The following is a 57,671-nucleotide window of genomic DNA, read 5'->3' as shown; positions in this document are numbered from 1 at the left end:
ACCCTCATCGGAAGGGGTCGCACTGACCTCCCAGCCTAGCTGGATGCGCCGGACGTTCGGATCTTGTAGCCCCACCTGACCACGAGACTTGTTGATCTCTTGATAGACATCCCAAGGCCGCCGCCCGCCCATGCCGACGCCATAATGGCGCTCAAACGGATACTCATCGACTAGATAGCGGGTCAGCATCGCGTAGAGTGTTTCGACGTCGACTACACCATTCAGGATCGCGTCGTAGCCGGGGAGTTCCCCTGGGCGACGCCCGGTGTATCCGGGCATCAGCTTGAAGAAGCGGGATTCAAGCGTCCCAAAAATGCGCTCATCAGACGCACGATCTTCGGGGTGAAATGTTCGTGTGATGCCGTTGATCGTGCCCATTCCCGTCAATGCTTCGATCACCTTGGCATTCCGGAGGCCGGTCCCGTTGTCGTTGCGCAGATAAAGAATACCACAGCCTCGTGCCGGCTCTTTTTGGCAGCCGTAGCGACGCTGCTCCCGGGTCTTGTCGCGGGTAGCCATGCGCAGCAGCGCAAGGGTTGCATCAGAATTGGGGTTTTCGGTGATGATCCAAGCAAGTGGCATCCTGCTCGCGACATCGTACAAAATGAGAATATGTAGCCTTTTGCGGATGTATTCATCCACCTTCTGGACGATCGCCTTTTCATCCTCAGACAGTTTACTCCAGAGACCTGCCTTTTTCATGGAGACCACCATGGAGAACTTATTCTCATCCATGCCACACCACTCGCCGATCGCGAGGGCCCTGACATCTTTGCTCCCCCGTCCTCTGTTCCGCCGGGTTTCCCGTTGCCCATTGGTTGCAATCAAAAACTCCGTCTCTGTGACGAGGGTATCGCGATGTTGCTGGAGGGTCTTTTCTGCAGGGGTGACAAAGTCTGGCAGATCATTGAGCCGCCTAAATAAGTTTTCCTTATGGATCAGGGTTTTCAGATATGCATGAACATTCGCAACGCTAGTTTTCTTTTTGTCCAGCCCGATTTTTTCCCACGCCTCGGTCATGAGCTCGCGGATCCGCGGACATAGACGCGGCTTGCGGTTCCCCCGCATGTGAATAAGAGGAACGAGAGCCTCCTCAGCACCTTCGCTATGATCTAGAGCCTTGTAGCGCTGGTAGTACTCATTGATCGTCCGTCCCCGGTACAAGATGCGATCTTTGGATTTTTCTCCGCCACGCTGAGGCTTAACCCGAACCCGTTCACCCAGAAGCAATGAGGTTTGTTTCGCAATAAATTCACGCGCCTTCTCGGGATTAAGGGACCTGCCCGATGGCTTAAATTTGGGATCATCCTCGCGCCGCATCGCGACATAGATATCCACGGCCTTGCACATTGCGAGATGGTACCGTGCTAGTGCCCTCTGTTCGGGGTTTTTCAGGGCCTTGACGGACGCATACCCCCTGAGTCGATACCGCAGGCGATCGCCTGTTGTCGCCAGAGCCGAATTGATTTTCGCCCCTGGAAGCTTGAGGCATTCAATCAATCGAGAAAAGGTGACAACCATTGTGGTGCCATCCTCAACGCTGACCATCGAATAGCCGTTTTCCGTAACATTGGCCACGGACATAGTCCTGTCCAGGAGAGTAATCTCGGTCCCGATGTTGTAATTATAACGAGGATCGGTGGTCATGCTGCGACCCCAATCTGCGAATGCTCCCAAAGGACATGGTCCAGGTTTGCGTGGATGTGCCCACGGGCGACGAGCCGGTAGCAGGCCTGAAACGCCCGCGCCTGCGAGATCGGCACATGAGGAAACAGGTCCTTCATGAAATAAAGCGTCCGCAGGTTTCGGGCAGTTTCCCAGACGATGGTGTCCGCCTCATCATCTTTGACAGACATCCAGTGGTACATGCGAAAAAGGTTCTCCCGCCGCTGACGGGTGTAATCGTTCGCATTGACAACAATCATGTCATCGGCGGCGTCCTTAGGGGTTGCCGCAACGATCGCCTGGATGTCCCGGACGGTCCGAGGCTTCATCAGGCTGGCCTCATTGCGCACGAACACAAGGCGACGGTGCCCTGACCGGAAGGTCAGGAGCAAGTCGTGTGTATACCGCCGCTCGGCTCCAGCCTCATTGATGAACATCACCTCAAAGGGTTGGAAATGAAGATCATAGAGATCCGGGCACATAAGAGCCTGCACAGCGGTCGCCGCTTCGCCAGTGCTTTCCGCGATGCCCACCTTGGGCACCCAGTCATTAGCTGCCGTCCGGTAGGGGATGAAAATCTTATGGCTGGTATTGCTGCGGCCACTCGGATTTCGCACACCGTCGAACGGCAAAACCCCATAGATGTCGCCAAGTTGGATCGGATCCATCTTAGGAAGCTTGATAGGTGCCGGATACCAAGTGTCATTATCTTTGACCATTTCGAAATGGTCGACGTATTTCCGTTTCTTTACGGGCATGTCATTCACCTCAAAGAGAAGAACACCCCGACCGGGAATTCGGTCGCAGTCATCGCATGGCGCAGTGGGAGACGGGAGTGGATCACCACTCTCGTCCCTGATCTGCGCAAGCCTCTCCCGATCCCATTTTTACGATGGGCATGGCAGGCGAGGAGATGACGGGGAAAACCTTGAATGCTCAGGCATTACATGCTACCCAAGCAGGTGTACTAAGATGCGGTTTTCGTACCGTCCTGAGGAACGTCCGATCCGTTGGCGCGGACTGGACGTTTTCTTTTCTATAGGCCCATATTGTCCTTCCTATGGCTATCTGGTCTTGCCAGAGATTAGCGAAGACTAGCTCCCATTGAGAAAACTACCCTAGCAGATCTGCAGGAAGCGGTGAATATTATTGCTTGTTTTCAATGGCTTGCGAATTTTCTTTTATCTTATCTTTTTCGCACAACCCACCGACAATCGGTTGAGCACGGCGCGCGGCAGAATTCTAAATGTCGAGATATGAGCTCTCATTTCGCAGGACTTTGATCATGCGAAAAATATTTGCCCTAAATTATTTTTAGACCCATTTCACGCCGCGCACGCTAAGTTTCTCAATTATACCTCAACGTACCCACAGATTGTCGGTAGCGATTCTCTGCTTCATCCATCTTGCTCAAAGCTCTTTGCTCAAGACGCATAATAAAGTCGCATCGTCATGGTTCTGCACCTCAATATTCCTCTTGTTTTGCCCCGTTCTCCGCCGCGATCGTCGCGGTCTTTAGCGAGCACTTTCATCAAAAATATCAAAACGAATGCAAAACAACGAGCTTTGTTAAACCAACAGTTTTCGATCTATCAGGCCCTGATAGATATTTTTTCATCAACTTTACTCGCCAAAAGTTCTAGAGCCTGAGACTTCAGACATTGTTGACTTGATTAGTAGCTAAGGAGGAGCTGCGGATGGAGATGCCATTTGAAATCGATACGAGCACTATGGTTGGCCTAACGCGCCTACTTCGCTTTGCTATCAGGTTACGCGAAGATCCAGACGACGAAGCGGCGCTTAACCTGATTGAGAGCCGTTTACGCCTTGAGCCATACTGGCCTGAGTTTCGTGGAGCTCTCGAGGACTATTCCCGAAAACTCGATAGCCTCCACCCTGATCAGAAGTTTGAAGAAATTTGCAAATTGATTTATCAGGTGCTTCCACCCGAAGGACGGCTGCTTGATGATCTAACCGACGATATCTTGCACGAAGTCTATGAGCAAAGGGTGGTTCGGTTCTCGTTTCTCCCGAGCATGCTCCTTTGCTTACGATTTGCACGGTTTCAAACAATGCGCCGTAAGATATGGTACCACGGTTACACGATCCGATACGCAGGACGTAGTGAAGACAAGGCTCTTATGGCCTGCGCCTCTCTATTTCTAGATCTTCCGATCTATACAGAAACTGGGCTGCCTTGGCTGCCAGATGCGATACTAGATGATGGCGAGCCCAACTACGAAAAGCCCGATTATGAAATCTCTTTCCCACCTGCCTTGGCAAGACCGGAAGATGCGTGTGAGCTGGAAGAGAGCGTGCGCGCTGAGAAACTCCCGCGGTCCATTGATCGAGGGAAATATGATCTCGAAAGCGTTACATTAAATTACCTATCAATGGCTGATTGGCCCGCAACTGTCTTTGTTACATATGACTTTCTATCATCAACAAAGCAATCACGGCTCATAGCGAGACAGCGGCTCATACAATTTGACAGAGTTACTCAAGTTTCGCAACTTCGCGATTCCAAACCGAAAATTTTTTTCATCCGACTGGAAAAATCAAGTTATTTAAATGACAGTGTCTACTTCAACAGTTCGAGCAATTTAAATTCGCGACGTCGTGAAATATTTCGCTTTTCGAAAGAACGCGTTGTTTCTTATGAAGAAATCGAAGAAGCAGGATATTCTCTGAACCCATCTCGATACATGATTAAGGGACCTGCAGGGCGGAGGGATATAGATGAAATCACTCGCAATGGTTTCGAAGCAAAAAAGTTCAAATTATCAGACCTCTTTGAAGTAATCCGACCAAAAGAAACAAAGAATGCTGAGGAGGGAACACTTGAAATCCGAGAACTTCGCGCTGGAAATATTACTCCAAATGGTGAAATTGAAGGCGATTTCAGAAGAATTAATATTCGCGCCAGCAGGCAGCTAAGCCTTGAAGAACAAGAGATCAAGGCTGGTGATATCTTATTCGCCCATCGCGGCTCGATCGGGCGCGTTGCGTATATCTCAGAGGCCGATAAGGACAATATTGGACTTTGGGCGGGGCAAACTCTTTTCATCCTACGTGAACGGAAACTCACCTCGAGCTCAAAGTCAAAAGCATACTGTGACCCTCGGGTCTTATTCATGTACCTGATGACACCAGAGGTACGTAGGCAATGGGGATATGCTTTAACCGGAGTTAAGAACCCCTGCATTCCGATTGGTGAAGTCGAAAGCCTCGGTTTGCCCGAAAACATTGTTCTTCCTAAAAGGCCACGAAGGCGAATCTCTTCGAGGAATACGAAAGTTGCCGGCAGCTATGTCGAGCAAATAGTTTTTGAGTTTGACAAATGGCAAGAAAACCTCTTGCAAGTTCGCGAAATTCAAAAAGGCATGGATAATAGACTGAAGCGGGTGTGGGATATGGCTTGGACAAAACAGATTCAAATGAGCGATGAGTAGGTCGCCCAGCCGAAAACCACGCCCTATGGTCGCTGTCCTAACTGAATTTCATACGCGGCCAGATGTACGCAGTAAAGCCTACCAGCTCCGTATCTTCACCAGAACGGATGAAGCGACCACCGTACAAGAATACCTAGCGCAGATATCAACGGATCGACCTCGGGTAAGGAGCCCGATTATCTACTTCAGCTATTAAGTCAAACAAGCAATTAGAAGAAATTACAGATCATCGACAACATGATCAACCTGCTGAGAATTGATCTGAAACACGAGCTACTTCGGGCGTCAAAATTTCTGGGAGCACCACGTTTTTCTCAACTTATGCAATTGATGCTCCAAAAAAATTGAGATCCCTGATTTAAAGAAGTTCAAATTCATTTTTTATGCCCCCCATTCAGATGGCCCACCCTTGCAATTAGGAAACGAGAATGACAGGTGACCAATAAACGGCTAAAGCCGCAAGAGATTGTCATGAAACTACGTGATGCTGAGTTGTCAGTGGGGCTAAGCATATCCCGCCCGGATGCCATCACGCATCTCTACTTCGTCGCACAGACCAAGTCTGTGCCTCCCCTCGATGAGATTGCACATACTGGAACAGATCAAGACTGAAAGTGCGCGAAATATTTCGATAAGAAATACAGACGGAGCGCTGATAACAACATATAATACGTTGTGTTAACCAAATACTCTGAGCTGATGGCGATAGTTAATGCTGTCTAAACATGGCTTCGGTAGCTCACCCTGCAACAAATCTAGGCAATTATGGTGATAATCACCATCCACCGCCCAACTTGATTTTCCGATGACGTTCCTTCCTGTTTCAAACCCTACCCCGATCCACAGAGAAACCCTGTATTCATACCTGAGCCGCCTTGCAGCAGTGTGGCAGACAAAAGCCCCCGATCTCGCAAAAGATATGGGCGCGTCTTTCAAACTACTTCTTGAGCAGGATGAGGCCGCCATTGAATCTTTCGCGGACTGGGCCGGCCTTCAACCTGAGGTCATGGCCGAGTTGCTATCGTGGACCGGCGTCCGAGCCGGGAACGTTCGGATGAAGTTCCGCGATGAGCTTTACACCTCCAGGGCGCTGCGTAATCCGATAATGCGCGGCTGTCCGATCTGTCTGCAAGAAGATGTAGCTCAGGCAGGTGAAGCCTCGTCAACTGCAATGGCGATGCGTGGACACTGGCAGATGCGGGAAGCTCACCTTTGCGTCCAGCACCATCATCCCCTGGTTCGATTTTGGGAGGCATCAAAGCCGAGGTCGCGCTTTGATATCGGCGCGCGGCTACAGGAGATCAAAGATGATATCTTGTCTGGGGCATTGGACTGCCCACGGCAGACGCCAACTGCCTACGACCTTTGGCTCGATCAGCGACTGGAGGATGGATCTGATGACACCTGGCTCAAGGACCATCCTGTTTTTGTGACAACAACCTTTTGTCGACTTCTGGGAGAAGTGCTGCTGAACGAACCAGATTCCGAGCAGGCCAGAGTTTTCGGAACCATCCATAGCGCCGCCTTCGATGTCGTAGTGCAGGGTGAGGAAGCCATTCGTGAGGCATTCCACCAGATTGCAAGTCGCGCGACCGGGGCACTTGATGAACCCTACAAAATCTTTGGAAAACTATTTTCTCGATTGCAGCATGAATACCGTGATGAGCAAGACTTTCATCCATTTCGCGACTTATTGAGAGATTGTATCTTCGCGAACTGGCCCATTGCAGCGGGCGAAGAAGTCCTCGGCAAAGCTATCGAAAGCCGAAAGCTGCACTCTCTCCGTACCGCAGAAAGAGAAACCGGCATCGGAGCCAAGGTGCTGGAGCAATTTCTGGTCGAAGCCGGGGCATTCAGCGCCGATGATAATCGCCCCCCAAACCGCAAGATTTTTGATGCGCAGGCCTATGCCGAACTATTGATCGAGATCCCCACCCTAGTCGGGCCAATCGCCATGCGCGAGGCTATGGGGGCAACTCGGCAGGAGCTAAGCGCTTTGACGGATGCCCGAGTGCTTGTTCCCCGAACTCAGGTCGAGAAGGTCAAGAACCCGTGGCGCATCTGTGATGGGCTTTCCCTAGTCCTTGAATTGTCGCGCGATGCCGTCCCCGTCGACGCGGAAGAGAACGACTGGGAAACCCTTCTTCTTGCGTGCGCGCGCAGAGACACCAATATCGCGCGCCTCGTGCAGGCCATCCGTGAGAAGCGCCTAAGCGTTGGTCATCGTATCGGAGTGAGTGGTTTTCACGGGATCGTTCTGCGAAAGTCCGAGGTGGACCGGATTACATCACCGCTTCGGCGCGCCAAAAAAGCAAGCTTATCAGATCTATCTGGCACGGTGCCCGCAGCTACAGTTGGACGGTCGGTCGGCTTGAGGAATGGTGGCACATTCCAACTATTGATCGAAGCTGGGTATGTGTCGGCACGGCAGATCACGAACCCCCACTCCGGGCGGTCGCAGTACCGGATGACACCAGAAGACATTGCGGCGTTTCACGAGCGGTTCGTGACATTAACGACGTTGTCGGATGAAACTTTGCTACATCGAAACACCTTGCGAGGCCTCATCACCGCACAGCGGATCAAACCGTTTTCCCCAGAAGGCCAGGATTTTGGAGCAATCTACCGGCGTGAAGATATTGCCCCAATCATGAAATCAGTTGTTCGGCTTGCGCATTGAGGAATTCTCTCATTGTGCATTGATTGTTCCCCAGATCCAAGGCAATCGCTCCATTGGATTAGCAGACAACAATGCACCAACGTTCAAAATGGACCAGTCGGATGAGGTTGCTCACCAAGTGCGCCGTCGCTCCCGGCCCATTGCGACCGGTCGGGATTGCGCCGATGCCGCAGTGCAGCTTCACCAGACCTGACTTTCGAGGCATCCCGCAGCATTTTCGACAAGCCAAGGTCAGCCATGCGCAGAAAGCGAACCTAGCTCCGCTGAGCTCATTTTCGGGAATGCTACCGTTCATTCTGAACGCCGTGATCGGCCCCTCCGAGCCCTCCTTAAACATCAGCTCAGGTTCGCGTGGCCAGCCTGTTTCGTGCCTCAAGCAGTTGGCTGCGAACACTCGAAGGAAGTGCGATGTTCTCGATGACCCAATCCGCAAGCTCGACAGTTTCGGCCGCTTGCTCACCTGTAGCCCCTTGCTCGTCAGGCAGAAGAATTCTCCGGCCAAGAACCGGGTTCAGCGCAGAGCTTCCACAGCGAAGTTCCCCATGATCGTAGTCTGCCGCGAAGATTAGATTGTGGTTCAGGGCAGCGTGTCGTAGCTCCTCGGACGCTTGGGGGTCTGTCAGCTTGGCGAAGCGCGAGCCAACCAAATGAGGCATGTAGTCGGCTTGTCGTTCCAACTGCTCACGGAATGTGACGGTCGGCTGACCATGGCGAATTTTACCGAACAGATAGCTGTCGAGTGGGCAGCACAGGCGGCGAATTGCATAGACGACGCGGTCGAATTTGTAGAGGTCTTCGCGATGTAAGGTGTACCCGTAAACTTGATAGCGATTGTGAGCATCGCCGTTGTCGGAAATCCGACCAACGAACTGCTCCACCGTTTCCACCCGCCAGTGCATGTCAATTTCGGTCGGCTTGATAAGCAAATCGGGCAAAAGGTCACCGGCCAGTGCAGAGACCTCGGGCAACAGCCGTTCGAGGTCATGACCGTAAGACTGTCGTTCACCCGGTGCCCTGATCCCAGAATGTCCGTTCAGAAGCAGCACTGCCTTCATCATCTTTTCAAGGCAATGGGTCGCGTTCCATAGGAAGTCCAGCGCAAGGTTCCGCTGGAAGCACCACCGGGCGACCACGTAGTTCTGGTCAGCCGTGTCGAGATACATGTCGTAGACGATGTTGTTCCTAAGTGCCTGTTGCTGGGTGATCTCCATGCTGCCTCTCTGTTTAAGCCTCGTTTGAACGGATTTCGCTGTATTTTGCGGAAGAAAAGAGGCCAGGGACTAGTCACCGGCGTCTGGTGCTCACCTCATACTGGTTCATCCGCGTTCCCGGATGCTGGGTGAAACTGTCCTTCTTTAGCGGGCATCTGTGACCGGACGGTGCAGACATTCATGACCTCACCGTATAGACAAATCCGTCTGGTGGCCCTCTATTGCAACGTTTGAATTTCAAAGCGATATTACCGTCAACAGAAGGGTTACCGCATGTCCGATAAAAACAAAAGTGATGCTGGCAATGTCGTCCAGCTTCGACCGCCAAAAGCAGGCCGTGCCTCCGAGAAGAAATGGGGCAAACAGGTCATGGACCTCGGGTTCTGTATCGTGCCGTCTCTGCTGCTCAGGGCACAACAGCGGCTCGGCCTGAACCCAACGCAGCTCGCTGTCCTGATGCAGCTATGCGATTTCTGGTGGGAGGATGCACGCAAGCCCCATCCAGGCAAGAAGCTTCTGGCCGAACGGCTTGGCCTCAGTGAGCGACAGGTGCAGCGATACATAGCCGAACTGGAGCAGGCGGGCCTTGTCGAACGCATCGAGCGACGTGCGTCTCACGGCGGCAAGATAACAAATACCTACGACTTGGGCGGTCTGGTGGCGCGGCTGAAAACGCTCGAACCGGAATTCCGTAAGGTCGAGGAAGACGTGAAGACCGAACGCAAGGCCGTGGCGAAGCGCGGCTACAAGCCAAAACGCAAACCACCTGCTACCGCGAACTGACGAATTCAATGTCCTGAAATGCTGAGCCCCGGGCGCATACCTAGGGCAGAGGCGGGTCCGGGGCTAACGAGGCACATATGACCAGTCCCACCCCAAATGTCAAGAATTTTGACCTGAACGACGACATTCTCGATGAGCTGGAAGCAACGTTGTCGGCGGATCGGCTCGGGACATATCTGACCGCCACTGGTGGTGAGCGGGCCGAAGCAGTCAGACTTTACACGTGGAATACGGCGGTCAGCGCGGCTTTCTATGGGCCACTTCAGGCCCTTGAGATCGCACTTCGAAACGCGATGAACCGTGAGCTGGCCAGCGTATATGGACAGACATGGTACGACAGCGGCAAGGCCGGTCTCGACAGTGGTTGCCTTGCACGGGTTGAGCAAACCAAGCAAGGGCTACGCAAGGACAAGTATCCAGACAATGCGCCTCATGTCATCGCCTCGCTATCGTTCGGTTTTTGGGTGTCCCTTCTGGGTCCGGGCGGCTACATCGACTGGAAAACGAAGACGAAAGCCAACTACGAGATGACGCTCTGGCGTCCTGCTCTGAGACGCGCGTTCCCGCATGCTGCCAGCATCTCCCGCAAGAACGTTCATACGCCGCTGAACTTCCTGCGCACTTTCAGAAACCGGATCGCTCATCATGAACCGATCTTCACCCGGCACCTTGAGAAAGACTACCAGAACATCCTTGAGATTGCTGCGTGGATCGCACCGCATAAGCGGGCATGGATCGAGGCGCATAGCAGGGTACCAGAGATCCTGGCAACGCCCCGCGACGCTGACAACCTGAAGTTTTAATATCCAACCTTCCTGGCGTATAGACTAGAAACTGCAGCTTAGTTCTCGCAAAGCGAAGGCCTGGAACGTCCGCGCCTCACTCGCCCAATGGTCTTGGGATGAAGGTCCGGTTCACCGTGCGGGCAACCTGAGAGAAATGTCGAGTTTGGGCTGAGAGCGGACTTGCGGCGGTGCAGCGCCAGAAGCGGCTGCTCACTTTCGGCAATTGACGGCAATGCGCAGGAAGCGTACCTGGCTCGGCAGAGATCATTTCTCGAAACCGGCCTCTCAGGCAAAGCACAGCGATCGGCTACAACGAGCCCAACTTGACGGATGCTGCAACTTGCACGAATGGCCACCTAAAGAATCTCTGGGAGTTCTGGCTCGGCTTGTTGCTCGTATGTTTGGAAGACGATTGGTGTTTTGGCACGCGTGTCCCGTAGTTCTGGTGCTTGGCCAGCTTCAACGAACCTGCCGATGTAGAACAACCCAACATAGTATCTCGACGCTGGATATCCGTTCAGTTCGGGACTGTCTTCCGAAAGCCGAATAGCCGTATGGGCCATCTTGGCGCACGATATCGAGGTGCGAGCGTCAAACGAAACAGGATCGAGCGTAAAGCCAAAACACCCATTTTGCCCTTCGTGGACAACATAAGTGCCTGAAGAATGGAGATATAGGTGGGAGCCTTGCCACCATCCTGTGTCTTCAAAAAGGTCAACGGAAGCCGCCCTATCACCGTCAGTGATGGTGAATTCTCTGTTCCAGTCGCTGTGAAACCCGAACATGGGCGTCACTGACATACTTACAGTCGCGCTGCCATGAAGTTTGGCAATAGCTACATACTCTGAAGGGCAAGCCGATAGCGCTAAGAGCATACCTACGGCGCCTGTGAAAATACCGAATCTGCTGAAAATCATTACCCGGCATCAGACACGCAAAACAGACATCGGTGCAAGTGCGGCGAAATGGTGCTTTGTCCGCTCCTTGGTCGTCCAATGGCCTCGGGATGAAGGTCCGCTTCCCGGGTCGGGTTCCTAGAAGTGAAGGTCGCGAAGGGCTGAGAGCGGACTTGCGGCGGCGCAGCGCCAGAAGCGTTTGCGCACGGTTGGCAGACGTCGTTCCCGGCCCAGAGCCGCCATTCATGCCTTGCGTAGCATCAAATGGAGAGGGAAGGTCAGGTGTGCGAACATAGCTGAGGAAACTTAGTCGAAAAGCGGCCATGATTCTTCGGAAATGAAATTTAAATTAGGATTTTGAACCCATGAAGAGCAACTCAACTGATGAGTTTCAAAGGCGTCTCAACCTGGCCCGCAACGGCGGCGGAATCCTCTTCTGCGGCGCAGGGTTTTCTGCAGATTGTCTGAATTTCAAACCAGATGAAACTATTGGAACAGGCGCACAACTGCTCAATCTCTTTAATGTCGAACTCCGTCAAGATCCGCCATACAAGGATTTGCGAAACGCTGCCGACGTCCTGTGGGACAAGATTGCCGATCACGGCATGGAGATGCTCCTGAAAGAACGGTTCATAGTTTCTGACGTCACTTCCGACATGGCCGATCTGTTGCGTTACCCATGGCAAGGGGTCTACACGACAAATTATGACAATGCGCTCGAGATTTCGGCGCAGGCCGCGCACTTACAAGTCGATGACCTCAACAACACCGATGATCCCAGCATCGCCACGCAAAATCTCCCAATCGTCCATCTACATGGCTATGTCAAAAAATGGGACATACACAACATCCGTGAAAGCTGCGTGCTCGGCGCAGAAAGCTACTCGAAGCTTACCCATGTAAAAAAGTGGCTAGGCCGCTTTCGACGCGACATAGATCAGGCTCAGGTCGTGGTCTTCGTCGGTTTCAATGCCGGTGATTTCCACCTTAACCAAGCCATCAACGACCTGACAGGCTTGCGTGAAAAGGCGTTTTTCATCAATCGCCCGACCGCCCAAGTCGACCCGGACGTCACGGCGGCTCAAAAGCGGCTCGGCACTCCGTTCTTTATCGGCCGTTCCGGGCTTGCCACTATCATCCGAGACCTTCTGGCTACGGATGCACCGGAAGAACCACACCTTGCCAGCTTCACGAAATTCACGCCTCCGGCGCCCTCAGCTTCGGTTCCCACGCGAGACCAGATCGAAGACCTATTTCTCTACGGCAAGGTCGAGCCCTCGCAACTCTCAAGGGATATTTCTAACGATGTATCCGAATACCACATACAACGCAGCACTATACAGGAAACTTTAGACGGCATTGCAGATGGCGCCCGGATCGTACTTCTCGAGGGATATCCCTGCGATGGCAAAACCATGCTTGTAACAGATCTTGCCTACCGCCTGTCGGGTTCAAGACCAGTCTACCAGATGCGTCAAGCTTATGAGAGCTTGCTGGATGAGGTGGCAAATATTCTTCACTATGATCCGAGCGCGGCACTGATCATCGAGAACTGCTTTGATCTGCCAGCAGAACGACTTGCCAGCATCGCGCGCCAGTTTGACGGGCACGAAGGCGTTTTGATCCTCACCAGCCGAGCCGTGGCGGTCGATGCCAGTCCGGTTGGCCTCGCATCTCTCGAAGGCTTCGGCAGTTTTCGGAAAAGGCCACTATCCCGTCTTGACGAGAACGAAGCGACCGCCCTGAGCGAACTCGCTGATCAGATCACCGGGTGGCGCGATTTTCGTGCGCTTGATCCCGCTGCGCGGCTGCGGTTTATCCAGAGCACCTGTGAGGCGAGCCTTCCGCATTTCATGATGCGATTGCTCAAATCGCAATACGTTACTGATCGGTATCGTGAAGAATTCAACAAACTGTCACTTAGCCAGACCGAGCGCACTGCGATCATCATCGCGCTATATATTGCTCATCTCGGCGAGAATGCACCGGTTTCCTTCCTAAGTAATGCGATGGATATGGACTATGGCGCCATCATCGACCGGCTGAACGCCAGTGCCGGAAATGGCACCTTCCGTCTCGTTCGCCGGATCGGTGAGATCATCCAGACTGTCCCCTCAATCGGGGCACAGAACATACTGCAAAACTTGTTCAAAGATGCAGAAATCGTCGATGCCATCGTTCCTTTGCTAACGAACCTGGCGGCAATTTATCGCGACGCGTTCGAACAGCGCATGTTCAAGCAGATGATGCGGTTTTCAATCCTTTCCGATGTAGTTACCGACAAGAGCGAGATCGACCGGTTCTTCGAACATAATAAGCAGGAGCCGCAAATCAGGCGAATGCCGCTTTTTTGGCTGCAATGGCATATGGCCAAATGCGTGGCGGGCGAGCTGACTGTCGCCGAAAAGTTTCTCGAACAGGGATATTTTGAAGCCAATGAACTCGAGCGCCGTAAAGGCAAGGTTTTCGACAAGCGCCAACTCGACGACCGGCGCGCAAAATTTCTGATGTTGCGGGCGGAAAAAACCAATCGCGGCGGGGCCGACCTATTCAGGGATTTCAAAGAAGCAATCGAACTTACTGACAAGATCCTGCGCCAGAATGATCCGCAGCACTATCCGTTCGAGACTGTTGCCGAGATCGTGCGGACCCATGGCGTGGTTGGTCACCACTTGGGTGACGGGCATAAAGAACTCATATCAAAAGGGATGGACAACCTCGCAACCTATGCAGCGAAGCGACTTGGTGTAATTTCCCCCGGATATCAAAGAGACAGGGCTCAATCTGCGCTCGATAATGTTAGCTCATATTTATAAGAGAACGAATGTGAGTTGACTCAAAAGCATTTTCATCTGCGAGAGGAGACCGCGCCACATTGATCTGATCATCTGTTTCGCGTTGGCTTGCCTTGAATGTCGACCATCTCCGCCTCCTGTAAAGTCGGCTTTAGCGGTGCAGTGCAGACTTTCGCGTCAGATGCAGCGAAGGTCTGCAAACCGCCGATGCTGTTGAAAAAGTCTCTGTTGCGCTGCGGCAAGTCTTTCGATTCACTCAACTATGAGGTGATGGGAGGATTTCGGCATGATGGGCAGGCAAGAGGCACCGGCGCAGCTATTTTACGACTTTGATCTAGAACAGCACGTCCCAGCCAACCACATGCTGCGAGAGATCGACCTGTTCCTGAATGGTGACGCCCTGCGTGAGGCGCTGCGCCCCTTCTACAGCCACCTTGGGCGGCCCTCGATCGACCCCGAACTGATCATCCGGATGCTGGTAATCGGGTATGTCATGGGGATCCGTTCAGAGCGTCGGCTCTGTGACGAAGTTCATCTAAATTTAGCCTACCGCTGGTTCTGCCGGTTGGGTCTGGAAGGCAGCGTCCCAGATCACTCGACCTTCTCGCGCTATCGCCACGGCAAGTTCAGGGAAAGCGGTCTTCTGCGGCAGGTCTTCGAAGCCACGGTTGAGCGTTGCCTGAAAGAAGATCTTGTTTCGGGCGAAGGCTTCGCAGTCGATGCGAGCCTGATCTCGGCTGATGCCAACAAAGTCCGGTCCATCGCGGCGGAAGACTGGAGCCCTGAGGCCGCGCGACAAGCCGACAACAGGGCAGCGCGTGAATATCTGGAGACACTGGATGATGCCGCCTTCGGAGCCGCGTCACCGAGCCAGCCGAAGTTCGTGGCCAAGTCCGATCCGGCAGCGCAATGGACGCGCGCTGAGGAAAGCCGCCCTTATTTTGCCTATGCCACCAACTACCTGATCGACACCAAAAGCTCTGTAATCATGGATGTTGAGGCGACAAGAGCGATCCGCCAGGCCGAGGTCGGGGCATCGCGTACCATGCTGGACAGAACGGAAAAGCGCTTTGGCATCAAGCCGGACTGGCTGGCCGCCGATACGGCCTACGGCAATGCCGAGAACCTGGGATGGCTGGTCGAGAAGCGCAGCATCATTCCGTTCATCCCGGTGATCGACAAGTCGGAGCGGACCGATGGTACATTTTCCCGCTCGGATTTCGAATGGGATGAGAAGAATGATCAGTACATCTGCCCCGAAGGCCATGGCCTCAAACAGTTCAGACGCAACTATTCCGATCCGACCCGCGGGCAGGATACTGGTGGGCGGAAGAAATACCGTGCTTTGAAGGCAACCTGCCAGGTCTGCCCCTCCAAGGAGATTTGCTGTCCGAGGGCCGATGCCCGATATGTCACGCGCGAGCCCCATGAAGAGGCACGTGAGTTCGCCCGGCAGTGCCGCAAGACCAAGGCCTACAAGGTGTCGCGCGACAAAAGGAAGAAGGTCGAGATGCTCTTCGCCCATCTCAAGCGCATTCTTGGTCTGACAAGGTTGCGGCTACGCGGACCAAACGGCGCGAAGGACGAATTCTTGCTCGCCGCCATCGCCCAAAACCTACGAAAACTTGCGAAGCTACGCCCGCGAAGCATCAAACAGGAGGCCGCAGCATGAGCTGAGCGGTCATCTTATCGCCTTGAGGCGGAGGAACGGGCCGCAGCCCGAACGCAAAGGTGTTGCTCGTCGAAACAGGGCTTCAAAATCGGCAATTTCGACAGACTTTTTCAACAACATCCGCCCACTTACCAAATCCAACTTGAAATGCAGCACTCAGCAAAGGCGATGTAAAAGAGGGACCGATACCCGGTTTCGTTGGAGATACACCCGTTCGCAAACAGTGTCGGCGCCATGAGACCCAGATGAGGGACCGGCGGTCACCGGGATCTTCCAGTTTCCTTTTAGGGTTGACCTCAAGAAGTAGGTGAAGGCGCTTATTGTAGGCGCATTTGCGTTGGATCGAAGGTCAACTCCATCTCCTTCCAGTCCTCGTACTTTCCTTCTGGAAGAGGGTACCCCGCACGCTGGCATCGCAAGATGGCGCGTCGAGCAGATAAAAAGGCTCTCTCAGCAATCTCCTCATCAGAAGCATCATGAGACATCAATTGAATGCTCTCCGCGTTCACCGTCCCATCAAGGTTCATTCTGAAAGAGACCGTGACAGTGGTTTCAGCCTCAGGAGAGCCGACATCCACCACCCAGCATTGCTGCACTGAGATGGCAAGACGGGCCCGTTCACCTTGCGAAAGAGGTGCCTCGTTCATGGCAGGTCGTGACGGGTTTAAACCTCCATCAATCGGTTCTCGTTGGCTTGATCTGAATATCCCAGAAAGAAGAGCTTTACTAAGAGGATTGGCGCTGCTGTATTCATACTTCGGGAGATCATCTGCTTCATCCCACCGCAATGTCACGTGGACCAATTCGCTTTCATCACATCGAAAAAGAACATGGTGCTTCTCACCATCGATGACGAGCTTGAGGCGGCTCATCAAGTCCCCCTCAATATCCCCTGCATAAACTGAGGAGAATGGGGATGTGCTTGCATATGAAGCTCCAATGACTGTGATCGCTTCGAGGCTTTTCACACAGCTTTCCGAGCTTCCGGTGGCCGTTCTACCGTCTTCCAGTATCGGCTTTATGCCTTCCAATGTCAGACCCTTCAAATCTTGTGCGTGCGCCGCGGTGGCAGTGAATAGGGCGATGAGAGGGAGAGCCAGGAGGCGCATCATAAGAACTCAGAATGTATCGATGGTGGCGACCATCTCTAGTTGAACAGGATTATTCCCTAGAGCGCCACTGACATTATGGCGCTTACTTTAACATTTAGTATTTCCGAAGAACGACATGGACCCAAACGCCCGCATTACATTCAGCTTCCAATTCGGCCTTGATCCCGGTCGCATCCATCAACAGATGGAGCGGCCCCGACACGCCACGATAAGGGATGGCAACGTTCAGCGTCTTCTGACTGCGGCACAAAGTGCTGAAGTCGGGAACCCTCCAGTCAAGCCGAGCCAAACGCAGCAGGCTTTCTACGAAGCCTGTTGTTTGCCTCAAGGGTATGCCGAACAGTACCTTCATCGTCACACAAATCTGGATCGCTGCGTCGCTAAACTCGCGTTGAAGCCCCCCCCCTTGTCTGTCGGCGGCGCATACCACGAGATCTCGGAACCAAACTAGATTGATTGCGAACCTCGCTGCTTCAGCGCCGTGTTCTACGAAGGCCAATTCCTGATCTTGTACTTTGTAGGGGACCAACTGCTCATGCACCGTTGCTACCCCACTGGATTCACGCAGTGAATCCTTAACACCATTTGCGCAACATGTATAACCGCCCCTTGCGCAAGAGGGTTTTCGAGATGTTTCGCGCGATGTCGGGTGCTGACATGTATCCGGCCTCATGAGGCGGCCTCACATATGCTGTCAATCGGCATCGAATTTTAACCCCCAATCGGCATTCAAAAGTGACCCCCTGATGCTCGACGGCAGCTGGCCCCTATGGTGTACGTAGATCGGATCCAGATCAAAGCCGCGTGCTCGAAGGCACTCTGTTGCGCACTGGTTCTCCCGATCCCGTCTCACGACGATTGCGCCAAACTGCTCCTTGCCCTCTTTTGCGCCGACGTCCTCGCGACCCTGACGGCTTACACCGCCACGGCCGGAGCCTTGTAAACGCCACCTCGGGCCATCAGGGCCCAGACGATGCGCGCCATTTTGTTGGCCAGCGCCACCCGCACCAGCATCGTCGGCTTGCGTGTCAGCATCCCACCCAGCCAAGTGCCGGGCTTGGCTGCCGCATGCACATGCCGCTTGATGATGACGCTGTTGGCCCCGATGATGAGCAATCACCTCAGGGATCGCTCGCCCATACTGGTCGTGGCCCCTAGCCGTTGCTTGCCACCGGTCAAATGCTGTCGTGGCACCAGACCAAGCAAGGCCGCAAAATCGCGGGCCTTGCGGAAGGTCTCGGGCGGCGGGGCCAGGACCGCGATTGCCGTGGCAATCAACGGACCAATGCCCGGCACCGTCATCAGTCGTCGGGCCACGTCGTTCTCTTTAGCCCGGCGGGCGATCTCAGTGTTCAGTTTCCCGATCTCCGCATCGAGGCTGGCAAGCGTCATGATCAGGACCTTCAAAGTGGCGATGGCATCGGCGGGTATGCCGCTGTCCGGGTCCTCCACGACGACGATCAGTTTCGATGTGTTGGCCGCCCCCTGTGGCACAACCTGGCCGAACTCGGTCAGATGACCACGCGGGGCGTCAATCGCCTGTGTGCGCTGTCGGATCAGTAACTCCCGGACACGAAAGACCATCGCCGCGCCTTGGGTCTCTTCACTCTTCACTGGCACAAGCGCATTGTCGGGCGCACCGCTGCTTCACAGATAGCCTCAGCATCTGCCGCGTCGTTTTTTTTGGCGCTTGACGAAGGGCTTGACGTAAGCAGGTGGGATCAGCCGAACGGCATGCCCCAATTTGCCTATCTCGCACCCCCAGTAGTGAGCGCCGCCGCATGCTTCCATGGCGATTACGCAAGACGGCAGCTGGCTGAAGAACTTCAACACCTCCGTCCGCCTAACCTTCTTGCGCAAAACTGCACGGCCCGCGCCGTCCGCTCCGTGGACCTGAAAAACATTCTTCGCCAGATCGACTCCGACCGTAATAATCTCCGACATGACCGCTCCCCTTTGTGGATCCTCGTAAACCCACCTTGGCACACAGATGCCGTCGGGGGGCGGTTACATCATCAAAGCCGCTTCCAAGTGCAAATTTCCATCGAGGGTTTCAATCGCAGTAGTGCGTTGTGATCGGAATTCTTCCTTCAGCTTCCTGCGCAATGCCGATCTAGGGCTGTCAAAGATGCTGCTGATTGCTTCGAAAGTCCGGTCTGGTGAAGCTGCAATGCAGCGCAACCAGACCGATGAATGACGGATCAGGGCCGGAATTAACAGACACGTTAGTGGTGGCGGTCACAGGCGGACCGGCAACTACCTGTACATTGCGTCACCGCGAACTGTTGGGATCCGCCTTTTTTACGGTTCCCACAATCGAAAAATCGGACGCAAAAAAGCACTACCTGAATCCGCGAACCAGATAAGCCCCTCTGAGATGAATTACTCCGTGAGTTTTTCGAACGCTCGGCCTTTTCTGTGCCGTCAGCAATGACCGCTTCTAAGCGCGCCAGGCAAGTGTTTATTATTAATCAAGCACTTGAAAAATTATCATGCAGAATTGAGAAAAATTCTTGACACGGCGCGCAACAAAAATGGCCGTTTCGCGCATTCATATGGCCCATCCACAACATGTGGGGAAATTGGCGCTCGCGGGAGGACTCGAACCCCCAACAGCCCGATTAGAAGTCGGATATTCTATCCAGTTGAATTACGCGAGCGCTGTTTAGTTGGACCATGTGCTGTCTGCATACAGTCCACATTTGAATTTGTGCAACCCAAAACCTGAGTCGCGGTAGGCGTTTGATTCGCAGCGGTAGGTCTACCGCGACGCATCTTCTTGATTCTTGGCCCCTTACACACACACGGTAGGTCGCAGGGGTATACTTCTGCTCTATCCAGTTGAGCTATGGAGCCGCAGGATTGACCGAATTTGGTCACATTCCCATCGTTACGCCCGACCTGTTAGGCGCAAAACCCCAGCAAATCAAGCGCTCATAAGTCCCTGAACCTATTGAAAACAAATTTTAACGATTGGCGCAGTTCGTCCCAAGTTACGCCAGATTCGTTACTATTATTTACATATAAGCGGGAAAAACCCGCAGACGATAAGTTCTGGAGTGCAATATGAGTTTCCATCCCCAAGCGCGGACGTTCCGCGCTGTGTCGGGACCCGTGGAAAACCCCTCGTCCCTGCGGGCGACGGGCAGCCGCAATGGGGTTAAAACCGGCTTCGCACCACGCCATGCAGGCGTTCATCGCCTGTATAACGCTGTGATCGCAGCAGCATTGATCTCGGTCTCGCTGCCGCTGTTTGTCACCATCTCGGTGGCTCTTCTGCTGACCCAGGGACCCGGGATTATCTATCGCGGCGAACGGATCGGGTTGAACGGCAAGTCCTTCAATATCCTCAAGTTCCGCACGCTTGATAACCACAAAGCGGCCGAGCTGACCTCGGACAAAGTTCTGCCTACGGACTCGAATATCGAGACACCTCTGGGCCGCTACCTGCGGGCCTCGCGTCTGGATGAGATGCCGCAACTGTTCAACGTGCTGATGGGGCACATGAACATGGTCGGCCCCCGTCCCGTGCGCAAAGCCATCGCGGATATCGAGCGTCTGCGCGTGCCGAACTATGACCACAAGTTCCGCGTAAAACCCGGTCTTGTAGGCCATTCGCAAGCCTACATGACACATGGCACATCAAAGCGTATCCGCGCCCGTTACAACAACATGTTGGTAACCGCGCCGGTGAACTACCGCTACGAAATGGCCCTGTTCGCCAAGGTTGGCCTGAACGTTCTGCTGCGTGCTGCCGAGGAAAGCTGCAAGCGTCTGACCCAGAAGGGCGCAGACCAGATTGCCAAGGATCGCGCCCGCCGGATGCAACTGGCGCTGGTTGATCAGGGCTCTGACAAGACCCAACTGGTGACTGCTCTCAGCGCGAACACGCTGGTCCTGCGCCGCCCGTTGTTTCTGGCCCGCAATGACCGCTACTGGGTCGAGATCACCCTCGCGGGTGGGCGGGTGCGCCGTGCGGCGGTGGCTCTGACCCCGCTGGATGGCACCGGAACGCGCTTTGCTTATAGCTGCCGCAGTGACGCGGCCCGCTACATGATCGAACGCTATGTGCTGGATCTGGCCGTTGTTGGCCCCAGCCGCCCCACAGGCCGCAAAAAGGCCAACACCAATCTGCAACCCGCTGCCGTTGTGCAGCCCGCCTAAGCCACAGAAGGGGGAGGTCTCGCCATGAAACGTGTCGCATTTTTCCTACCCCATTTTGAGGTTGGCGGGGCTGAGATGGTCATCTTGCGGCTGCTGCAAGGTCTGGACCGGACCGCATTCCAACCGGTTCTCATCTTGCAAGCCCGCCGCGGCGCTTTGCTGGACCGTCTGCCTGCTGATGTTGCGGTACTGGACCTTGGTGGCGCGCGGGCCAGTCGCGCGGTCCTGCCGCTAAGCCGCTTGCTGCGCCGCGAAGGGTTTGACCTGACCTATACGGCGACCAATGCCACCAATCTCTTGATGCTGGCCGCCCTGCGTCTGGCCCGCGTTCGGACCCGCGCGATTGTATCGGAACACACGCCCCTGACCGGATTTCTGGGCCACGCCAAGGCTCGCGCCCTGCGCACCCTCGCGATGAAGGCACTTTATCGCGACGCCGCGATGCTGGCCGCACCCCTGCCCCAGATCGGTGAAGAACACAGCACTCTGCTTGGCCGCATGGCTCCGTTCCATGTTCTGCCCAATCCGGTGATCGACAGCCTACCGTCACTGCCCCGCCCCGCCATCTGTGCAACCCGACTGGTCAGCGTGGGCCGTTTGGCCGAGGAAAAGCGCTTTGATCTGATGATCCGCGCCTTTGCCGCTGCGCACGCTGAGAACCCTGATCTGCGCCTGACCATTCATGGCGAAGGCCCTGCGCGCCCCGCGCTAGAACAGCTGATCCAGACCCTTGGGCTGACCGATATTGTCTCGCTTCCCGGTCGCACCGACGATGTGCCCGCCGCACTGGAAAAGGCCGACCTGTTTCTCTGCACCTCGCGCCTTGAGGGGCTTGGCAACGCCATCATCGAGGCGATGGGCGCAGGGGTCCCTGTCCTCAGCGTGGATTGCCCCTTTGGTCCCGCGCACCTGCTGGAACAAGGCAACAGCGGTGCGCTCTTGGCCTCGGACTGCCCCGAGGCGATCGCCCAAGAAATTCTGCGGCTGGTGCCTGATGCGCCCCGCCGCACCGCCTACCAAACCCGCGCCCGCAAAATGGCGCAACGCTACACCATCACCGCCGCCGTGGCTGCCTATGAAGGCTGCTTCACCCGAGCTCTGGCCTGATACATCGGAGGATCGCCATGTCACGCCCAATGCTTTTCGAATTCGACGCCTCTCAGAAACAGGACTTTGTGTCGATCATGGAAAAGGTCTTTTCCCGTGAAAGCGCAGAGCGCAAAGCGCAGGTCTGGGACTGGCTCTTCAAAAAGACCGACCTCAGCGGCGATTGCACCAAAGGGCGCGGCACGCGGCGCGGAGATCAGACCGTCGGCGCTTGCCTCGTACTGCCCTATAACCTGTGGATCAACGGGGAAACCCAGCCCTCGCGCTGGCCGGTGGCAGTGGGCGTGGACCCCAAGCATCGCGGCGCTGGCCTGCCCTTGGTGCGCAGTTTCTTTAACAACGGTACCTACTATGGCGGGATGCCCGCTAACGATGACATCGCCAGCCTTTACAGGCGTCTGGGGATGGCCGGTCAGGTCATGCTGCGCAACTACTTCGCCCCCCTGCGCCCCGGCACCATCCTGCATCGCCGCAAGGGCCTCCCGAAACTGGCGGGCAAGCTGATCGACGGTGCGTTCGGCCTCGTGCGTCGCGCCAACGCCCTGCACCTGCCGAAACTGCGCCCCTCAGAGCGCATTGGTGACGTGACCGAGGTCGGCTACGCCTTCGACAGCCTCTGGAGACGGGCACGGGTGGGCTATCGCCTGATCCTTGCGCGGGACGCGGAATATGTGCGCTGGCGGTTTCTGGAGTGCCCGCTGCACAAGTATGACCTGCAGGCTCTCTGGGTGGACAATGTGCTGGCTGGCTACGTGGTCACCCGTCTGGATCAGCAGCATGACCGGACCACGGGAATGATCGTGGATATCTTTGCCGCACAAGGCGACATCCGCCCGTGGCGCCTGCTGCTGGACGCTGCGATCAAGCGCCTGCACGATCAAGGGGCCGAGCAAGTGCAGCTACAACTGCCCGAAAGCGCATGGCCGGTAGCCAAGCTGAAACAACATGGCTTCTGGATGAACAAAGCTATGACCTTGCTCCAGCTTTATGCCCACGACGAAGATGAAAACAACCGGATGCCCTGCCTGCACCGCAGCTGGTACTTTACCCGAGCGGATAGCGATCAGGATTACTAGGCCGCAGCTGGCGGCTTCAGACGCACCTTATGGCGGGCCGGATGGTATCCGGTCCGCTTCCAGCACCAGTCGGGCCAGTCGATCCCCCGCCGCCCGTCGCGCCAACGCTGGACCAGCAACAACAGCCACAAGGGCATCAGGTATCCCGCCCCGATCGCGGCAAACATCACCACACGATCAACGGTGCCCAAGGGGCGCTTTGCCACTTTGGCAAAGCTGGTGTTGGCTTCATACCGGCTTTCCATTTGTTCGGGCGCACCACTGACCCCCAGAAAGCCGATCAGAGACCGGCGCAACGCGCCGTCGTCTGCATGCAGGTCTTCATAGGTCAGAAAGAAGCACTCAGACCGCCGCGCGATCCGTCGCAAGAACCGACCGTAGAGCGTATTGACCACCGCCCCTCGCGCAATATCTGCCCAACGGCGCAACCCCTTGGCAGGGGTGCGGTCAAAACCGTGCAGGCGCGACAGGATCATGCCCTCGGTCCGGCGGTGAACCAGCACAAAACGGGCATCGGGAAACGCTCGGGCGATCTGGGCAAACATCAACGTGTGGTGCGGGGATTTCTCGACCCACGCCGAGGCGCCTTTCACGCGGGCATGGGCGTCCATCACATGGCGAAACACATCCGCGTAACTGGATGCCTCATGCACGGCCAAGGCCAGCGTCTCTGGCGTCAGCCCCAAGAGCTGCCCGTAATCAGACAGCACAAAGGCCTGCGCAAAGCGCACCCGTGCCTCCAAATCCGACCAAGGCCCGAAGGCGCGGGCGAAATGCGAGAAAAAGATGCTTTCATGCACGCCGCGATGGTCCGCCGCCTCAACCCCCGCGACCGAAGGCAGCGCGGCCAGCTGGTTGGCCATCCATGTGGTACCGGACCGCTGCAAACCAAGGACAAAGATCGGCGTCATCTTAGCTCTCCCGTACCGGCGTCCAGACCGAGCTTTCCTGCCCGCGCCAATATTGCACCAGCCCCAGCAGCATGGCCAGATTTCCCATGACAAAGAACATCCCCTTGCCCACCAAAGGCAGCCTGCGCACCCAAGGGGTGAACCACGCCATAGCCGTCAACACGTAGCCCGCCACCTGCGCCGCGAAAAGACCCTGATAGAACAGGCCCGCATCCAGCAAAAAGGCGTTTGAGACGAACAGCGCGATCAAGGCAAAGGGTGCCATGCGCCGCAGGAACTTGTGGGAAAACAGCTGCCAGCCATAAAGCCCCGTCCGCAAGGGGTTCATCAGATGCCGATAGTGCATCAAGGCCCGCCAGCCCATCTCGGTCGAGCGGATGCGGCGGCCCATCTCTTTGCCCGCTTTTTCAGTGACAGCTTCGCGCGTGGTGGCTTGGGGCTCGAACGCCAGCAGAAAGCCCGCAGCGACCGCAGCGACCGAGATGAAAAAGTCATCTGCCGCGCCGGGCGGCACATCGGGCACCAGCTTGCGCCGCATGGCATAGATCGACCCCTGAGCCGAGACCACGCCGCCAAGTTGCCCCTCGGCCGCCTTCAAAGCCTGATCATAGCGCCAGAAGAACCCTTCGGCTTTGCCGATCTGACCGGTACCTTTGCCGCCAACACTGATCTGGCCGCAGACCCCGCCCACTTGGGCATCCCCGAAATGGCGCATCAGCGCCTTCAACGTTTTCGGGGCCAGCATCGCATTGGCATCGGAAAAGACCACAATGTCCCCGTCCAGTTGCGGCATGACCATGTTCATCGCTGCCAGTTTGCCCAAACGGCCCGGTGTCTCGATCACCCGCACCTGTGGATGTTTCGCGGCCAAGGCCTGCGCGAGAGCCACCGTCTTGTCACTGGACCCGTCCGAGACGACCCAGACCCGCACAGAATGCAGGTGGGGATTTTCAAGCGCCAATGTGTTCCGGATTTTGTCTGCGATACAGGCGGCTTCATTATGGGCGGGAATCAGGAAATCCACCGTCAGCCCCTTGACCGGCGCACACACAGATTTGCGCGGCATCACCATTGCCAACACCATCAGCAACAGACCGTAGCCGATGATCACATAGAACAGCAGGGCAACCGCGCCCCAGAACACAAAAGTCACTTACTTACTCTCCCTGATCAGCTCCAGCAGGGCGTTGGCATTCTTCCCGATGTTATAGTCTGCCAGCACACGGGCCTGTCCGGCCCGTGCCAGCCCTAGCGCGCTGGGGTATTCCTCCATCACGCGCCCGATCGCAGTGGACAGGGCCTGCACCTCGCCCGGGGCAACCAGATAGCCGGTCACACCAGCCTGCACCAACTCTGGGATTCCCGACAAACGCGAGGCGATCACCGGCCGCCCGTGGGCCATCGCCTCCATCAACACAACCGGTATCCCTTCCGAGCGCCCCTCTGCCCCTTCAATTGAGGGCACGATCACCAGATGGGCCTGCGCCATCGCCGCGTGAACCACATCCGAAGGCTGCGCACCATCAAAGGTGACACGCCCCTCGGGCAGGGTCTTCGCCAGATCGCGCAAGGCCGCTTCCTGCGAGCCGCCGCCAATGATCCGCAACCGCCAGTTCGTATCCTTGGGCAACCACGCCAGCGCCTTTAGCAGAACGTCCACGCCCTTGCGCGGCAGCAGCGCGCCCACGAACAGCAGTTGGAACGGCTGGCCATCTACGGGTGCTTCAGGCGCGGGCGCCTCGGCCAAACCAGGGGCCACACCGCAACGGATGACCGAGATCTTGTCCATCGGCACATGGGCCTTCTCCACCAGAAAGCGGCGGTTAAAATCCGAGATCGTCCGCACAAAGACCGCATCGCGGGCCTTCTGTGACAGCAGGCTTTGGGTGATAAAGATATCATGGGCATGGGCCGAAAAGCCGAATGGAATGCCCGTCATCCGAGACGCGATCCATGCCACGGTCGCGGGATAGCCCGCAAACTCGGCATAGAAGAAATCAACGCCGTCCTCTTTTGCCTTCTGGGCCAACGCCAGCGCCTGCGGCACCAGCATCATCGAGACAGCCAGATGCCGAGGCTGGGACCAGAACGCTTTGACGATATGCCGAACCACCCGCGCCACGCCCATAGGGCGACGCAAAGCACGGCGCACCGCCAGCCCGAACGTCTGCGGGGTGAAATAGCCGAAATGCATGGCATCCTCGACGACCTCACGGGCATCGGGATGCACGATCTCATGGCTGCGGAAGGGCTTGATGTGAAACACCCGCGCCGCGTGACCTGCGGCGCGGAACTGCTGGACATTGGCAAGGGCGAAGGTCTCGGTGACTTTTGGGAAATCACTGACAATACAGCAGATCTTCATGCCACGTCCTTCTTGTTAATCCGCGGCAGCGCGGCCCCGAGGCCAAGCATGATCCATGTATATTTATTGTACTCATTCGGCACGAAAACACTCACTAGCATATAGGCCAGAAGGGCGTAGAAATAAGCCGTCGCGAGCACGCCGATACGTGCATCGACAGGTGCCCGCATGGCACGAAAGGCCCCTCTGAAGGCGGAAAATACCATTCCATAAAAGAACGTTGCCCCGATCAGACCATATTCCACCATGATAGACAGGTGCATATTATGCAATTGCCTACCGTACATGGTTCTTCCGGGCAAATAGCGATATCCGCTGTCTACAAAATGCGCTTTGAAATTCCCAGGCCCCACGCCGAACAAGGGATGCTTGGTCAAAAGGTCTACGCCGATCACATTGTAGGTCATGCGCCGGCCAAGGGTCCAATCGCCCCCTCCACCGCCGAAAATCGACGCGATCCTGTCAAAATAACTGGCAGGCACGAATGGTAACATCACAACTCCGATCAGCGATCCGATCACCATGGCCGGAATAATCAAACGGTGGTGTCGGTACCTGTAGAACAGAAACAGAGCCGTAATCGAATAGACCAAAAAGGACGAGCGCGCGAAGCTAAACACCAGCGCCAGCGTTCCGATACCCGCCGCAGCAAGGTAAAAGCGTTTGTGGGTTTCTTGCTCGACCAGCATGACCAGCGCGATGATCACCCCCGTCAGCATCATGGTGGCCGCCGTTGTGGGGTTGTATTGAGACCCGCCCGAAGACCGCTCGAACCCTTCAGCGGTACGCGCCGTGGTCGCCGCATCCGAGGTCGAGACCAGCGTCAGTCCCAGTTTGACATCAAGGATCAGGATCACCCCCGAGATCAGCGAGGTCGCGGCAAGGATCATCAGTGCCTTTTCAAACCGCTCACGCGTCGTGACCAGAAAAATCAGCAAATACATAAAGATGATCATGCTGAAGAGGCGGCGCATACTGTTCATCGCCATATATTTGGCATCCGCCCCAAGGGCACTAACCCCCATCGATACGCCAAACAACAGCCCCATCACAGCAATGGGCTGGCTAAGGCCGTCTTTGACCATACCTCGGTTCTGGAACGCGGTGACGATCACGCCAAAGGTCGCCCCCGCCGCCATCAGCTTGAACCCGCCAACGGGGGACGGCGCAAATATCTTGTCCTGCACCCCGTCCAGCTGCGCAAAGAAAAGCAGGCAGCAGACTGCAAAAAACGGGTTCATGGCAAAGATCAAGCCGATCACCGCCACGATCGGCAGGGCAATGGCCAGTTCGGGATGGTTGAGGGTGGCAAAGGCCATGACCATCATCGCCCCATAAAGGCCCGCGCCTGCACCAAGGCCAACCTGCCACCAGGACGCCTTCACGCGCCCGGCCCCTTGGGCACCGGCAGGTGCCGCGCCCGTCGTCTGGTTGCCAGCAGCGCCACCGGCATCCACCAATAGTTTCCTGCGGCGACGCCTAGTCTGGCCCGAAAGACCAGCGCCTCGACCCAAATCGGTGCGGGACCGGCAGAGAAATCGTTGATGTGAACACGGGACTGGGTGGTCGGGTCTTCATCAACTCGGTTTTCGCCGCGCCCGCCCGTGAAGAGGGCAAACCCCGCCTCTTCGGCCAAGGAACGGGCCGCAGGCGTCACTCGGTCATAGGGCCAGCACAGGAAATCCACGGGCCGCTTCAGTACATGCTCCAGCCCATTGCGGGCGCGTTTCAAGTGGGCCAGCACGCGCGCGTGATATCGGGCAGCGGTCTCTTCCGATCCCTTAACCAAGGCCCGTCCCGTCAGGGCCGAGTCACTTGCCGGAATGTCCTGCCCCACCAGTGCGGGCGACAAGGTTTCGCGGAACCAATGGGATTTGTTGTGATAGGTTCCCGCCCAAAGCAGCGCCGCATGGGCCTGCCAGTCTTCGACCTGCCATTTGCCCACAGCGGGACCGTTGACGGGAACGCGGCCATGGTTGGCCCCGTGGCTGGCGATTTCAAACAGAGGGTTGGCATCGACGGCGCGCAGCTCGTCGCGGTTCATATAGCCCTCCCAAACCGCGCCGCTTTCCCACAGGTTGGGCCGCAAGCCACTGGATGGATCGATGAAATCGGTCGAGGCGAAAATGACCGCCGGAAACCCCGCCTTTTCCAACAGCGGCACCGCCGCAACCCAGTTATCCAGATAGCCATCATCGAATTGCAGCGCCACGGTGCGGGGCGGCAAAGGCACCCCCATACGGCGGGCGTGGGCAATCTCGCGGCTGTGCATCACATTCCAGCCGCCTTTTTCCAACACGCGCAGGTGACGGCGAAAGACCTCGATCCTTACGCTGGTGTTGCGCGACCAAGGCAGCCAGCCCGCATTGTCGGACACACTGTGATAGACCAGCACCGGCACCGCGCCGCGCTGACGCAAGAACCAGTCGGCCACCATCACGCCCCCGACCAAAGCCGAGATCGCGGCAGGCCACAACAGCCCGTCCAGCAGCAACAGCCCAAAGGCCACCAGCACCGAGGCCACAACCGCCATCAGCGCCCGGACCAAAGCCTGCTTACGTATGCGTTGCCGGTCTTGCACGGGTTACTGGTTCCAGATCAGCATATAAGGCTGGCGAGGATGATCGGTGCCCACGGTCTGCATTTCACGGATTTCCAGCGCATCGACCTGCGCCGGTGGCACGCCCAGAATGATCGGCCCGTCAGGCAACTCGTCCCAATCCTTGACCGAGGCAACCGGCGCGATTGCGGTGATCACATAGGGGTTTTCATCGCGACGGCGGGGGTTCGAGTGTTCGACAGCCATCGCGACCACATCCCGCAGACGCTTGATCTCTTCGTAAGGCAGAAAGCCGGTGACAAAGATATGCTCTTTGGTCCAGCCGTCATCGGCACTCATCCGGCGACCAAACTGTTCGGCAAAGGCGCGGAATTCGCGGCTAAGTCCTGACAGGCGCCCCTTGCGCCAACGGGCCAGACCGGGCTGTTCCATCCCGCGGCGGGCCGAGGGCAGCGCGTGCCCCCCAAGCACCGATTGCAGGTCGGAATAAGTCCGCATCCGCATACCCACGACGTCGATCAGGATGATCGGCATCAGCACCACAAGCGCCCCGACGATCACCGCAACCACAGTATTCACAAGCACCTTCGGGAAGGACGGATAGACCGGCGGCACGGCGGGGTTGATCACCTGAACCTGGCTCAGGATCGTGGCCTCGCTCATTTCCATGTTCACAAGACGATCACGCAATTCGTCCAGATCCATCTGAAGCGCCCCGTAACGGGTTTCCAGACGGGACAGTTCACGCTCTTTCTCTGCCTGATCCGCCAGTTGGTTGTCGATCCGGCGCAGGGTGTCACGTCGCAGTTGCAGCCGGTCCTTGCGGTTCTTGATTTCTTCTTCCAGACGCGCCACGGGGGTCGAGCCCTCGCCGCCGCCCAATTGCTCTTTCAGCTTGGCCAGCTCGCTTTCGCGCAGGGCCAGTTCCAGCATATCTTCATCGATCGCGTTCTGGGTTTCCTGACGCGACAGCAGCAGAACGTCGGCCTCTTGCCACAGATCGTTGATCTTCAGCGCCTCGCGGACCCGTTCGCGTTCGGCCAACAAGTCCTCAATCTCGCCCTCACGCTCGGTCTTGAGGCGGCGCACCACATCGGCCAGATCGGTCGCGCCGGACGAAAACTCGGCCCGCGTCAGATTGATGTAGGCATTGGCATAGGCGTTGGCCATGCGGGCGGCCAGACCCGGAAATTCGCTTTTGGCCGTAAGGGTCAGGATGTACGAGCCTTCAACGAATTCAACCTCGATGCTTTCACGGACAAGGTTGATCAGCTGGTCCCGCTCATCGACCTGCTTGAAGGCCCCGTAGTTCAGCGTGGCATAGCTGCGCCAGAGAAAGCCCTTGATCGCATCGAACAGACCCGGCTCGGGCAGATCGTTTTGCCCGTCCGCCTGCGACAGCAGAATATCCAGCGTGCGTTCCGCCACGGGGCGGCTTAGCAGCACCTCGATATGGGTCTGGGTGATGATGGTCGCCGGATTGAACTGGCTGACGCCCATGAAGGTCCGGTTGAACGCTAGCTCTTCTTCCGAAGGCTGCATGTTCAGCGTGACCGTCGATTTGTAGACAGGCGAGGTTTTCAGCAACAGCGTGCTGGCCGTCCACGCAAGCGCGGCGGCACAAATCATGCTAACGATTATGGTCCGCTGATAAAGGCGGATCAGATCCCGGTAATGGTCCAGCACGGCTGCTCTCCTAGCTGGGTGTTGGGCTTTGCCCGTTATTTTTGTGTGAACGCAGTCTTGCCGAGCGGACCTGCAAAAACAAGCATTTCGTTAACACAACTTACACCATTCGTTGCCTCAACGACACGACTCAGGTCGGTTTTTGCAACGCAATGGGTCGTGGTGCCCACTGGCGCTCTACCCTCGCGGTAGATTTGCAGGTCTTGGCCTTGGGCATCGGTGATCTGCCAGCCGCCTTCGATCCGCTCGATCCGCTGCGCAAGGGGCAGGATGCGGGCCAGAAGCCGGTAGGCAAAGACCGCCGGTTTGGGCTGTCGCTGCATGTCATAAAGCGGCACGCGGGCATTGCCGACCGTGGTCCGCATCTCCTCGCCCAGACCGAACCACATGCAAACAGCGGCCCCTTGGGACAGAAGGTCCAGATTGCGGGTGATCGCCTGCATAAAGTGCCCCTCGGGCGTGTAGGTGTCACCGTAGTCCAGATTTGGGCCACCGCATTCGCTGGACATGACAGGCCGCCCAGACCATTCGCGCAGCAGAGCAAGACGCAGGTCGTCCCGCTCTTGCGGGCCATAAAGGTGGATGTCGGCCATGTCATAGTCGGCGTTCTGCAGCAGATACCGCACGCGCCCTTCGACCAAAGCGGTGATCTTGGGGGTACGTAGCCGTTCGGGGGGCATGACCAGCTCGCGCCCGTCTTCCATCTGCTGGCGCAAAGTCCAATCGGCGTGGCCCTGATTGACCAGCACCGCATCAGCCACAAATGCCGCAAGGCCACCCAGCACAAAGACTGCCGCAGGGTCCGCATGACGCACCGCCGCGCGGGCAGTGTTCACATATTCCAAAAGCTCGGCGTTGGTTCCGGCCCAACCACCGCTGGCATTGGTGTCGCTGGTGAACTCATTGGCGGCCTGATAGTGGCGGATCGGCGCGGCAAGCCCCTGCATATCGTCGATGCCATCGCCGTCGTAGCGTTCAACCACAGCGCTGACGAACTGCGCCCATTCAGCCTTATTCTGAGGGACAGCATTCTTGACCTTCTGCGTCTCAGGACGCGTAGCCCAGTCTGCATCGCTTTCAAACGTCACAAAGGGCGCAATGCCCCGCGCTTGCAGCCCTTGGACACGGCGATCCAGATCGACAAAATCCCACTGCCCCGCCGTTGGCTGAATGCGCCGCCAACTGGCGCTAATCCGCGCCCGCCCGATCCCTGCATCCACCAGATAATCATAAAGATCAGGCGTATTTCCGGGGAACGAGATTCCCAGCAAGGGCGAGACCGAGGGCGCGGGCTGTCTTAGGTCCAGCGCATGCGCGGGCAGCGCCGCAACACATGCCACCACCACCGCCACACAAAATCGCCACATCACAGCACCTCTTTCAGCAGACCAAAGACCTTGAAGCGGAACAACAACGCCAGGAACACCGCCGCGGCGGCCAAACCGCTAAGCGTGATCAGCAGCAAGGCGCCTTCCATCGTGCCATCGGGCAACCAGCCCGCGTTCCCGATCACCACATAGACCAGTGCCGCGACACCGACGCCGACACTCGCGGCCAGCGGTACACCCAACACACGCGAAGGCATGGCGGCTTTGCATGGCATCCATAGCACACCTGCCGAAGCAAGAGGGCCAAGCACCATCCCCAGACCGATTGCCTCGATCCCCACCACAGGAACCAGAACCACGCCGCAAATGATACGGACCACCACGTCTGCAAGCATCGCCAGCACCACAGGCATCGGACTATGCGCCTGTTCGGGGCAGGTCAGGCGATAGACCAGAAACACACGGGACAGCAGCGTCGCAAAGGGCGCCAAGAGCATTACCCAGTAAAGCGGCGTCATCTCGGCCATCGCATCAAAAGCGCCTAGCCCGATCAGATCGTGAATGACCGAAGGGGCAACCACCGCCAGCACCCCTTGCGGCAGGATCAGAATGCCACCAGCGACAATGATCACCGCCCATGTGTTGTCACGGGAACGCCTGTCAGGATTGGCAGCCCAGCGGGCAAAAAGCGGCATAATCAGCGCCAGCGCCAGTGTGTTGCCCAATAGCGCCGCCATGCGCTGGGACAGCTCAAGGATCGTGACACCACCTAGGCCCGTTCGGGCGGCAAAGGCAGTCTCAAGCCATAGCGCGACCTGACCGCCAAGCACCAGCACCAGCGCCGCAACCACATTCGGACGGGGGCCGTTGGTGGTGCTGGCTTGTTTCGGCAGGGGCCTGAGCAAGACCAGACCCAGCAGGGCCAGTGCGCTGCCGCCCACATAGGCCCATGTGGCGGGCAGCACCGGAGCCACGGCCAGACCGGCGAAGGCCAGCATGACACCGATCCGCGGAAACAGCCGCAACAGCGCGGGCAGCGCGAATTTCTGTTGCAGGTTCAGGCCAGAAGACAGAACCACCGCCACTAGGGCAAAAGGCAAAGACAGGCCAAAGATGCGGATCACATCCCGCGCAAGCATCTTGCCCTGCGACATGTCCGGCGCGATCACTTCAACAATGCAGGCCGCACCGCCCCAGAACAGCGCCGCCCCCAGCATACCCAAGAGCGCCGCCTGCGAGGCCAGACGGACCATCGCCTCTTTCCCCGGACGCATCGCCAGCATCGGGATAAAGACCAGCACCAGCACTTGGGTCATCAATTCCTGCAGGCCAGTAACCAGCCGCCGTCCCAGCAAAAAGGCATCGGCCTGTGCGCCCGCTCCCAGTTGGTGGCTGATCAGGACCGAGATCACAACAGCCAGTCCAAGCCCCAAAAGCTGCACTACGAATTGCCGCAAACCCGCCATCAAGCCCCCCGTTCACAAAGGGCGCGCATCACAGATGCGGGAGAGAAAACCAAGAACCGGGTCACCGAAAACTGCTCTTATGAAAGTGTAGTTAACCTTTCATGCGGCGTCTCGGGGCCGTCCGTCAACCGTTTTGGCCGGATTTTAACCAGACAGGAAAGGTGTTATTCGGCCTCTTGGACCGCCGGCTTAATGGTGCGCAAACGCAAGGCGTTAGTCAGGACGAAGACCGACGACAGCGCCATTGCGCCAGCCGCCAGAATGGGGGACAGCAGCACCCCCGCCACCGGATACAGCGCCCCTGCGGCCACCGGCACCAGCGCCGCGTTATAGCCAAAAGCCCAGAACAGGTTCTGCCGGATGTTGCGCAAGGTACGACGCGAGACCTCTACCGCGTTGACCACGCCGCCCAGGTCGCCGGACATCAGCACCACATCAGCGGACTCAATCGCCACATCAGTGCCGGTGCCAATCGCGATCCCCACATCGGCGAAGGCCAGAACAGGGGCGTCGTTGATACCGTCCCCGACAAAAGCCACCTTGCCACCGTCACGACGCAAATCGCTAAGAGCGGCAACTTTGCCGTCGGGCAGAACCTCGGCGATCACATCGGTGATGCCAAGGCTTCCGGCAATGGCTTTGGCTGTCTCGGCCTTATCGCCGGTGATCATCGCCACTTTGATGCCGCGCGCTTTCAAAGCGGCTATCGCTGCATGACTGGTGGGTTTGATCGGATCGGAAACGCCAATCACCGCGGCAGGAACACCGTCCACAGCTGCAAACAACGCCGTGTGCCCCATACGGGCTAGATCGGTCTCGGCTTTCGCAAGGCTGCCAACCTCTATCCCCTGACGGGCCATCAAACGACCATTGCCGATGACGACCGAGCGCCCCGCCACGTTGCCAACAACCCCGTGACCGGTGACCGAGTCAAACGCCCACACTTCGGGCAGCGACGCGTCGCCGTGGGCCGCGACAATTGCGGCAGCGACAGGGTGTTCGGACTTGGCCTCAAGCGCGGCGATCAGGGGCAGCACATCGCTGCGGGCAAAACCCTTGGCCAGAACCAATTCGGTCAGCGCAGGCTTACCCATGGTGACGGTGCCGGTCTTGTCCAATGCGATCACATCCACATCTGCAAGCGTCTGCAAGGCATCGCCCTTACGGAACAGAACGCCCATCTCAGCTGCCCGTCCCGTCCCCACCATGATCGAGGTCGGCGTGGCCAAACCCATCGCACAAGGACAGGCAATGATCAGGACCGAGACCCCCGCCACCAGTGCCAGTGTTACACCCGACGCGCCAACAAAAGCCAACCAAACCAGAACGGTCAAAGCGGCAATCGCCATAATCACCGGCACAAACCACAGTGTAATCCGGTCCACCAATCCTTGGATCGGCAGCTTGGCAGCCTGCGCCTCTTCGACCATACGAATGATCTGCGCCAGCGTGGTATCATTGCCCACCCGCTCGGCACGGAAAACCAAAGCGCCCGTGCCGTTGATCGTTCCGCCAGTCACCGGACTGCCAGCGCCTTTCTCAACAGGGATCGGCTCGCCCGAGATCATGCTCTCGTCCACATGGCTGGCGCCTTCGACGACTTCGCCATCCACGGCAATCTTCTCGCCGGGGCGGACCTGCACCAGATCGCCAACAACCAAGGCGTCAATGGGAATGGTCTCTAGGGTATCATTGCGCAGGACGCGCGCCTCGCGCACTTGCAAGCCAACCAGACGGCGGATCGCAGCACCTGTGCGCCCCTTGGCACGGGCTTCCATATAACGACCCAGAAGGATCAGAACCACGATGGTAGCTGCGGCCTCGAAATACACGGCCCGCACCTGATCGGGCAGCAGATGGGGCAGGAACAGCGCCACGACGGAATACAGATAGGCAGCCCCCGTACCCACGGCGACAAGGCTGTTCATATCGGGCGCACCTTTGACCAGCGCACGCAGACCTTTGACGTAGAACCTACGCCCCGGCCCCACCAAGACAGCGGTGACCAACACGAACTGGATCATCCAGCTGGTATAGTGGCCAATAGTCTGACCGATCAGCATATGCAGAGCGGGGATCATGTGCCCGCCCATCTCCATCACAAAGACAGGCAAGGTCAGCGCTGCTGCAATCCACGCCTGACGGGCCAGTTCTTTCGCCTCTTCTTCCTTACGGTCGGTCGGATCAACAGTGCCTCCCGCGATCTGCGCCGGATAGCCGGCCTCGGTCGCGGCGCGCACCAGTTCTTCAGGGCGCACGGCCCCTTCCAGATAAACCACGCGGGCGGTCTCATTCGCCAGATTGACAGAGACCTCCAAAACGCCGGGCACAGCCGCCAACGCCCGATCCACCCGCCCCACACATGAGGCACAGGACATCGAGGCCACCTCAAGCACCACATCACGGCGGCGGGCGGGATAGCCCAAAACCTCTAGCCGTGCGGCCACGTCAGGCAACATGGCACCGTCATCCAGATGCAAACGGGCGGTCTCATTCGCCAGATTGACCGAGACATCAGAGACCCCCGCCAACCCGTTTAGCATACGATCCACGCGCCCGACGCAAGACGCGCAGGACATACCATCGACAGCAAAAGAAAGGGAAACAGGCTGGGTCATCTGTCGCTCCAAAGTATCAGTCATGCAGATGTAGGCGTTCCAGTGGATAGAAGGTCAAGGCCGCAGACCCCCTTTTTCACAAAATTCGCACGGGCCTATTGACCTTCCAGCGACTGGAACGCCCATTTAGGCCGAAATTCCCACATACGGAGCGTTTCCCATGAAGTATTCTGTCCCCGATATGAGCTGCGGCCACTGCACAGCCGCCATCGAGAAATCTGTCAAATCCGCCGATCCAGCAGCAACGGTTGCCTGCGATCTGCCCTCCCGCACGGTCGAGATCACCAGCTCTCTTTCCACTGATGATCTGAACCGCGCGTTCCAGTCCGCAGGCTATGAGGCAACCGCCCTCTAAGCCGTCTTTTGCCCATGCCCCGCGCATTGACCGCTGCGGGGCATTCTGGCCCATATTTCCGCTGATCCGAGCCAAACACACACCTTTGCGACCAGCAAACCTACCCCACCGACACAAAAAACCTTCCGAAGATCGCTAAACAATTTGAAAATTTGGTCCGTTGCGAAAAGGGACGAACTCCGTCCAGTTCTGGCTAGCAAGGTAGACCAATGATCAATTCAGGCTCTGCAAATTCTGTTCTCATCTCGCTGAACGCGATCTCGGCGACCGATGCTGAGAAACGCACGAACATTGAAAACCTTGCGACCGCCCAACGGATCAACAAAGCCGGAGATGACGCTGCCGGTCTGTCCAGCGCCGCCAAGTTGCGCGGCGAGATGACGGCAATCGCCCAAGGTATCCGCAACATTGGCGATTTCGGCGGCTTTCTGGGCACGGCAGACAAGCTGCACGCAGGCGCGGTGGACATCTTGCAGAATCTGCGCACCCTGACCGTACAAGCGGCCAGTGGCACCAACAGCACCACCGAACGCGCCAGCCTGAACGTCGCCGCTCAAAGCCTGCTGGGGGATTATCGCGACCTGACCGCAAACGGCAATCTGGCCGCCCAGTTCCTTCTGGACGGCTCGTTCCAGAACAAACAGCTACAGATCGGCGGCGGCGACAACAGTGCGCTGACGGTTAGCATTGACTCGATCAACATGGATGCAGTGGGGCGCTACCGGAACGCCACCGAAAGCACCCTAACCACCAGCGCGTCAACCGGGCCGGTTCAAGGCTCAATCACCGCGAACGAAGTTTTCACCGTCACCAGCCACGGCATCGCCGCACAGGTGGTGACACAGGCGGGCATGTCCGCCAAACAGATGCTCACCGCCATCAGATCAGCGTCAGGCGGTGCCCTCGCCGCCTCGGGCGTTCAAGCCCATGCGTCCACCAACGTGCAACTGTCTGCCCTCAATACAGGGTCATTCTCGCTCAGCATCAACGGCAAAAGCCTTGGTAGCGCCGCCATCGGGGACACCAGCAACCTCACGGGCATCGCGGAATGGATCAATAAGCACTCTGCCAGCACAGGCGTCATTGCCAAACTGGGCGAGGACAGAAGCACTGTGAACCTGCTGGACACAGACGGCGACAACATTCAGATCTCGAACTTCGCCTCTTCCAATGGGGCACGCATCGGCCTGCAAGCGATCGAGAACGGCTATGATGGCGCTGGCGGGATCAACGGTGTCCACTTCGCCGTCCTGCAAACCGCCAGTTCCAGCACCACATCCGATCAGGTGAACCTTTCTGGCTTCACCACAGGCACCAGCGTCGACATGCTGATCAACGGCGTCCAAGTGCGCAGCGCCATCGCTGACTCCAGTGATCTCACCCAATTGCGCGACAGCATCAATGCAGCCTCGGACACAACCGGCGTGCAGGCTGTCTTTGGCGGCTCGAACGCCACGCTCCAGCTCACCAACGCTTTTGCAGGCACAGTTAAAATCACCAACTCATCAGGCAATTTCAACGTCACAAACGCCAGCACCTCGATCGCCCTCGCCGAAACCCGCGCCGCCACAATCACCGGCCAGGTGGTGTTCGAAAGCCACCGCGATATCAATCTGCTGCAAACCGGCACCACCACCCCCGGAGCCGCATTCCTAGAAACCAACGCCCAGCGCGCCCGTTTCGAGAGCTTTTCCGAAATGGACCTCACCACCTACCGCGGCGCAGAAAAGGCGCTCTCCCTCATCGACCATAGCCTCAGCCGCGTGATCGAAGGTCAAGGGCGCCTCGGCGCAACGCAGAACACACTCGACAGCCTCTCGCGCGGGCTCGGGCGCCTTCATGGCAACCTGCAAAGCAGCCACTCCTACATTATGGATGCCGATATGGCGAAAGAAGTCGCCTCATTTGCTCAAAGCCGCATCCTCTCGGACGCCGCCCAAGCCATGCTCCAGCAGGGCATCAAGGCCCAATCCAGCTTCCTCAGCCTCCTGCGCTAAGCGCTTTCATCTTGGCGTAAATACCTCGGGGGAGGCCGCAGGCCGGGGGCAGAGCCCCCTATGCTCTCCAAAACTTGTATGATGGCTTCCAAATATTTGCCCGACAGGATAAATCTTCCAAGGACCTATACCGCCGCGGAGGACTTTATGCCCCTGACTCTCAGCCAAGCCCTTACGGGCATTTCCGGCATTCTTGTCACGCCTTTTGACCAGAACGATACAATTGCCCCGAGCCGCCTCGCGCCAATCGTTGACCGCGCATTGGGCGCAGGGCTGCACATGCCTGTCGTGAACGGCAACACGGGCGAGTTCTACGCACTCACCACCGATGAGGCCTGCACAATGGTCCGCGAAGTGACCGCGCTGGTGGATGGCCGTGCGCCGGTACTGGCAGGCGTGGGCCGTGGCATTCGCGATGCACAGCAACTGGCCAAAGCCTCGGCAGAGGCAGGGGCCAGCGCTCTAATGATCCACCAGCCGCCGGACCCCTTCGTCGCGCCGCGCGGGGTTGTCGACTACCTCAACGCGATCAACGATGCCTCCGGCGGTCTGCCGATGATGCTTTACCTGCGCAATGACACCATCGGAACCGCAGCAATCGCCGATCTCTGCGCCGTGCCGAATGTGCGCGGGGTCAAATGGGCCACCCCCAACCCCATGAAACTGGCCGCTGCAAAAGCTGCATGCGATCCGGACATTGTCTGGGTCGGTGGCCTTGCCGAAGTTTGGGCCCCTAGTTTCTACGCGGTCGGTGCACGGGGCTTTACCTCTGGCCTGATCAACGTCTGGCCCGAACACTCTGTCGCGATTCATAAAGCACTAGAGGCAGGGGACTTCACAGGCGCCAATCGCCTTATTGCGGACATGGCCCCGTTCGAGGCCATCCGCGCCGAAGAACACAACGGGACCAATGTGACAGGGGTGAAAGCCGCCCTTCAAGCAATCGGCGTAGACTGCGGGCCAACTCGCGCCCCGTCAGCATGGCCCCTGACCGCTCGGCAGTCAGGTGATATGCAGGAATTCCTGAAATCAAATGGCCTTATCTAAGGCCACCATCCGCACTTAATAGGCGCGCTGGTGCACGCGGGTTTTCGCAGGCGGCGTCCCATAGCCGGACGTTGTCTGCGAATTTGCGCCTCCTAGGCCAAAGCATGCGCGCTCTTCCGATGACAACTGGTTCAAGGCGAGAAGCAGGCGCAGTCTCTTTTCTTTGCCTCTTACGCCTCTCAGGCTACCGATCATGCGATCGCAGAAGAATTGCCATTCGTCATCAGAGTTAAGTAGTTTGTTAATCATCTGAAAACTCCCCTTCTTATCGCTTACGAACGACAGATGGACAAAGTTTTCAAACCCCCCTGAAGATATTAGATATTAACGCTCTTAAGATTTTAACCCGTCCGTTAGAAACAAGCCCCAGCCACAAGACAAACATCTACGAGGTATCTTTAAGCCGCTAAAAAGGCTTCAAAGCGCTTCGAAGGTCATTAACTGCCTATTGAGGCGACGTAGATGGCCCCTCAATTAAAGCAAAATCATAGACTTATTCAGCCCAAAACCTCCTACTCGAACGTATGTGTTCGGCCAGATACGGGTGAAAAGGCGGAACGATGACGGATTTTATCCTTTGCATAACGTCGCGTTGCCCGCCCCTCGTTGCACAAAAATCAGGCAAACGCGGCCCGCGCAGGCAGCAAGAAACCGAATCCCGCGCTGCCGTCTAAAAGCAAAGTGTCCGCCACAGATTTCCCATGCTGCATAGCGGCATTGCGAAACCGTCTGTGGTCGCCCCTGCCTTGGCGCAGTACCTCTGAGGGCAACAGATTAAGACTCACGTCAAAAGAGAAAGATCCGCCATGGCCACTGCAACCACCTTCGCCGCCCCCTACAGCATTCATGCTGGCGCAAAGCTGCGCAGCGTTCTGAAGTCCATCGGCACCTTTCTGATCGCCTACGGCGAGCTGCGCGCGGCCCGCGCCATGCAGAACGAAGGCATCCGCTTCTAAGCGCAAAAATACCCTGACTAACAGAAAACCACGCCTCGCGGCGTGGTTTTTGCATTTTTGCATCCGTGTTCCTGCGGGTGGATTTCCTGTTTCACAACAGAACTTACGCGCCTATGGCTTGCCTCAGCGGTCACAAGTGACCAACATCGCGTAACGGCGAACTTTCAAACCGCGTCCGCTTCGTCTAGATACGCCGAAAATAACACCTAAGGGGCCAATCCATGTCCGTCTCGATGCTTTCGACATTTGTCAAACCCATGCACCCGGAAGGGCGCAAGTTTGTCGCCATCGCAGCAGGCATTACCGTTGTGCTGTTTTTGATCTGTGAATATCTGGGCTGGATCGGCGTCGGTCTGACCATCTGGGTCTACTACTTTTTCCGCGACCCCGAACGTGTGACCCCCGATCAGGCCGATGTCATGATCTCGCCCGCCGATGGTCTGGTCTCGCTGCTGGAACCGGCTGTGCCCCCCGCAGAGCTGGGTCTTGGCCATCAGCCGATGACCCGCGTGTCGGTCTTCATGTCGGTCTTTAATTGCCACGTAAACCGCCTGCCCACCGCTGGTACGATCACCAAAGTGGCCTATCGCCCCGGCAAGTTCCTGAACGCCTCGCTGGACAAAGCGTCCGAGGATAACGAGCGCAACGGTCTGGCCGTGCAGCTGGAAGATGGCCGCCAGTATGGCGTTGTCCAGATCGCCGGTCTGGTCGCCCGCCGCATCCTGTGCTGGTCGAAAGAAGGCGAGCAACTGCAGCGCGGTGAACGCTTTGGCCTGATCCGCTTTGGCTCGCGTCTGGACATCTATCTGCCCGAAGGCGCAGAGCCGACCGTCAAGATCGGCCAGACCATGATCGCGGGCGAGACCGTGATTGCGGACCTCAACCCTTCGCGCAACGGCTAAGGACATCCGGTGATGCGGCGCTTCATCTCTCGCAACCCTGACAAGCTGGAACGGGTCCCGCTGGTGCAGTTGGTGCCGAACATGGTCACCCTGTCGGGGATGTGTTTCGGTTTGACCTCTATCCGCTTTGCGATGGAGGGGCGCTTTCAGACCGCTGTGTTCCTGATCCTGCTTTCAGCGGTGATGGACGGGCTGGACGGGCTTTTGGCCCGCCGCCTGCAAGCGATGTCCAAGATCGGCGCGCAACTGGACAGCCTGTCGGACTTTCTGTGCTTTGGTGTGGCGCCTGCCATTCTGGTCTACCAGATGCATCTGATGGGCGCGGGCAGCATCGGCTGGATTTTCGCCCTGATTTTTGCCGCCGCCTGCTGCCTGCGACTGGCCCGCTTTAACGTCACCTCCGAAATGGACGAAGAACAAAAGACCACGCCGCACTTCGTGGGCGTCCCTGCCCCTGCTGGCGCGATGCTGGGTCTCTTGCCGGTCTTCCTGACGCTCGCGGATATGGGGGACCTGACCAACTGGCCCATGCTGGTCGGACTGTGGATGGCCTTTGTTGCGCTGCTGATGATCTCAGAGTTGCGCACCCTGTCGCCCAAGGGCCTGAAGGTGCCGCGCAAGCTGGTGGTGGTGATGATGTTCGCCATTGTGATCTCGATCGGGATGACGTTCACCCGTCCGTGGCAACTGTTCGTCGCCATCGATCTGCTTTATCTAGCGATGGTGGCCTATAGCCTGATCAAAGCCCGCGGGCGGATGTTCGGCTAAGTCCTGAAGCCGAAAGCCCATATACGATAAAACCCCGTGCCTGGCATTGCAGACACGGGTTTTTTCTTTCGCGCCGTTAGGGGTCAGAGCAGGCCGTCCACCTCGGCAAAGATAAAGCTCTGGGCATCCAGTTCCTCAACCGCAACGCCGCGCAGGATGATTTCCAGCCCGTCGTATGAGACCAGCGTACCTTCCTCGATGGTCGTGAAGGTCAGCAAGGTAAAGCCTGCATCGGTTGCCGACAGATCCAGAACGTCTTCGCCGCGACCGAAATCCTGCACCGTATCGGTCGAGCCATCGGCCTGGAACACAAAGGTATCGGCACCAGCCCCGCCGAACAGCGTATCATTGCCGCCCGCGCCCATCACCGTGTCTCGGCCGACGTTGCCTGCCAGCACGTTATCGGCGTCATCCCCGATCAGGATGTCGTTTCCTTCCGATCCCAGCACCCGTTCGATATTGATCAACCGATCGCCTTCGGCCTGACCACCCTGACCTGTCCCGGCACCCAGATCGATGATCACCGCCTCGTCCGAGTTGTTGTAGAGGACAGTGTCACTGCCCTGTCCCCCATCAAGGATATCGGCACCTGCGCCACCGACCAGACGGTCATCATCCAGATTGGCCCGCAGCACATCATCGCCATTCCCCCCGCGCAACACGTCGCTGCCCGCGCCGCCGCGTACAGTGTCGTTGCCGTTTGCACCGCGCAGAACATCATCCGAGGCACTGCCGATCAGCAGATCGTCATAGCCCGACCCCAAAACGACCTCGATCGAGAACAGGCTGTCCCCTTCGGCGTCGCCGCCCGCACCGGTTCCTTCCTCGACATTGATGGTGACTGCTTCGGATGAGGTCCGGTAGTCGACCATGTCATCGCCATATCCACCTTGCAGAGTATCCGCGCCAGCGCCGCCGATCAGAACATCATCGCCGTCGTTGCCGTAAAGCTCGTCTTCACCTTCACCGCCCATCAGCGTGTCGGCACCCTCGCCGCCCTTCAGCGTGTCATCCAGCGTCAACAGAGCGACAGTTTCGAAGGTCAGATCACCGCTAACGTTTGCTACGTCTTTCGACACCGTGTCTTTCAGCACACCGCCTGCAGCATTCACCGCCAGCCTTGAAATCAGGCCTTCAGCGTTCGGTCCGATATCGGCAAAGGCATTCTCTTGAATTTCTTTTGCCGTCAGCACACGGTTGAAAAAACGCACATCGGCCAGCTGGCCCTGATGGTTAAAGCGGACCCCTTCGCGATCGGTAAATGCCGCCGGGATCACATCGCCTTCGAAGTTGGCGCAAAGGATGCCGTCGATATAGACCTGCACCGCGCTGGCGGCGCTATCCAGCGTCACCGACAGACGATGCAGATCACCGTCGGTCGCCTTGATCGACGAAGTGTTCTGGTAGAACCACGCCGAACCATTGCTGTACCAGATGCCATTGTCCGTCGCCGAGAACGACAACGACCAGCCCCCCGGGAGACCGGAAAGGCTTTGAGTGATCGAGACCTCATCGAAGGACACCAGCATCTCGACCGACAGATCCGTGGCCGAGCTTGCATCAATGTTGTAGCTGACCAGACTGCCGCGCGACATCGTCGCGATGCCGTGGGTGTAATCTGTAGCAGCGGCAGCTTCGGCAAAATCACCGATCAGCAGATCATCACCAGCACCGCCTTCAAGGAAGTCCGCACCGATACCACCGATCAAGACGTTGTTGGCATCATTGCCGGAAATCATGTCATCGCCGCTACCGCCGATGGCGTTCTCGATCACTGCACCAACTGCAATTCCAAGGTTCAGGTTATTGCCGCCCACACTGGACAGCTTGCCGTCTACCAGCGAGATCGCGGCGTCATCGGCAAAGCCCGACATATCCAGCGTATCAATGCCGCCTGCATCCCAGATGGTGACGGCGGCGATTGCCTTGCCCTCAGCACGCAACTGGTCGAAATCGAACACAGCGCGATCCGCATTCGCGTTAAAGCCGTAAACCGTGTCGCCCGTCCGCGTCTCCATATTCGCGCCGTAAAGCGACTGAAGCGCCAAAATATCCGCGACCATCGGCGTTGCGGGGTACTCGGTCGCCCAGACCAAACCCGCATCAGCGGCAGAGTTGCTGCTCATGATGGTGTAGGCTTGGTTGTCCTGAATATAACCCGCGATCTCTTCGTAGGTCAGACCGCCCGTGCCGGATGTCGTCTCGGTCAGACCAAAGACACGCCCCAGATCACGCAGCAGGGCCGCAAAATAATAGCCGCCGTAGCTCATGTCATAGGGGTCGGCCAGTTCGTTAAAGCCATAGACCCACAGATCACCGTTCAGGCCCGTGCCCGCGGGCAAGCTGCCCGTAGTTCCGTAAAGCGTCGAGTTATAAAGGCGGATATCCGCATCCACCGACTTGCCCGCATCCACGATGTCCAGATCAATCACATCCGCAATCAGCGCCATCGCTTCACGCGCCGCCGCAATCTGCGCTTCGGTAAAGGGCACCAGTGTCCCGCTGCGAACGGTATCCGCGTAATCGGCAGCTTCCGTCAGCGGAAAGGCAAAGCTGACCTCGCCGATGGTCCATGCGATCTGGGTGTTGATATCGGCCGCAACCTCGGCAAGCGAATAGTCCGGAAGGCTGTCATACTGCGATTCAAAGTCCGCTTGCGCCGCCGCCTCAGAGGCATCTGACCCCGACCCCGAAGTCGCTCCGAATACCAGTACTGTCTGGGTACCCTCAGCCATCAAAAGCCTCCTGAAATTCTTGAATTAGTATGGAGCACTGAAAACAACGCACTCGCATTCGTTGAAAAAATGAAAAAATCCTGTCTCTTGGAGATATTCTTCGGGGGCTTCGGACCCTAGTCCCATTTGGGGACAAAACCCAAAACAGACCCCATGTCGCACGACTAAAATGCAAAACGGGCTGCCTTTCTGACAGCCCGCCTCTTTTGGCCCCCCGGCCATATTTCGAACCGTGACAAACACGGAAACCTCAGAAGAACATAGGAAGCTTTCGCGCCTGTTTCACTAATAAATTAAGGCGAAATTGCTAATTTTTACTGACCAGCTACAGTATGCGACGATAAAGCCACACTCACCGAATTGCTGCACACCGCCGACAAATAAGGTCACCTAGTCTCAAGGATGACCCGCAAGGCCTTCGAACAAAAGAGAAGTCTGGCGCAGGAATGCCGCACCGCAGCAATCCCGCGCACAATCTCAGGCCCCGTCACTCACCGCACAATCATAAGCTGAAACAATCTGTTTCGCATCCTGTGCCACCCGCGCAGCGCTCGCCCCCGGTTTATAAAGGTTCGAGCCCATGCCAAATCCCGTCGCCCCGACCTTGAACCAACCTGCAAAATCGTCGGGACCAACACCGCCTACCGCAAAGGTCTCGGTGCCTGCTGGCAAAACTGCTTTCAGTGCAGACAACCCTTCCTGCCCCAGCTTGAAGGCCGGAAACAGCTTAAGCCCATCCGCGCCCGCACGCAGGGCGGCAAAGCACTCGGTCGCCGTAAAGACCCCCGGATAAGACAGCAAACCCGCCGCCTTCGCAGCACGGATCACAGCCTCATTGCAGTCGGGAGAGACCACCATGCCCGCGCCAATCTCGGCCAGTCGCGTAACCTCGCTGGGGTCCAAGACAGTGCCCGCCCCGATTACCGCGCGGTCTCCTGCGCAGGCCACCATGCGGGCGATGCTTTCAAAAGGGTCAGGTGAATTCAGGGGAATTTCGATGCGCGTGATCCCTGCATCGATCAATGCCTCAGTGATGGCCGGAACCTCGTCCGGCGTGATCCCCCGCAAAATCGCGATCAGTTTACGGCTCATGATGTCTGCTCCTCAAGCGCACGATAGGCTGCGCGCAAGCCGTTCAAGGTTGTGATTTCGCTATCAAGATTTTCAGCCGCGCCGCCTGCCTGCACCAAAGCTTTCTGGTAGAGGGCCGCCAGCTTATGTTCACCAACAAGCTTCACCGGACGCCCGCCCCACAAGGCCCGCGCCGCCGCCAACTCTGACCCGATCAACAAACCGGACAGCCGCGCGCGGCAAGTGCCTGCGCTGGCTTTGTTCAAAATCGCCTCGGCGCGCAACCCGAACAGGCCCGCCATCAAAGCATGTGGCACCGACAATGCTTGGGCCACCGCCTCCTCAAAAGCCGCTTCATCCCAATCCGCTCCGGCAGCGGAATGGCGCAGGATCGAATGCCGCGGCAGCAGGTCGAAAAGCTCGCCCGTCATAAAGGTCTTGAACCCCGCAACCTCACCGTTCCGGACATCGGCCCACTTCGTGTGCGTGCCAGGCAAACAGACCACCCCGTCGAAATCAGGCGATCCAAGCAGCACACCCGCAATCTGGGTCTCTTCCCCGCGCATCACATCCGCTGGCGCTTTTTGGCAAAGGCCGGGCAGAATACGCACCCGCAGACGGGGATCTTCCAGCTCAGGTTCAACAGCACCCTCGGCAGCCGCCGCCGGACAGGGCACCTCTCGGTAGGGCGCCTCACACCAGCCCTGCGCCGCTCCGGCCATACCGCAACAGATCACCGGAAGATGCCCCTGCGCAGGCAAAACGCCCTCCAGCAACGCCAACAAAGCAGGCTCATAGCCGTCACGCTCCAAACGGGACATCCCGCAAGGCGCATCAATCCGGCGCAAGACCGCCCCGCCTGCATCCATCAACCAAAGCCGCAGATGAGAGGTCCCCCAGTCCGCAGCCACCCACGCAGGCCCGCCCTCAGCCATCGGAACGCCCCCGCAGACGGTGCTGCGCAATTATAGATGGGTTCATGGTGGCTCCTCCTTGGGACAAGCGTACACAAGACGCGCCCCGCCTACTTCTTTATTGCAAAAATACTCAAAAATCCCGCCCGCGCCCGAAAGCGCAACGCTTGGAACCCGTGCCGCGATGCCCTCCACCAGCACCAAAACCCTCTGATCCCAGTGCGCAATCTTCGCCAGAGCAAGACCCGTGTCAATCGCAGCCCGTCATGTTTCCAGCGCCTTGCCCCAAGCCATGACACTCTAGAAACGCCGCTGAAAAATCCGCCAAAAGGTGCATTTATCAAAAACCTTTCAAGGACTTATCCAAAAACTTCCACCCACCCGAATAGGCAAGCCGAAAGGATGGGTCCCAAATCTATCCTTAAGATGCCTCAATTTTTTCAGCGAATGTGCCGTTCTTTTTACTAACCCGACACAAGATATCATGGATTTCACCTATGAATGGCGATCAGACCCCTCAAAGCGTTAGCTTCATGGCGACCAACGACCGCCCCAACGTGCGCCGCGCCCTGAATTACCTGTCTAACCCTGTGATGATTGCCGACAAGGAACTGATCATTCGCTATGTGAACAGGGCCGCGATCCAGATGTTCCGCCAGATCGAAGGCGACTTGCGCAAAGACCTACCCAAGTTTGACATCAGCAACATCATTGGCCAGCCGATGGACGTGTTCCACAAGAACCCCGCGCGGCAGCAAAAGATGATGATGCACCTGCGCGAGCCCCTGAACGGTGCCTTCCGCATCGGCGGGCGCGAGCTGGCCTTTCTGGCCTCGCCCGTGCTGGACGAAAACAAAGAACTGGTCGAAGTCTTCGTGGAATGGCGCGACCAGACCGACCTGAAACATGCACAGCGCCAGACCGCCCAGCTTCTGGGTTCGGTCGAAGACGTCGCGAACGAGCATCTTAAAGGGATGACCAAAGCGCGGATAGATACCTCTGGACTGGACCCCGAGTTTGAACGCCTTGGTGCGCGGATCAACGATATGGCCAGCTACCATATCGACGTAAAAGACACGATTCTGACAGCGGTTCGGGCCTTTGCCGATGGCAATTTCCACGGCAGCTTCCCCACCTTTGAAGGGGATGACAAAGCAGTCAGTGAAGCTATGGCCTCGGTCCAGACGGCCTTTATCGGCGTTACAGAAGAGATTGCCGATCTGGCCGCCGCGATCGTGCGTGGTGACCTGTCCGCTGACGTGGATAGCAGCCACTACACCGGCGCCTACAAGAAGATCATCGACGATTTCGGACAGGCGTTCGAATCCCTGAATGGCACTATCCACGAAATCCAGACTCAGGTGGCAGAGATCAACTCTGACATCAGCGAAGTGACCCGCAGCGCCAATACCCTGCACGGAAACGCCCAAGCCCAATCCACCGCAGTTGAGGAAATCTCGGCCACCGTGGAAGAGACCGACAGCATGGTGCAGGCGAATGCCACTGCAACGCGCGGCTCATCCAAGCGTGTGGATGCGGCGCTGGCCAGCATCAGCCTTGGCCAAGAGCGGATCGTGGAAATGGTCAGCGCCATGGATGATATCAAGCGGTCATCCGACGATATCAGCCGGATCATCAAGACCATCGATGACATCGCCTTCCAGACCAACCTGCTGGCGCTGAACGCCGCCGTCGAGGCTGCTCGCGCAGGCAACCACGGTCGCGGCTTTGCAGTGGTGGCCCAAGAGGTGCGCAACCTTGCGGGACGTTCGGCGAAAGCTGCGCGAGAGACCTCGCAGATGATCGAAGACTCGGCCACCCGCGTGCAACTGGGCAGCGAACTGGCGCAGCAAACCCGCGAATCCTTCGAGAGCATCTCGGAAAACGTCAATGAGATCGGCGCCGAGACCAAGCGCATCGCCGCCAGCAGCGAAGAGCAGTCCCGCAGCACCGCTCAGGTCAACATCGCTTTGACCGAACTGTCGAAATCGACCCTGTCGAACTCGAACCAAGTGGAAGAACTGGCCTCGGCAGCCGAGCGGATGGAAGCTGGCACCGGCACGGTCCGCGAGATGGTAGAACGCTTCCAATTGCGCAAAGTGAAAGCAGCACCAAAGGGGCCCGATCTTTCCAATGCCTCGCCCGAGATGCTGGCACAGATTCAAGCCTACCTCGCCCGTCAGTAAATCACCCATACCGACAGTTTTCGCCGCGCTCTGTCAGTCAGGGCGCGGTTCGCGTTTTTACGCCCCCGCAAACTACGGCGGCACACCCGCCCAAATATTCCAACTCAAAGATGCATTTTTAATCCAACAAGTGACGTAACGGCAGGACATTCGTTTTGTCTAGGTTAAGGCAACCGGAACATGTTGCCTTTTTTGATCATATGATCAAACATCGCGCCACGGGTCTTTTGTACGACCCGCAACAACTCAGACCAGCGCGCCGAAGGGGCAAACGATCCGACCAAGACCCTGCCATATTCATACAAAAGGGCTGGCCGTGCGCTGTCGAATCCAACACGGGAGATTTGAATGAAAATCCGTAACTTCCTGACCACCACTGGTCTGCTATGTGTGATGGCCGGTGCCGCCGCCGCACAGCAAACTCTGGTTTATTGCTCCGAAGGCTCGCCCGAAGGTTTTGACCCGGCGCTGTACACCTCGGGCACCACGTTCGACGCCTCGGGTCAGACCGTTTATTCGCGTCTGGTCGAATTCAAGACCGGCACCACCGAAACCGTGCCCGCGCTGGCCGAAAGCTATGAATCCTCGGCTGATGGTCTGGAATACACCTTCCACCTGCGCCCCGGTGTGAAGTTCCACGAAACCTCGTATTTCACCCCCAGCCGCGATTTCAACGCAGACGACGTGATCTTCACGTTCGAGCGTCAGATGAAGGAAGATAACCCCTACTACACCGTCTCGGGCGGCACATGGGAATACTTCAACGGCATGTCGATGGGTGACCTGATCAAGACGATCGAAAAGGTCGACGATATGACCGTCAAATTCGTCCTGAACCGCCCCGAAGCACCCTTTATCGCGAACCTCGCGATGGAATTCGCCTCGGTTGTTTCCAAGGAATACGCAGACGCGATGCTGGCCGCCGGCACACCCGAAATGCTGAACCAGCAGCCTGTCGGCACCGGCCCGTTCCAGTTCGTAGCCTACCAGAAAGACGCGGTCATCCGCTACGCCAAGAACCCCTCCTACTTCCGTGAGGGTCTGCCCAAACTGGACAACCTGATCTTTGCCATCACCCCCGATGCATCGGTCCGCTACCAGAAGCTGCAGGCAGGCGAATGCCACGTCATGCCCTATCCGAACCCCGCCGACATCGCAGACATGAAGTCCGCAGAAGGCGTGAAGATGATGGAGCAGGAAGGCCTGAACGTGGGCTATCTGGCCTACAACACCAAGGTCGCGCCCTTTGACAAGCCCGAGGTCCGCAAGGCCCTGAACATGGCCATCGACAAGCAGGCGATCATTGATGTGGTCTTCCAAGGCTCGGGCCAGATCGCAAAGAACCCGATCCCGCCGACCATGTGGTCCTACAACGAAGCCGTTCAGGACGACGCATATGATCCCGAAGCCGCCAAGCAGGCGCTGGCCGACGCAGGCGTTTCGGATCTGTCCATGAAAATCTGGGCGATGCCCGTACAGCGTCCCTACAACCCCAACGCCCGCCGCATGGCCGAGTTGATGCAGGAAGACTTTGCCAAGATTGGCGTGAACGTCGAGATCGTCAGCTATGAGTGGGGCGAGTATCTGGACCGCTCGAAGGATCTGGACCGTGACGGTGCCGTTCTGCTGGGTTGGACCGGTGACAACGGTGATCCGGACAACTTCCTTGCGGTTCTGCTGGGGTGTGACGGTGTCGGCGGCTCGAACCGCGCCCAGTGGTGCCATGAGCCCTTCAACGACGTTGTCCAGAAGGCCAAGAGCGTGACAGATCAGGCCGAGCGCACCAAGCTGTATGAAGAAGCTCAGGTCATCTTCAAAGAGCAGGCGCCTTGGGCGACCATCGCGCACTCGGTCGTGTTCATGCCCATGCGTCCCGAAGTGGAAGGCTACGTGGTACACCCGCTGGGATCGCACATCTTCACCGAAGTCAGCCTGGCCCAGTAAATCTGCGCTGATCTGACCTCAGGGCGGTGGCCGGTCTTTCCGGCCCCGCCTTTCCTGTTTCCACAGACCCTGCCAAGGACGCCTTCATGCGTCCCGAGCCAAATATGAGGCGCCATAAATGCTGCGCTATCTTCTTTCCAAATTATGGACCTTTGTGCCGACCTTCATCGGCGTCACAATCATCTCATTCGCGTTCATCCGCGTGCTGCCCGGTGACCCGATCATCGTGATGGCCGGAGAACGGGGCGTGACCCCCGAACGCTATCAGGAACTGATGCACCAGTTCGGCTTTGACCAGCCGATCCATGTGCAGTTCTGGAACTATCTGACCGGCGTGCTGCAAGGGGATCTTGGCACCAGCTATGTGACCAAGAAACCCGTCTGGGACGAGTTCTTCGCCCTCTTCCCCGCCACGCTAGAGCTGTCGATCTGCGCGATCATCATCGCCATCGCTCTTGGCATTCCCGCAGGCGTCATCGCCGCTGTGAACAGGGGCAAGTTCTTTGACCGCGCTCTGATGTCCACCGCCCTGATCGGCTATTCGATGCCGATTTTCTGGTGGGCGCTACTGCTGATCATCGTCTTTTCCGGCAACCTTGGCTGGACGCCGGTGTCGGGCCGCATCAGTCTGATGTTCTTCTTCGACAACGTGACCGGCTTTATGCTGATCGACAGTCTGCTGTCGGGCCAGAAGGGCGCGTTCGCCTCGGCCGTGCATCATCTGGTTCTGCCGTCCATCGTGCTAGCCACGATCCCGCTGGCGGTTATCGCCCGTCAGACCCGTTCCGCCATGCTGGAGGTCCTGTCCGAGGATTACATCCGCACCGCCCGCGCCAAGGGCCTGTCGCCCCTGCGCGTCAACGGTCTGCACGCCCTGCGCAACGCCATGATCCCTGTGATCACCGTGATCGGCCTTTCGGTCGGCACCCTGCTGGCAGGCGCAATCCTGACCGAGACGATCTTCAGCTGGCCCGGCATCGGCAAATGGATGGTCGATAGCATCTTCCGCCGCGACTACCCCGTCGTCCAGGGCGGCCTGTTGCTGGTCGCCGTCGCCGTCATGCTGGTGAACCTTGTCGTGGACCTGCTCTACGGCCTTATCAACCCCAAAATCCGGAAGCGCTGAGATGGCCGATACCACCACGCCCACCCGCCCCAGCCGTCTGGCCGAGTTCTGGCAGTACTTCAGCGAGAACCGCGGCGCCGTTATCGGCCTTTATGTCTTTGCGTTCTTTGTCATTTTGGCCTTGGGTGCCGATTTCATCGCGCCCCATGACCCGACCGTCCAGAACCGCAGCGCCACCCTGCAACCGCCTTTCTGGCAGGAAGGCGGCAGCCTTGAATACCTGCTGGGAACCGATCCCTTAGGCCGCGATATCCTGTCCCGCTTGCTGCACGGCGCGCGCTATTCGTTCTTTGTCGGCGTCGTCGTTGTGGTGATCGCCAGCTTTGGCGGCATCGTCATCGGCCTTGTGGCCGGTTTCGCGCCCAAATGGCTGGACACGATCATCATGCGCATCATGGACATCGTGCTGTCGTTCCCCTCATTGCTGCTGGCGCTTGTGCTGGTCGCCATTTTGGGGCCAAGCCTTTTGAACGCGATGATCGCGATCGCCATCGTTCTGCAACCTCACTACGTGCGTCTGACCCGCGCGGCGGTGATGACGGAACGGTCCAAGGACTATGTGATCGCCAGCAAGGTCGCGGGGGCCAAGTTAACCCGCCTGATGTTCAAAACCGTGCTGCCCAACTGTCTGGCACCGATCATCGTGCAAGCGGCGCTGTCGTTCTCGAACGCGATCCTTGATGTGGCCGCCCTTGGCTTTCTGGGTATGGGTGCGCAGCCGCCAACACCGGAATGGGGCACCATGCTGGCCGAGGCCCGCGAATTCATCCTGCGCGCGTGGTGGGTCGTGACCTTCCCGGGTCTGGCGATCCTGATCACCGTGCTTTCGATCAACCTGATGGGTGACGGGCTGCGTGATGCCCTCGATCCCAAACTCAAGCGGAGCTGATGCCATGAGCCTGCTACGCATCCGAAACCTCTCTGTCGATTTCGCCACTGCTGGCGGCGCCTTCCGCGCTGTGGACGGGGTCGATATCACCGTGGACGAAGGCGACGTTCTGGCCATCGTGGGCGAGTCCGGCTCGGGCAAATCCGTGTCGATGCTGGCCATGATGGGCCTCTTGCCGTGGACAGCGACCATCACCGCCGACGAAATGAGCTTTGATGGCCGCGACCTTCGCGACCTGACGGCAAAACAGCGGCGCAAGGTCATCGGCCGCGATATGTCGATGATCTTTCAGGAACCCATGTCGTCCTTGAACCCCTGCTTTACCGTGGGCTTCCAGATCAAAGAGGCGCTGAAACAGCACCTTGATCTGAGCAAAGCGCAGCGACACCAGCGGGCGATTGAACTGCTGGATCTGGTCGGTATCCCTGACCCCGAACGGCGGCTGAACGCCTTCTCGTTCCAGCTGTCGGGCGGCATGAGCCAGCGCGTGATGATCGCAATGGCTCTAGCTTGCAAGCCGCGTCTTCTGATCGCGGACGAGCCGACAACCGCGCTGGACGTGACCATTCAGGCGCAAATTCTGGACCTGCTGACGGACCTGCAAAAGGAAACCGGCATGGGTCTGATCCTGATCACCCATGACATGGGTGTGGTCGCGGAAACCGCTCAAAGGGTGCAGGTTCAATATGCCGGTCAAAAGGTCGAAGAACAGCCCGTGCAAACCCTGTTCACCGAACCTCACCATCCCTATACCACCGCGCTCTTGGCGGCGCTGCCAGAGCGGGCCACGACGAAACGTCTGCCCACCATTCCGGGTGTGGTGCCGGGGCAGTTCGACCGGCCCGCAGGGTGCCTTTTCTCGCCCCGTTGCCAATATGCCGACGACACCTGTCGCGGCGTGAAACCGCCCGTCCAAGGCCCCGAATTGGGTCTGGCGCGCTGCCACTATCCCCTTGGCGCCCCCGTGAAGGAGACCGCCCGATGACCGCCCCCGTTGTGACCGCCGAAAACCTGTCGCGCCACTATCTTGTGGGCGGCGGGCTGTTTTCCAAACCCAACACCGTGCGGGCTTTGGCCGAGGCCAGTTTCTCGATCCAGCCGGGTAAAACGCTGGCTGTGGTGGGGGAATCCGGCTGTGGCAAGTCCACGCTGGCCCGTCTTGTCACCCTGATCGAAGAGCCCACCGGCGGCGCTTTGACGCTGGATGGCAAAGCCGCCACGCCCGACAATTGGGACAGCCTGCGCGACACGGTGCAAATCGTGTTTCAGGACCCTTACGGATCGCTCAACCTGCGCCAGCGGGTCGGTGCGATCCTTGAGGAACCGCTGATCATCAACCGCCCCCAGATGAGCGCCGCCGAGCGCACCGCCAAGGCGCGCGAGATGATGCAGCTGGTCGGCCTGCGGCCCGAGCATTACGACCGCTTTCCGCATATGTTCTCTGGCGGGCAACGCCAGCGGATCGCGATTGCGCGGGCTTTGATGCTAGAGCCGAAGCTACTGGTTCTGGACGAGCCTGTCTCGGCCTTGGACCTGTCGATCCAATCGCAGGTTCTGAACTTGCTGATGGACCTGCAAGAGCGGCTGAATCTGGCTTATCTCTTCATCAGCCACGATCTGTCGGTGGTGCGCCATGTGGCAGACGATCTGATCGTCATGTACCTTGGCCGCCCCGTAGAATTCGGCAGCCGCGATCAGGTGTTCAACACGCCGCAGCACCCTTACACCAAGGCGCTGCTGTCCGCGACACCCACCACCGAGCCCCATCTGCGCCGCGAACGGATCAAGTTGCAGGGCGAATTGCCCTCGCCCCTGAACGTGCCGGATGGCTGCCCCTTCGCGCCCCGCTGCTGGAAGGCTCAGGATGTCTGCCGCCACACCCGCCCCGAGCTGGTCGGAGAGGGTCATCAAACCGCCTGCCACTTCCCCGAAGAGTAAGGCGTCCCGCATCGCGGAAAAGGGCAGGCGTGGTGCCTGCCCTTTTTGCTACGCAGGTTGTAGGACAGCAGTGATAGCGCTAGCACTATAGCCTTGAGGGAGGACCAACCATGTCGGATCAATTCGCAATCTACCCCAGCCTGAAGGGCAAAACCGTGGTCATTAGCGGCGGTGCCTCGGGCATCGGGGCCGAGATCGTCAAAGGCTTTGCCGCCCAAGGGGCCAATGTCGGCTTTCTGGATCTGGATGAGGTGAACGCCAAGGCGCTGGCCGATGCCCATGAGAACGTCACCTATGAAATCTGCGATCTGCGCGATATTGCAGCCATGCAGGCCGCCATCGGCAAATTGCGCGACCGCATCGGCGGCGCGGATGTGCTGGTGAACAACGCCGCACGCGACGACCGCCACGACTGGCGCGAAGTGACCCCCGAATACTGGGACGAGCGTATGGCCACCAACATCCGCCACATGTTCTTTGCCATTCAGGCTGTCGCCCCCGACATGATCGAGAAAGGCGCGGGCGCGATCATCAACATGGGCTCGAACAGCTGGTTCGAAGCGTCCGGCAATATGCCCGCCTACACCACCGCGAAATCTGCTGTTCAGGGCCTGACCCGCACTATGGCCCGCGACCTTGGCGACCACCGCATTCGCGTGAACGCCGTCATCCCCGGCTGGATCATGACCGAGCGCCAGAAAGAGCTGTGGGTCACCGAGGAAAGCATCACCAAGCACCGCAACCGCCAGTGTCTGCCTGATCTGATTGATCCGGTATATGTAGCGCGGATGGTGATCTTTCTGGCTTCGGACGATGCCAAGATGTGTACCGCCAACAGCTACATGGTCGAAGCGGGCTCGATCTAACGGCCCGCCTCACTAGGATCAGGGCTTTTGTGCGATCACCAGCATGGTCGGCACATCAGCGCCCTGTTCCTTGCGGTAACTGGTGTGTTCCAGCCGCAGCGCATTCAAGCCCGCAACAGACAAAAGCCGCCGGATGTAGTCCTCGGAATGGGCGAAGCGGCGGCTTTTTTGAAGGCGGAAATCGCGGCCTGTGGTCTTTTCCACCGTCAACGCCAAGCGGCCACCGGACACCAGCGCCGAGGCTGACCATTCGATGATCTGCTCTAGCGCGCCGAAGTAGATCAGCACATCCGCCGTCACCACCAGATCATACTGGGGCACAACAGCGGGCAGTGCGTTCAGGTCATGCTGTTCAAGCATATCGTAGATGCCCTTGCGGCGGGCCTGCTCTAGCATACCAGTCGAGATGTCATAGCCCGTCAGATGATCAAAACGCCCTTTGATCGCCCCACCCATCAAGCCGGTGCCACAGCCCAGATCCAGCGCGCGGCCCAAATGCCCTTCCAGATAAGCCGCCAACAGGGTCGGCGCGCAATACCCCAGCGCATCCACCAGAGAGGCTTCGAACCGCGGGGCGTACTGATCAAACAACGCCTGCATATGGGCTGCGGGCGCTGTGTCGGTGACAGGGCAGTCAGTCAGATACATCAGATGCAGGCTGGCCCCGAAACGGTCCGCCGGATCACGTCCCAGAGCCGCCTCATAGGCTGCGCGGGCGGCCTCATGCAGGCCAGCGGCCTCGGCCATTTCGCCATAGCGGACCCAACCGGCCACCCAATCGGGGGCCAGCAGCATCGCATCGGCCATGATTTCAGCCGCAGCAACAGGATCGCCGCCAGCCAACATGGCCTCGGCATAAGACAGACGGCGATCTGCGTTCAGATCCCCCGAAGAGGTGTCATGGTGCATCATGGGTTCTAGCAATGTCAGGAAAAGCCGGAGCGACAACGAAACGTTTCAGACCATCGGAACGGTCTAGCGGATTTGCGGATCCTGTTGTCGACTCTCAGGCTGTTGGAACTGCTGCCTAATTTCCCAAGTTGTGGATTTCGTCAAGAGACGAAAACGCGCGGCAGCCTACTCTTGCTGATACGTCAAATCGGCACGGCTGTGCTGCATCACCACGTGACCATTCGGAAGGTCGTTCCCATCCAGTTTGTGGGCGATCTCTTCTTCGTTGAGACCGAAATGCACCCAGCGCGCGCGCAAGCGACGGCGCAGTTCATCCTCGGGCACATCAATCAGGACCGTGGTGTCAAAGCAGGGGCGCAGCCCATCCCAAGGGGCCTGATCCAGCAGGATGTAGTTTCCTTCGACCAAGATCAGTTTGACCCCGGCAGGGATGATCCGCGCAGAGCCGCGCGAAATCTCCAAATCGCGGTCAAAGACCGGCACGGCCACGGCGCCCTCGGCGGGATCGGCCAGACGGTTCAGGGTCATCCGCAAACCGCCCACGTCAAAGGTATCCGGTGCGCCTTTCCACGGGCGGCGGCCCATCTGGTGCAGCACCCCGTCATCGTAATGGAACCCGTCCATCGGCAGGATCGCGACCTGACCGGGATACTCCGCCGCAAGCGCCTCGGCCAGATGTTCGACCGTCGTGCTTTTGCCCGACCCCGGAGCACCCGCCAGCGCCATAAATCGA

Annotated in this window: 41 protein-coding genes, 1 tRNA gene and 2 pseudogenes (2 of these 44 only partly in view); 22 read left to right on the top strand and 22 right to left on the bottom strand. The window is 57.9% G+C overall.

The window, feature by feature from the left end:
* Together CLV74_RS11210 and CLV74_RS11205 are read right to left on the bottom strand one after the other, a co-directional pair.
* Positions 1-1,647: the 5' portion of a DDE-type integrase/transposase/recombinase gene (locus tag CLV74_RS11210; RefSeq protein ID WP_106264672.1), read on the bottom strand. It extends 693 nt beyond the left edge of the window; 1,647 of the gene's 2,340 nt are visible here — the first part of the coding sequence; it begins with the start codon at positions 1,645-1,647; the stop codon falls past the left edge of the window.
* Complete coding sequence (locus CLV74_RS11205; protein WP_106264670.1) at positions 1,644-2,423, bottom strand: hypothetical protein; 780 nt, start codon at positions 2,421-2,423, stop codon at positions 1,644-1,646. Before CLV74_RS11205 ends, CLV74_RS11210 begins: the two co-directional genes overlap by 4 nt.
* 939 nt (positions 2,424-3,362) lie before the next feature.
* Between CLV74_RS11205 and CLV74_RS11200 the strand changes: the two genes are divergently transcribed.
* Positions 3,363-5,117, top strand: a complete 1,755-nt coding sequence (locus CLV74_RS11200; RefSeq protein ID WP_106264667.1) for a restriction endonuclease subunit S — start codon at positions 3,363-3,365, stop codon at positions 5,115-5,117.
* 805 nt (positions 5,118-5,922) lie between these two features.
* Entirely contained in the window at positions 5,923-7,797 is a 1,875-nt protein-coding gene (locus tag CLV74_RS11195; RefSeq protein ID WP_106264665.1) for a TniQ family protein, read from the top strand.
* A 341-nt stretch (positions 7,798-8,138) separates the two neighbouring features.
* Here CLV74_RS11195 and CLV74_RS11190 read toward each other — a convergent pair whose 3' ends face one another.
* Positions 8,139-9,008, bottom strand: coding sequence for a hypothetical protein (locus CLV74_RS11190; RefSeq protein WP_106264662.1), 870 nt, complete (start codon positions 9,006-9,008; stop codon positions 8,139-8,141).
* 273 nt (positions 9,009-9,281) lie between these two features.
* On the opposite strand from CLV74_RS11190, the gene CLV74_RS11185 reads away from it, so the two are divergent.
* The 4 genes from CLV74_RS11185 (at position 9,282) to CLV74_RS11165 (ending at position 15,939) form a co-directional block, all read left to right on the top strand.
* On the top strand, positions 9,282-9,791 hold the full coding sequence (locus tag CLV74_RS11185; RefSeq protein ID WP_106264660.1) for a helix-turn-helix domain-containing protein: 510 nt from the start codon (positions 9,282-9,284) through the stop codon (positions 9,789-9,791).
* A 77-nt stretch (positions 9,792-9,868) separates the two neighbouring features.
* The gene (locus CLV74_RS11180) at positions 9,869-10,594 is read left to right on the top strand and encodes an Abi family protein (RefSeq protein WP_106264658.1); all 726 of its coding nucleotides are present in this window, start codon (positions 9,869-9,871) and stop codon (positions 10,592-10,594) included.
* 1,243 nt (positions 10,595-11,837) lie between these two features.
* Positions 11,838-14,288: an SIR2 family protein gene (locus CLV74_RS11170; protein ID WP_106264654.1), complete on the top strand. Its 2,451-nt coding sequence runs from the start codon at positions 11,838-11,840 to the stop codon at positions 14,286-14,288.
* A 265-nt stretch (positions 14,289-14,553) separates the two neighbouring features.
* Positions 14,554-15,939: an IS1182 family transposase gene (locus CLV74_RS11165; RefSeq protein WP_106264652.1), complete on the top strand. Its 1,386-nt coding sequence runs from the start codon at positions 14,554-14,556 to the stop codon at positions 15,937-15,939.
* Between the two features lie 317 nt (positions 15,940-16,256).
* On the opposite strand, the gene CLV74_RS11160 is transcribed toward CLV74_RS11165, so the two are convergent.
* The 4 genes and pseudogenes from CLV74_RS11160 to CLV74_RS11145 form a co-directional block, all read right to left on the bottom strand.
* Positions 16,257-16,811 carry a hypothetical protein gene (locus CLV74_RS11160; protein WP_146134940.1) on the bottom strand — a complete coding sequence of 185 codons (555 nt, stop codon included), beginning with the start codon at positions 16,809-16,811 and terminating at the stop codon, positions 16,257-16,259.
* Between the two features lie 370 nt (positions 16,812-17,181).
* A pseudogene (locus tag CLV74_RS11155) lies at positions 17,182-17,528 on the bottom strand (transposase); the annotation flags it as partial.
* 438 nt (positions 17,529-17,966) lie between these two features.
* Positions 17,967-18,995: pseudogene (locus CLV74_RS11150) on the bottom strand (IS110 family RNA-guided transposase).
* A gap of 639 nt (positions 18,996-19,634) precedes the next feature.
* A tRNA-Arg gene (locus CLV74_RS11145) sits at positions 19,635-19,711 on the bottom strand.
* Between the two features lie 406 nt (positions 19,712-20,117).
* Here CLV74_RS11145 and CLV74_RS11140 point away from each other — a divergent pair.
* From CLV74_RS11140 to CLV74_RS11130, 3 genes are read left to right on the top strand one after another with little or no spacing between them, the layout of a single operon-like run.
* A complete protein-coding gene (locus CLV74_RS11140; RefSeq protein WP_106264648.1) occupies positions 20,118-21,215 on the top strand; it encodes a sugar transferase in 1,098 nt (365 codons plus the stop codon).
* Between the two features lie 24 nt (positions 21,216-21,239).
* Complete coding sequence (locus tag CLV74_RS11135) at positions 21,240-22,322, top strand: glycosyltransferase (protein WP_106264646.1); 1,083 nt, start codon at positions 21,240-21,242, stop codon at positions 22,320-22,322.
* Positions 22,323-22,339: 17 nt separating this feature from the next.
* The gene (locus tag CLV74_RS11130; RefSeq protein WP_106264644.1) at positions 22,340-23,398 is read left to right on the top strand and encodes a GNAT family N-acetyltransferase; all 1,059 of its coding nucleotides are present in this window, start codon (positions 22,340-22,342) and stop codon (positions 23,396-23,398) included.
* Here the strand turns inward: CLV74_RS11130 and CLV74_RS11125 are convergent.
* From CLV74_RS11125 to CLV74_RS11085, 9 genes are all read right to left on the bottom strand, one after another.
* Positions 23,395-24,309 carry a sulfotransferase family protein gene (locus CLV74_RS11125; RefSeq protein ID WP_106264642.1) on the bottom strand — a complete coding sequence of 305 codons (915 nt, stop codon included), beginning with the start codon at positions 24,307-24,309 and terminating at the stop codon, positions 23,395-23,397. The genes CLV74_RS11130 and CLV74_RS11125 overlap by 4 nt on opposite strands.
* Before the next feature lies 1 nt (position 24,310).
* Positions 24,311-25,462 carry a glycosyltransferase family 2 protein gene (locus CLV74_RS11120; protein ID WP_106264640.1) on the bottom strand — a complete coding sequence of 384 codons (1,152 nt, stop codon included), beginning with the start codon at positions 25,460-25,462 and terminating at the stop codon, positions 24,311-24,313.
* On the bottom strand, positions 25,463-26,674 hold the full coding sequence (locus CLV74_RS11115; protein WP_106264638.1) for a glycosyltransferase family 4 protein: 1,212 nt from the start codon (positions 26,672-26,674) through the stop codon (positions 25,463-25,465).
* Positions 26,671-28,131, bottom strand: coding sequence for an O-antigen ligase family protein (locus tag CLV74_RS11110; RefSeq protein ID WP_106264635.1), 1,461 nt, complete (start codon positions 28,129-28,131; stop codon positions 26,671-26,673). Before CLV74_RS11110 ends, CLV74_RS11115 begins: the two co-directional genes overlap by 4 nt.
* Complete coding sequence (locus CLV74_RS11105) at positions 28,056-29,255, bottom strand: polysaccharide deacetylase family protein (protein ID WP_146134939.1); 1,200 nt, start codon at positions 29,253-29,255, stop codon at positions 28,056-28,058. The genes CLV74_RS11110 and CLV74_RS11105 overlap by 76 nt, the downstream gene beginning before the upstream one ends.
* 3 nt (positions 29,256-29,258) lie before the next feature.
* The gene (locus CLV74_RS11100; RefSeq protein WP_106264630.1) at positions 29,259-30,920 is read right to left on the bottom strand and encodes a GumC family protein; all 1,662 of its coding nucleotides are present in this window, start codon (positions 30,918-30,920) and stop codon (positions 29,259-29,261) included.
* A gap of 35 nt (positions 30,921-30,955) precedes the next feature.
* Entirely contained in the window at positions 30,956-32,287 is a 1,332-nt protein-coding gene (locus tag CLV74_RS11095) for a hypothetical protein (protein ID WP_106264627.1), read from the bottom strand.
* On the bottom strand, positions 32,287-33,714 hold the full coding sequence (locus CLV74_RS11090; protein WP_106264624.1) for an MATE family efflux transporter: 1,428 nt from the start codon (positions 33,712-33,714) through the stop codon (positions 32,287-32,289). The genes CLV74_RS11095 and CLV74_RS11090 overlap by 1 nt, the downstream gene beginning before the upstream one ends.
* Before the next feature lie 164 nt (positions 33,715-33,878).
* Positions 33,879-36,332, bottom strand: coding sequence for a heavy metal translocating P-type ATPase (locus CLV74_RS11085; protein WP_106264621.1), 2,454 nt, complete (start codon positions 36,330-36,332; stop codon positions 33,879-33,881).
* A gap of 160 nt (positions 36,333-36,492) precedes the next feature.
* On the opposite strand from CLV74_RS11085, the gene CLV74_RS11080 reads away from it, so the two are divergent.
* The 3 genes from CLV74_RS11080 (at position 36,493) to CLV74_RS11070 (ending at position 39,731) form a co-directional block, all read left to right on the top strand.
* On the top strand, positions 36,493-36,687 hold the full coding sequence (locus CLV74_RS11080; RefSeq protein ID WP_106264619.1) for a heavy-metal-associated domain-containing protein: 195 nt from the start codon (positions 36,493-36,495) through the stop codon (positions 36,685-36,687).
* Between the two features lie 209 nt (positions 36,688-36,896).
* On the top strand, positions 36,897-38,684 hold the full coding sequence (locus CLV74_RS11075; protein WP_106264616.1) for a flagellin N-terminal helical domain-containing protein: 1,788 nt from the start codon (positions 36,897-36,899) through the stop codon (positions 38,682-38,684).
* Between the two features lie 147 nt (positions 38,685-38,831).
* Positions 38,832-39,731, top strand: a complete 900-nt coding sequence (locus CLV74_RS11070; protein ID WP_106264613.1) for a dihydrodipicolinate synthase family protein — start codon at positions 38,832-38,834, stop codon at positions 39,729-39,731.
* A 15-nt stretch (positions 39,732-39,746) separates the two neighbouring features.
* Here CLV74_RS11070 and CLV74_RS11065 read toward each other — a convergent pair whose 3' ends face one another.
* Positions 39,747-39,980: a hypothetical protein gene (locus CLV74_RS11065; RefSeq protein ID WP_106264610.1), complete on the bottom strand. Its 234-nt coding sequence runs from the start codon at positions 39,978-39,980 to the stop codon at positions 39,747-39,749.
* Between the two features lie 557 nt (positions 39,981-40,537).
* Here CLV74_RS11065 and CLV74_RS22825 point away from each other — a divergent pair.
* The 3 genes from CLV74_RS22825 (at position 40,538) to pssA (ending at position 42,357) form a co-directional block, all read left to right on the top strand.
* Positions 40,538-40,687 carry a hypothetical protein gene (locus CLV74_RS22825; protein ID WP_170108028.1) on the top strand — a complete coding sequence of 50 codons (150 nt, stop codon included), beginning with the start codon at positions 40,538-40,540 and terminating at the stop codon, positions 40,685-40,687.
* 221 nt (positions 40,688-40,908) lie between these two features.
* Positions 40,909-41,589 (top strand): phosphatidylserine decarboxylase, encoded by a 681-nt coding sequence (locus CLV74_RS11060; protein ID WP_106264608.1) that lies wholly within the window; start codon positions 40,909-40,911, stop codon positions 41,587-41,589.
* A gap of 12 nt (positions 41,590-41,601) precedes the next feature.
* Positions 41,602-42,357 (top strand): CDP-diacylglycerol--serine O-phosphatidyltransferase, encoded by a 756-nt coding sequence (gene pssA / locus CLV74_RS11055; RefSeq protein ID WP_106264606.1) that lies wholly within the window; start codon positions 41,602-41,604, stop codon positions 42,355-42,357.
* An 83-nt stretch (positions 42,358-42,440) separates the two neighbouring features.
* Here pssA and CLV74_RS23380 read toward each other — a convergent pair whose 3' ends face one another.
* The 3 genes from CLV74_RS23380 to CLV74_RS11040 all read right to left on the bottom strand — a co-directional run bounded on the left by CLV74_RS23380 (position 42,441) and on the right by CLV74_RS11040 (position 47,098).
* Positions 42,441-45,092 (bottom strand): M10 family metallopeptidase C-terminal domain-containing protein, encoded by a 2,652-nt coding sequence (locus CLV74_RS23380; RefSeq protein WP_106264603.1) that lies wholly within the window; start codon positions 45,090-45,092, stop codon positions 42,441-42,443.
* 477 nt (positions 45,093-45,569) lie between these two features.
* Positions 45,570-46,184, bottom strand: coding sequence for a 2-dehydro-3-deoxy-6-phosphogalactonate aldolase (locus tag CLV74_RS11045; protein ID WP_106264601.1), 615 nt, complete (start codon positions 46,182-46,184; stop codon positions 45,570-45,572).
* The gene (locus CLV74_RS11040; protein ID WP_106264697.1) at positions 46,181-47,098 is read right to left on the bottom strand and encodes a 2-dehydro-3-deoxygalactonokinase; all 918 of its coding nucleotides are present in this window, start codon (positions 47,096-47,098) and stop codon (positions 46,181-46,183) included. The genes CLV74_RS11045 and CLV74_RS11040 overlap by 4 nt, the downstream gene beginning before the upstream one ends.
* Before the next feature lie 476 nt (positions 47,099-47,574).
* Between CLV74_RS11040 and CLV74_RS11035 the strand changes: the two genes are divergently transcribed.
* The 7 genes from CLV74_RS11035 (at position 47,575) to CLV74_RS11005 (ending at position 56,026) form a co-directional block, all read left to right on the top strand.
* The gene (locus tag CLV74_RS11035) at positions 47,575-49,263 is read left to right on the top strand and encodes a methyl-accepting chemotaxis protein (RefSeq protein ID WP_106264598.1); all 1,689 of its coding nucleotides are present in this window, start codon (positions 47,575-47,577) and stop codon (positions 49,261-49,263) included.
* A 348-nt stretch (positions 49,264-49,611) separates the two neighbouring features.
* Complete coding sequence (locus CLV74_RS11030; RefSeq protein ID WP_211299032.1) at positions 49,612-51,207, top strand: ABC transporter substrate-binding protein; 1,596 nt, start codon at positions 49,612-49,614, stop codon at positions 51,205-51,207.
* A gap of 118 nt (positions 51,208-51,325) precedes the next feature.
* Positions 51,326-52,333, top strand: coding sequence for an ABC transporter permease subunit (locus tag CLV74_RS11025; protein ID WP_106264596.1), 1,008 nt, complete (start codon positions 51,326-51,328; stop codon positions 52,331-52,333).
* A 1-nt stretch (position 52,334) separates the two neighbouring features.
* Positions 52,335-53,222: an ABC transporter permease subunit gene (locus CLV74_RS11020; protein WP_106264594.1), complete on the top strand. Its 888-nt coding sequence runs from the start codon at positions 52,335-52,337 to the stop codon at positions 53,220-53,222.
* A 4-nt stretch (positions 53,223-53,226) separates the two neighbouring features.
* Positions 53,227-54,207, top strand: a complete 981-nt coding sequence (locus CLV74_RS11015) for an ABC transporter ATP-binding protein (protein ID WP_106264592.1) — start codon at positions 53,227-53,229, stop codon at positions 54,205-54,207.
* The gene (locus CLV74_RS11010) at positions 54,204-55,160 is read left to right on the top strand and encodes an ABC transporter ATP-binding protein (protein ID WP_106264590.1); all 957 of its coding nucleotides are present in this window, start codon (positions 54,204-54,206) and stop codon (positions 55,158-55,160) included. The genes CLV74_RS11015 and CLV74_RS11010 overlap by 4 nt, the downstream gene beginning before the upstream one ends.
* A gap of 110 nt (positions 55,161-55,270) precedes the next feature.
* The gene (locus tag CLV74_RS11005; RefSeq protein WP_106264588.1) at positions 55,271-56,026 is read left to right on the top strand and encodes an SDR family NAD(P)-dependent oxidoreductase; all 756 of its coding nucleotides are present in this window, start codon (positions 55,271-55,273) and stop codon (positions 56,024-56,026) included.
* An 18-nt stretch (positions 56,027-56,044) separates the two neighbouring features.
* On the opposite strand, the gene CLV74_RS11000 is transcribed toward CLV74_RS11005, so the two are convergent.
* Together CLV74_RS11000 and CLV74_RS10995 are read right to left on the bottom strand one after the other, a co-directional pair.
* Positions 56,045-56,974 (bottom strand): class I SAM-dependent DNA methyltransferase, encoded by a 930-nt coding sequence (locus tag CLV74_RS11000; RefSeq protein WP_146134938.1) that lies wholly within the window; start codon positions 56,972-56,974, stop codon positions 56,045-56,047.
* Positions 56,975-57,103: 129 nt separating this feature from the next.
* Positions 57,104-57,671 carry the 3' portion of a nucleoside/nucleotide kinase family protein gene (locus tag CLV74_RS10995; protein WP_106264584.1) on the bottom strand. The gene runs 68 nt beyond the window's last position, so the window shows 568 of its 636 coding nt (coding positions 69-636); the start codon falls outside the window, past its right edge; its stop codon occupies positions 57,104-57,106.

This window comes from Donghicola tyrosinivorans (assembly GCF_003003355.1).
Classification (GTDB): domain Bacteria; phylum Pseudomonadota; class Alphaproteobacteria; order Rhodobacterales; family Rhodobacteraceae; genus Donghicola; species Donghicola tyrosinivorans.
Note: the sequence above shows the minus strand (reverse complement) of the source record. Positions and strands in the feature narration are given on the sequence as shown.

Bases quoted from the DNA above. Each gene is read 5' to 3' on its own strand.
- CLV74_RS11205 (WP_106264670.1), bottom strand. From the start codon at position 2,423: ATGCCCGTAAAGAAACGGAAATACGTCGACCATTTCGAAATGGTCAAA.
- CLV74_RS11200 (WP_106264667.1), top strand. From the start codon at position 3,363: ATGGAGATGCCATTTGAAATCGATACGAGCACTATGGTTGGCCTAACG.
- CLV74_RS11195 (WP_106264665.1), top strand. From the start codon at position 5,923: ATGACGTTCCTTCCTGTTTCAAACCCTACCCCGATCCACAGAGAAACC.
- CLV74_RS11190 (WP_106264662.1), bottom strand. From the start codon at position 9,008: ATGGAGATCACCCAGCAACAGGCACTTAGGAACAACATCGTCTACGAC.
- CLV74_RS11185 (WP_106264660.1), top strand. From the start codon at position 9,282: ATGTCCGATAAAAACAAAAGTGATGCTGGCAATGTCGTCCAGCTTCGA.
- CLV74_RS11180 (WP_106264658.1), top strand. From the start codon at position 9,869: ATGACCAGTCCCACCCCAAATGTCAAGAATTTTGACCTGAACGACGAC.
- CLV74_RS11170 (WP_106264654.1), top strand. From the start codon at position 11,838: ATGAAGAGCAACTCAACTGATGAGTTTCAAAGGCGTCTCAACCTGGCC.
- CLV74_RS11165 (WP_106264652.1), top strand. From the start codon at position 14,554: ATGATGGGCAGGCAAGAGGCACCGGCGCAGCTATTTTACGACTTTGAT.
- CLV74_RS11160 (WP_146134940.1), bottom strand. From the start codon at position 16,811: ATGAGCCGCCTCAAGCTCGTCATCGATGGTGAGAAGCACCATGTTCTT.
- CLV74_RS11140 (WP_106264648.1), top strand. From the start codon at position 20,118: ATGAGTTTCCATCCCCAAGCGCGGACGTTCCGCGCTGTGTCGGGACCC.
- CLV74_RS11135 (WP_106264646.1), top strand. From the start codon at position 21,240: ATGAAACGTGTCGCATTTTTCCTACCCCATTTTGAGGTTGGCGGGGCT.
- CLV74_RS11130 (WP_106264644.1), top strand. From the start codon at position 22,340: ATGTCACGCCCAATGCTTTTCGAATTCGACGCCTCTCAGAAACAGGAC.
- CLV74_RS11125 (WP_106264642.1), bottom strand. From the start codon at position 24,309: ATGACGCCGATCTTTGTCCTTGGTTTGCAGCGGTCCGGTACCACATGG.
- CLV74_RS11115 (WP_106264638.1), bottom strand. From the start codon at position 26,674: ATGAAGATCTGCTGTATTGTCAGTGATTTCCCAAAAGTCACCGAGACC.
- CLV74_RS11095 (WP_106264627.1), bottom strand. From the start codon at position 32,287: ATGTGGCGATTTTGTGTGGCGGTGGTGGTGGCATGTGTTGCGGCGCTG.
- CLV74_RS11090 (WP_106264624.1), bottom strand. From the start codon at position 33,714: ATGGCGGGTTTGCGGCAATTCGTAGTGCAGCTTTTGGGGCTTGGACTG.
- CLV74_RS11085 (WP_106264621.1), bottom strand. From the start codon at position 36,332: ATGACCCAGCCTGTTTCCCTTTCTTTTGCTGTCGATGGTATGTCCTGC.
- CLV74_RS11080 (WP_106264619.1), top strand. From the start codon at position 36,493: ATGAAGTATTCTGTCCCCGATATGAGCTGCGGCCACTGCACAGCCGCC.
- CLV74_RS11075 (WP_106264616.1), top strand. From the start codon at position 36,897: ATGATCAATTCAGGCTCTGCAAATTCTGTTCTCATCTCGCTGAACGCG.
- CLV74_RS11070 (WP_106264613.1), top strand. From the start codon at position 38,832: ATGCCCCTGACTCTCAGCCAAGCCCTTACGGGCATTTCCGGCATTCTT.
- CLV74_RS11065 (WP_106264610.1), bottom strand. From the start codon at position 39,980: ATGATTAACAAACTACTTAACTCTGATGACGAATGGCAATTCTTCTGC.
- CLV74_RS22825 (WP_170108028.1), top strand. From the start codon at position 40,538: ATGGCCACTGCAACCACCTTCGCCGCCCCCTACAGCATTCATGCTGGC.
- CLV74_RS11060 (WP_106264608.1), top strand. From the start codon at position 40,909: ATGTCCGTCTCGATGCTTTCGACATTTGTCAAACCCATGCACCCGGAA.
- pssA (WP_106264606.1), top strand. From the start codon at position 41,602: ATGCGGCGCTTCATCTCTCGCAACCCTGACAAGCTGGAACGGGTCCCG.
- CLV74_RS23380 (WP_106264603.1), bottom strand. From the start codon at position 45,092: ATGGCTGAGGGTACCCAGACAGTACTGGTATTCGGAGCGACTTCGGGG.
- CLV74_RS11045 (WP_106264601.1), bottom strand. From the start codon at position 46,184: ATGAGCCGTAAACTGATCGCGATTTTGCGGGGGATCACGCCGGACGAG.
- CLV74_RS11040 (WP_106264697.1), bottom strand. From the start codon at position 47,098: ATGGCTGAGGGCGGGCCTGCGTGGGTGGCTGCGGACTGGGGGACCTCT.
- CLV74_RS11035 (WP_106264598.1), top strand. From the start codon at position 47,575: ATGAATGGCGATCAGACCCCTCAAAGCGTTAGCTTCATGGCGACCAAC.
- CLV74_RS11030 (WP_211299032.1), top strand. From the start codon at position 49,612: ATGAAAATCCGTAACTTCCTGACCACCACTGGTCTGCTATGTGTGATG.
- CLV74_RS11025 (WP_106264596.1), top strand. From the start codon at position 51,326: ATGCTGCGCTATCTTCTTTCCAAATTATGGACCTTTGTGCCGACCTTC.
- CLV74_RS11020 (WP_106264594.1), top strand. From the start codon at position 52,335: ATGGCCGATACCACCACGCCCACCCGCCCCAGCCGTCTGGCCGAGTTC.
- CLV74_RS11015 (WP_106264592.1), top strand. From the start codon at position 53,227: ATGAGCCTGCTACGCATCCGAAACCTCTCTGTCGATTTCGCCACTGCT.
- CLV74_RS11010 (WP_106264590.1), top strand. From the start codon at position 54,204: ATGACCGCCCCCGTTGTGACCGCCGAAAACCTGTCGCGCCACTATCTT.
- CLV74_RS11005 (WP_106264588.1), top strand. From the start codon at position 55,271: ATGTCGGATCAATTCGCAATCTACCCCAGCCTGAAGGGCAAAACCGTG.